At 71.9% G+C, this 56,740-nt stretch carries 53 protein-coding genes (2 of these 53 cut by a window edge); 21 read left to right on the forward strand and 32 right to left on the reverse strand.

Annotated features, from left to right (window positions below):
- The 3 genes from ABD844_RS16970 to ABD844_RS16980 form a co-directional block, all read right to left on the reverse strand.
- Positions 1-416, reverse strand: partial view of a serine/threonine-protein kinase gene (locus ABD844_RS16970; RefSeq protein WP_344877964.1) — the beginning only. It extends 1,246 nt beyond the left edge of the window; only the first 416 of its 1,662 coding nucleotides appear in the window; its start codon is at positions 414-416; its stop codon lies off the left edge, out of view.
- 106 nt (positions 417-522) lie between these two features.
- The gene (locus ABD844_RS16975; protein WP_344877965.1) at positions 523-2,814 is read right to left on the reverse strand and encodes a serine/threonine-protein kinase; all 2,292 of its coding nucleotides are present in this window, start codon (positions 2,812-2,814) and stop codon (positions 523-525) included.
- 85 nt (positions 2,815-2,899) lie between these two features.
- Entirely contained in the window at positions 2,900-3,538 is a 639-nt protein-coding gene (locus ABD844_RS16980) for a pyridoxamine 5'-phosphate oxidase family protein (RefSeq protein WP_344877967.1), read from the reverse strand.
- Between the two features lie 71 nt (positions 3,539-3,609).
- Here ABD844_RS16980 and pdxR point away from each other — a divergent pair, with 71 nt between their 5' ends.
- Positions 3,610-4,998, forward strand: coding sequence for a MocR-like pyridoxine biosynthesis transcription factor PdxR (gene pdxR / locus ABD844_RS16985; protein WP_344877969.1), 1,389 nt, complete (start codon positions 3,610-3,612; stop codon positions 4,996-4,998).
- Here the strand turns inward: pdxR and ABD844_RS16990 are convergent.
- Both ABD844_RS16990 and ABD844_RS16995 read right to left on the reverse strand, forming a co-directional pair.
- Positions 4,976-6,115, reverse strand: coding sequence for a DegT/DnrJ/EryC1/StrS family aminotransferase (locus tag ABD844_RS16990; protein WP_344877971.1), 1,140 nt, complete (start codon positions 6,113-6,115; stop codon positions 4,976-4,978). The two genes, pdxR and ABD844_RS16990, sit on opposite strands and share 23 nt — an antisense overlap.
- Positions 6,112-7,095: a GNAT family N-acetyltransferase gene (locus ABD844_RS16995; protein WP_344877973.1), complete on the reverse strand. Its 984-nt coding sequence runs from the start codon at positions 7,093-7,095 to the stop codon at positions 6,112-6,114. The genes ABD844_RS16990 and ABD844_RS16995 overlap by 4 nt, the downstream gene beginning before the upstream one ends.
- A 253-nt stretch (positions 7,096-7,348) precedes the next feature.
- Between ABD844_RS16995 and ABD844_RS17000 the strand changes: the two genes are divergently transcribed.
- From ABD844_RS17000 to ABD844_RS17010, 3 genes are all read left to right on the forward strand, one after another.
- Positions 7,349-8,374: a phosphotransferase family protein gene (locus tag ABD844_RS17000; protein ID WP_344877975.1), complete on the forward strand. Its 1,026-nt coding sequence runs from the start codon at positions 7,349-7,351 to the stop codon at positions 8,372-8,374.
- A 113-nt stretch (positions 8,375-8,487) separates the two neighbouring features.
- The gene (locus tag ABD844_RS17005) at positions 8,488-9,240 is read left to right on the forward strand and encodes an SDR family oxidoreductase (protein ID WP_344877977.1); all 753 of its coding nucleotides are present in this window, start codon (positions 8,488-8,490) and stop codon (positions 9,238-9,240) included.
- Between the two features lie 130 nt (positions 9,241-9,370).
- Positions 9,371-10,759 carry a GH39 family glycosyl hydrolase gene (locus ABD844_RS17010; RefSeq protein ID WP_344877979.1) on the forward strand — a complete coding sequence of 463 codons (1,389 nt, stop codon included), beginning with the start codon at positions 9,371-9,373 and terminating at the stop codon, positions 10,757-10,759.
- A gap of 9 nt (positions 10,760-10,768) precedes the next feature.
- On the opposite strand, the gene ABD844_RS17015 is transcribed toward ABD844_RS17010, so the two are convergent.
- From ABD844_RS17015 to ABD844_RS17070, 12 genes are all read right to left on the reverse strand, one after another.
- A complete protein-coding gene (locus ABD844_RS17015; protein ID WP_344877981.1) occupies positions 10,769-11,872 on the reverse strand; it encodes an acyltransferase family protein in 1,104 nt (367 codons plus the stop codon).
- Complete coding sequence (locus ABD844_RS17020) at positions 11,865-12,773, reverse strand: alpha/beta hydrolase (RefSeq protein ID WP_344877983.1); 909 nt, start codon at positions 12,771-12,773, stop codon at positions 11,865-11,867. Before ABD844_RS17020 ends, ABD844_RS17015 begins: the two co-directional genes overlap by 8 nt.
- Positions 12,774-12,936: 163 nt before the next feature.
- A complete protein-coding gene (locus ABD844_RS17025; RefSeq protein ID WP_344877985.1) occupies positions 12,937-15,642 on the reverse strand; it encodes a hypothetical protein in 2,706 nt (901 codons plus the stop codon).
- Between the two features lie 8 nt (positions 15,643-15,650).
- Entirely contained in the window at positions 15,651-16,967 is a 1,317-nt protein-coding gene (locus ABD844_RS17030; protein ID WP_344877986.1) for a lipopolysaccharide biosynthesis protein, read from the reverse strand.
- On the reverse strand, positions 16,960-17,763 hold the full coding sequence (locus tag ABD844_RS17035; protein ID WP_344877988.1) for a polysaccharide deacetylase family protein: 804 nt from the start codon (positions 17,761-17,763) through the stop codon (positions 16,960-16,962). Before ABD844_RS17035 ends, ABD844_RS17030 begins: the two co-directional genes overlap by 8 nt.
- Positions 17,760-18,701: a glycosyltransferase family 2 protein gene (locus tag ABD844_RS17040; RefSeq protein ID WP_344877990.1), complete on the reverse strand. Its 942-nt coding sequence runs from the start codon at positions 18,699-18,701 to the stop codon at positions 17,760-17,762. The genes ABD844_RS17035 and ABD844_RS17040 overlap by 4 nt, the downstream gene beginning before the upstream one ends.
- A 20-nt stretch (positions 18,702-18,721) precedes the next feature.
- Complete coding sequence (locus tag ABD844_RS17045; protein ID WP_344877991.1) at positions 18,722-19,555, reverse strand: glycosyltransferase family 2 protein; 834 nt, start codon at positions 19,553-19,555, stop codon at positions 18,722-18,724.
- A 151-nt stretch (positions 19,556-19,706) separates the two neighbouring features.
- Positions 19,707-20,837, reverse strand: coding sequence for a GNAT family N-acetyltransferase (locus tag ABD844_RS17050; protein WP_344877992.1), 1,131 nt, complete (start codon positions 20,835-20,837; stop codon positions 19,707-19,709).
- Entirely contained in the window at positions 20,834-21,205 is a 372-nt protein-coding gene (locus ABD844_RS17055) for a hypothetical protein (protein WP_103963534.1), read from the reverse strand. The genes ABD844_RS17050 and ABD844_RS17055 overlap by 4 nt, the downstream gene beginning before the upstream one ends.
- A 286-nt stretch (positions 21,206-21,491) precedes the next feature.
- Positions 21,492-23,117 (reverse strand): RNA polymerase sigma factor, encoded by a 1,626-nt coding sequence (locus ABD844_RS17060; RefSeq protein ID WP_344877995.1) that lies wholly within the window; start codon positions 23,115-23,117, stop codon positions 21,492-21,494.
- A 121-nt stretch (positions 23,118-23,238) separates the two neighbouring features.
- On the reverse strand, positions 23,239-24,921 hold the full coding sequence (locus ABD844_RS17065) for a substrate-binding domain-containing protein (RefSeq protein ID WP_344877997.1): 1,683 nt from the start codon (positions 24,919-24,921) through the stop codon (positions 23,239-23,241).
- Positions 24,922-25,263: 342 nt separating this feature from the next.
- The gene (locus ABD844_RS17070; protein ID WP_344877999.1) at positions 25,264-25,902 is read right to left on the reverse strand and encodes a cation diffusion facilitator family transporter; all 639 of its coding nucleotides are present in this window, start codon (positions 25,900-25,902) and stop codon (positions 25,264-25,266) included.
- Between the two features lie 138 nt (positions 25,903-26,040).
- Here ABD844_RS17070 and ABD844_RS17075 point away from each other — a divergent pair, with 138 nt between their 5' ends.
- Together ABD844_RS17075 and ABD844_RS17080 are read left to right on the forward strand one after the other, a co-directional pair.
- Complete coding sequence (locus tag ABD844_RS17075; RefSeq protein ID WP_344878001.1) at positions 26,041-26,814, forward strand: DUF4184 family protein; 774 nt, start codon at positions 26,041-26,043, stop codon at positions 26,812-26,814.
- Positions 26,807-27,619, forward strand: coding sequence for a TrmH family RNA methyltransferase (locus ABD844_RS17080; RefSeq protein ID WP_344878003.1), 813 nt, complete (start codon positions 26,807-26,809; stop codon positions 27,617-27,619). Before ABD844_RS17075 ends, ABD844_RS17080 begins: the two co-directional genes overlap by 8 nt.
- A 50-nt stretch (positions 27,620-27,669) precedes the next feature.
- Here ABD844_RS17080 and ABD844_RS17085 read toward each other — a convergent pair whose 3' ends face one another.
- Together ABD844_RS17085 and ABD844_RS17090 are read right to left on the reverse strand one after the other, a co-directional pair.
- Complete coding sequence (locus tag ABD844_RS17085; protein ID WP_344878005.1) at positions 27,670-27,966, reverse strand: hypothetical protein; 297 nt, start codon at positions 27,964-27,966, stop codon at positions 27,670-27,672.
- Positions 27,967-28,084: 118 nt separating this feature from the next.
- Positions 28,085-29,134 carry a LacI family DNA-binding transcriptional regulator gene (locus tag ABD844_RS17090; protein WP_344878007.1) on the reverse strand — a complete coding sequence of 350 codons (1,050 nt, stop codon included), beginning with the start codon at positions 29,132-29,134 and terminating at the stop codon, positions 28,085-28,087.
- A gap of 90 nt (positions 29,135-29,224) precedes the next feature.
- Here ABD844_RS17090 and ABD844_RS17095 point away from each other — a divergent pair, with 90 nt between their 5' ends.
- Together ABD844_RS17095 and ABD844_RS17100 are read left to right on the forward strand one after the other, a co-directional pair.
- A complete protein-coding gene (locus tag ABD844_RS17095; RefSeq protein ID WP_344878009.1) occupies positions 29,225-29,425 on the forward strand; it encodes a hypothetical protein in 201 nt (66 codons plus the stop codon).
- 8 nt (positions 29,426-29,433) lie between these two features.
- Entirely contained in the window at positions 29,434-30,201 is a 768-nt protein-coding gene (locus ABD844_RS17100; RefSeq protein WP_344878011.1) for a hypothetical protein, read from the forward strand.
- A gap of 275 nt (positions 30,202-30,476) precedes the next feature.
- On the opposite strand, the gene ABD844_RS17105 is transcribed toward ABD844_RS17100, so the two are convergent.
- On the reverse strand, positions 30,477-31,247 hold the full coding sequence (locus tag ABD844_RS17105) for a D-alanyl-D-alanine carboxypeptidase family protein (protein WP_344878013.1): 771 nt from the start codon (positions 31,245-31,247) through the stop codon (positions 30,477-30,479).
- Between the two features lie 176 nt (positions 31,248-31,423).
- Between ABD844_RS17105 and ABD844_RS17110 the strand changes: the two genes are divergently transcribed.
- A complete protein-coding gene (locus ABD844_RS17110) occupies positions 31,424-31,615 on the forward strand; it encodes a YegP family protein (protein ID WP_344878015.1) in 192 nt (63 codons plus the stop codon).
- Here ABD844_RS17110 and ABD844_RS17115 read toward each other — a convergent pair.
- A complete protein-coding gene (locus tag ABD844_RS17115) occupies positions 31,612-32,151 on the reverse strand; it encodes a DedA family protein (protein WP_344878017.1) in 540 nt (179 codons plus the stop codon). The two genes, ABD844_RS17110 and ABD844_RS17115, sit on opposite strands and share 4 nt — an antisense overlap.
- A 155-nt stretch (positions 32,152-32,306) precedes the next feature.
- Between ABD844_RS17115 and ABD844_RS17120 the strand changes: the two genes are divergently transcribed.
- Positions 32,307-32,810, forward strand: coding sequence for a hypothetical protein (locus ABD844_RS17120; protein ID WP_344878019.1), 504 nt, complete (start codon positions 32,307-32,309; stop codon positions 32,808-32,810).
- On the opposite strand, the gene ABD844_RS17125 is transcribed toward ABD844_RS17120, so the two are convergent.
- The 3 genes from ABD844_RS17125 to ABD844_RS17135 all read right to left on the reverse strand — a co-directional run bounded on the left by ABD844_RS17125 (position 32,779) and on the right by ABD844_RS17135 (position 38,168).
- Positions 32,779-36,177, reverse strand: a complete 3,399-nt coding sequence (locus ABD844_RS17125) for an ATP-binding protein (protein ID WP_344878021.1) — start codon at positions 36,175-36,177, stop codon at positions 32,779-32,781. The genes ABD844_RS17120 and ABD844_RS17125 overlap by 32 nt on opposite strands.
- A 63-nt stretch (positions 36,178-36,240) precedes the next feature.
- A complete protein-coding gene (locus ABD844_RS17130; protein ID WP_344878023.1) occupies positions 36,241-37,299 on the reverse strand; it encodes a lysylphosphatidylglycerol synthase transmembrane domain-containing protein in 1,059 nt (352 codons plus the stop codon).
- A 50-nt stretch (positions 37,300-37,349) separates the two neighbouring features.
- Positions 37,350-38,168, reverse strand: a complete 819-nt coding sequence (locus tag ABD844_RS17135; RefSeq protein WP_344878025.1) for a PIG-L deacetylase family protein — start codon at positions 38,166-38,168, stop codon at positions 37,350-37,352.
- 38 nt (positions 38,169-38,206) lie between these two features.
- Between ABD844_RS17135 and ABD844_RS17140 the strand changes: the two genes are divergently transcribed.
- Complete coding sequence (locus tag ABD844_RS17140) at positions 38,207-39,334, forward strand: glycosyltransferase (protein ID WP_344878027.1); 1,128 nt, start codon at positions 38,207-38,209, stop codon at positions 39,332-39,334.
- A gap of 193 nt (positions 39,335-39,527) precedes the next feature.
- Here the strand turns inward: ABD844_RS17140 and ABD844_RS17145 are convergent, their stop codons facing one another.
- Positions 39,528-39,890, reverse strand: coding sequence for a hypothetical protein (locus ABD844_RS17145; RefSeq protein WP_344878029.1), 363 nt, complete (start codon positions 39,888-39,890; stop codon positions 39,528-39,530).
- Positions 39,891-39,979: 89 nt separating this feature from the next.
- Complete coding sequence (locus ABD844_RS17150; protein ID WP_344878031.1) at positions 39,980-40,543, reverse strand: TetR-like C-terminal domain-containing protein; 564 nt, start codon at positions 40,541-40,543, stop codon at positions 39,980-39,982.
- A gap of 50 nt (positions 40,544-40,593) precedes the next feature.
- On the opposite strand from ABD844_RS17150, the gene ABD844_RS17155 reads away from it, so the two are divergent.
- Together ABD844_RS17155 and ABD844_RS17160 are read left to right on the forward strand one after the other, a co-directional pair.
- Positions 40,594-41,685: an FAD-dependent oxidoreductase gene (locus ABD844_RS17155; protein ID WP_344878033.1), complete on the forward strand. Its 1,092-nt coding sequence runs from the start codon at positions 40,594-40,596 to the stop codon at positions 41,683-41,685.
- A gap of 62 nt (positions 41,686-41,747) precedes the next feature.
- Positions 41,748-42,860: an aromatic ring-hydroxylating oxygenase subunit alpha gene (locus tag ABD844_RS17160; RefSeq protein ID WP_344878035.1), complete on the forward strand. Its 1,113-nt coding sequence runs from the start codon at positions 41,748-41,750 to the stop codon at positions 42,858-42,860.
- Here the strand turns inward: ABD844_RS17160 and ABD844_RS17165 are convergent.
- Entirely contained in the window at positions 42,830-43,384 is a 555-nt protein-coding gene (locus ABD844_RS17165) for a DUF1707 SHOCT-like domain-containing protein (RefSeq protein WP_344878037.1), read from the reverse strand. The two genes, ABD844_RS17160 and ABD844_RS17165, sit on opposite strands and share 31 nt — an antisense overlap.
- Before the next feature lie 181 nt (positions 43,385-43,565).
- Between ABD844_RS17165 and ABD844_RS17170 the strand changes: the two genes are divergently transcribed.
- Positions 43,566-44,546 carry an anti-sigma factor RsbA family regulatory protein gene (locus tag ABD844_RS17170; protein WP_344878039.1) on the forward strand — a complete coding sequence of 327 codons (981 nt, stop codon included), beginning with the start codon at positions 43,566-43,568 and terminating at the stop codon, positions 44,544-44,546.
- A gap of 4 nt (positions 44,547-44,550) precedes the next feature.
- Here the strand turns inward: ABD844_RS17170 and ABD844_RS17175 are convergent, their stop codons facing one another.
- A complete protein-coding gene (locus ABD844_RS17175; protein ID WP_344878041.1) occupies positions 44,551-45,528 on the reverse strand; it encodes an aldo/keto reductase in 978 nt (325 codons plus the stop codon).
- A complete protein-coding gene (locus ABD844_RS17180; protein ID WP_344878043.1) occupies positions 45,525-45,875 on the reverse strand; it encodes a MerR family transcriptional regulator in 351 nt (116 codons plus the stop codon). The genes ABD844_RS17175 and ABD844_RS17180 overlap by 4 nt, the downstream gene beginning before the upstream one ends.
- Positions 45,876-46,099: 224 nt before the next feature.
- On the opposite strand from ABD844_RS17180, the gene ABD844_RS17185 reads away from it, so the two are divergent.
- The 6 genes from ABD844_RS17185 to ABD844_RS17210 all read left to right on the forward strand — a co-directional run bounded on the left by ABD844_RS17185 (position 46,100) and on the right by ABD844_RS17210 (position 51,635).
- Positions 46,100-46,720, forward strand: a complete 621-nt coding sequence (locus tag ABD844_RS17185) for a DUF998 domain-containing protein (protein ID WP_344878045.1) — start codon at positions 46,100-46,102, stop codon at positions 46,718-46,720.
- Positions 46,721-46,789: 69 nt separating this feature from the next.
- Positions 46,790-47,248, forward strand: a complete 459-nt coding sequence (locus tag ABD844_RS17190; protein ID WP_344878047.1) for a universal stress protein — start codon at positions 46,790-46,792, stop codon at positions 47,246-47,248.
- A gap of 49 nt (positions 47,249-47,297) precedes the next feature.
- A complete protein-coding gene (locus ABD844_RS17195) occupies positions 47,298-48,578 on the forward strand; it encodes an APC family permease (protein WP_344878049.1) in 1,281 nt (426 codons plus the stop codon).
- Between the two features lie 118 nt (positions 48,579-48,696).
- Complete coding sequence (locus ABD844_RS17200) at positions 48,697-50,115, forward strand: methionine--tRNA ligase (RefSeq protein WP_344878051.1); 1,419 nt, start codon at positions 48,697-48,699, stop codon at positions 50,113-50,115.
- Between the two features lie 116 nt (positions 50,116-50,231).
- Positions 50,232-51,209 carry a phosphotriesterase family protein gene (locus tag ABD844_RS17205; RefSeq protein ID WP_344878053.1) on the forward strand — a complete coding sequence of 326 codons (978 nt, stop codon included), beginning with the start codon at positions 50,232-50,234 and terminating at the stop codon, positions 51,207-51,209.
- Between the two features lie 39 nt (positions 51,210-51,248).
- Positions 51,249-51,635, forward strand: coding sequence for an STAS domain-containing protein (locus ABD844_RS17210; protein ID WP_344878055.1), 387 nt, complete (start codon positions 51,249-51,251; stop codon positions 51,633-51,635).
- A 300-nt stretch (positions 51,636-51,935) separates the two neighbouring features.
- On the opposite strand, the gene ilvD is transcribed toward ABD844_RS17210, so the two are convergent.
- Together ilvD and ABD844_RS17220 are read right to left on the reverse strand one after the other, a co-directional pair.
- Complete coding sequence (gene ilvD / locus ABD844_RS17215; RefSeq protein ID WP_344878057.1) at positions 51,936-53,585, reverse strand: dihydroxy-acid dehydratase; 1,650 nt, start codon at positions 53,583-53,585, stop codon at positions 51,936-51,938.
- A gap of 69 nt (positions 53,586-53,654) precedes the next feature.
- Positions 53,655-54,875, reverse strand: a complete 1,221-nt coding sequence (locus tag ABD844_RS17220) for a saccharopine dehydrogenase family protein (RefSeq protein WP_344878059.1) — start codon at positions 54,873-54,875, stop codon at positions 53,655-53,657.
- A gap of 96 nt (positions 54,876-54,971) precedes the next feature.
- Here ABD844_RS17220 and ABD844_RS17225 point away from each other — a divergent pair, with 96 nt between their 5' ends.
- Positions 54,972-55,670, forward strand: coding sequence for a TetR/AcrR family transcriptional regulator (locus tag ABD844_RS17225; protein ID WP_344878061.1), 699 nt, complete (start codon positions 54,972-54,974; stop codon positions 55,668-55,670).
- A 178-nt stretch (positions 55,671-55,848) separates the two neighbouring features.
- Here the strand turns inward: ABD844_RS17225 and ABD844_RS17230 are convergent, their stop codons facing one another.
- A protein-coding gene (locus ABD844_RS17230; RefSeq protein ID WP_344878063.1) for a hypothetical protein crosses the window boundary here: on the reverse strand, positions 55,849-56,740 show its 3' portion. 89 nt of this gene lie beyond the right edge of the window; the window shows 892 of its 981 coding nt (coding positions 90-981); its start codon lies beyond the right edge, outside the window — the gene reads right to left on this strand; the stop codon is at positions 55,849-55,851.

Raw genomic sequence — 56,740 nt, forward strand, 5'->3', positions numbered from 1 at the left:
TCGGGCTTGAAGTCGCGGTGCACGACGCCGATCGCGTGGGCCGAGGCCAGGCCCTTGAGCGAGCCCTTGAGCACGGTCAGCGCCGCCTCCGGGCCGGTGGGCCCCTTGGAGCGCAGCAGCTCGCGCAGCGAGACCCCGTTGATCAGCTCCATGATGATCGCCGCGCCCGGCCCGGACTCGACGTAGTCGATCAGCCGGGCGTGGTACGCGCTCTGCAACGTGGCCAGCAACCGCGCCTCGTGCCGGAACCGGGCCACGAACCCGACGTCGGACCTCAGCTCGTCGCTGAGGTATTTGATGGCCACCTCGACGCCGTCGTAATCGCGCCTGGCCAGGACCACCCTACCGGCCGCACCCGAGCCCAGCTCGCGTACCTCGGTGTAGCCGGGGACCCCCCATGGCCCATCACCGTACATAACGGTTTCCTCCGGAGTTTGTTGGGCCCCACCCGCATCAACCGGCCGTAGCTTAACCAGAGGGAACCGCTTTCCCGCTACCGATATCCGCACAAGCGGTTAATTATCACTCAGCGGTGCCGGGCGAGTCGTCGGTCCTTGAGGCCGGGCGCGGGGTCTCCGTGGGCGGTTCCTCCTCCTCGGGCTCCTCGGGGCAGGCCGGAGTGGTGCCGCCGCGGCTGTCGCTCCCGCCGTCCGCCGCCGGGTCGGTCGCGGCCGTCACCGACCACTTCGTGCCGCACGGCACCTTCCCCTGGTAGGTGAAGCTCCGGCTGTAGGAGGTCTGGCCCGACAGGGTGACCGTCTGCGTGTCCCCGCCCTCGCCGGCGGCGAACCTGACGGTGAGGCGTACCGGCTGGGTGTCCGCCGTGGTGACCCGTACCTGCGCGCTGATCGCGGCGCCCGCGCCCGCCTCGACGATCGACACCTGCCGCACCTGCGGCGGGCAGGGCACCGAGGTGCGCGCGGTGTCGGTCCTGTCGCCCGCGCGCACCCGCACCGACAGCGTCGCGCCGCACGGTCGCGACCTGAAGGCTTGGGTGAACGTCTCGCTGTAGGAGGTCCGGCCCGACAGACTCGCAGTACGGGTGCCGACCGCCTCACCGTCGACCGCGAACGTGGCCTGCACCGGGATCTCCCCGGTGCCGCTCGCGGTGAGCCTGACCCGGGCCGTGGCGGTGCGGCCGGGCGCCTCGGGCAGTCCGAGGTCCACGCTCAGTCCGCTCACCGTGGCCGGGCAGGGCGGCACGGACAGCGAGGCCGTCCGGGGGCCGCCGGCGGTCGAGGGGGAGGTGGTGACGGTCAGCGTGACCGTCCTGCCGCACGGGCGTTCGCCCATCGGCCAGGTGAGCGTGCGGGTGTAGCTCCTGGCGCCGCTCAGGTGTACGCGCTGGGTGCGGCCGTCCTCGCCGGAGGCCGTCCAGGCGGCGGTGGCGGTCACGGCGCCGGTGCCGTTCGCCCGGAGGGTGAGCGGGGCGGAGGCGACCGCGTCCGCGTCGATCGTGATCTCGCCCACGCTCACCGCCAGCACCGAGGTGAGCGGTGGCGGCGGCTCGTCGGTGACGGCCCGCGTGAGCGTCGGGGTGGGCGTGCGGGTAAGGGCGGGGGTACGGGTCGAGGAGACGGTGGCCGACGGGGACGGGGGCCGCGAGTCAGTGATGTCCGGTTCGGGCGTCTCGGGCGTGTCCTGTGGCACGACCTGCGGCGTGGGATCCGGATCGGGCGCGTCCTCCGTCGAGTCGTCCGTGGGCTCGGGCGTGACAGGCGTGCTCGGCGGGCCGGAGACCGGCGCCGTGGTGACCTCGCTCGGCGGTACGGCCGCCGCCGCGCCCACCGGCTGCTCCTGCGGCGGCTGCCTGCTGACCAGCACGACCGCCACCGCCACGGCCGCCGCCGCGGTCACCGCGCCGCCCATCGCCACCCGCCGCACGTTGGCGCGCATGCTCCGGAAGACCGTCCTGGCCAGCGACGTGGCCGCCTCGGGAGGCGGCTGCTCGGCCCGCGGCAGCAGCAGCGCGAGCAGGGCCACGAGCGCGGCCAGCCGGCGCTTGCCCCGCTCCTCCCAGTCGTCCCCGTACGCCGCCCGCGCCACGGCCTCCAGCTCCGCCACGAACTCCAGCGCCCCGGCCGGCCGCAGCCTCGGCTCCTTGGCCAGCCCGCGCCGCACCAGCTCGCGGATGGGCTCGGGCGCGTCGTGGACGGGCACCGGTGCGTGCACGTGCTGGTAGCCCAGGACGCCCGGCTCGGTCGACCGGTAGGGCCGGTGCCCGGTCAGGCACTCGAAGAACACGGCCGTGGCCGCGTACACGTCGGTGGCGGGCGAGGCGGGCCGCCCCTCCCACAGCTCCGGCGCCATGTACGGAGGCGTGCCCTCCGGATGGGCGGCCGTGCCCTGGCGCACCGCGATGCCGAAGTCGACCAGCTTGCTGACCCCGTCGTCGCGGACGAGCACGTTCTCCGGCTTGTAGTCCCGGTGCACCAGCCCGAGCGCGTGGGCCTTGGCCAGGCCCAGCAGCGAGCCCTTCAGCACGACCAGCGCCGCCTCCGGCTCGGTCGTGCCGTTCTCACGTAACAGCGCGCGTAAGGAGACGCCGTTGACCAGCTCCATCACGATGGCGGCGCCGCCGACGTCCTGGATGTACTCCCACATCGTGGCGATGTTGGGGTCGCGCAGCGTGGTCAGCAGCCGGGCCTCCGACCGGAACCGCGCCAGGGCCGCGGGGTCGCGCAGCAGGTGCGCGGACAGGTACTTGATCGCGACCTCGAGCCCGGTCTCGTCGTGCACGGCCAGCGCGACGCGCCCGCCGCCGCCCGCCCCGAGCTGCTTGATCTCTGTGTAACCGGGAGCGCTCCACTCCATATGCCTCTCCCATCAGGAGCCGGCCCACCTGATGAGACGCGTGATCTAGGAGCCGGGTTTTCCAGGTGGTTCCGGATTCATGGAACTACTCCCGATGGAGGATGTGAACAGGTGCGCCGATACCTTCTGGGAGTACCGAATCCGGCTCGGGTTCGCCCCACGACGTGACCAGGGGCAGCACCCCGGCCCATACCGGAAGGTCATAGTCCGCCGGCTCGTCCTTCGGCCCGCCGCGCCGGATCTTGACCGACGCCTCCTCCAGCGACAGCGCCAGCACGGCCGTGGCGGCCAGCTCCTTGCGGGAGGGACGGCGCGCGTAGTCCCACTGGCCCGGCGCGAGCCGCTCCGACAGGGCCCGCAGCCCCTCCATGTGCTCGTCCGGGTCCGTGACCAGCCGGGCCGTGCCGTAGACGACGGCCGAGCGGTAGTTGACGGAGTGGTTGAAGATCGAGCGGGCCAGCACGACGCCGTCCAGATGCGTGACCGTGACGCAGACCTCGGCGCCGTCACTCGCCCGCAGCGACTTCGCGCCGGTGGAGCCGTGCAGGTAGAGGGTCTCGCCGATGCGTCCGTAGCCGGTGGGCACGACCATCGGGTGGCCGTTCACGACCACGCCGAGGTGGCAGATCAGGCCGGTGTCGAGCACCTCGTGGAGGTCGTTCCTGTCGGTGCTGCCGCGCTGCTTCTCGCGGCCCAGCGTGGTGCGGGGAGTGGTGGAGAGCATGATTCGACCGTAACGGCGAAGTGGACCTACGCTGTAGGGCCACTACCAGCGCCTTCGTAGAGACCACTTGCATGAGAACCCACGTCGACCTGCCCATCTCCCTGTCGCGTACGTCGGCCGAGCCGCTCACCGCCCAGCTCGCCCACTGGCTGCGCCGCGCCATGATGGACGGCACGCTGGCCTCGGGGGAGCGGTTGCCGTCCACGCGGGCCCTGGCCGTCCAGCTCGCGGTGAGCAGGACCGTGGTGACGGAGGCGTACCAGCAGCTCTACGCGGAGGGCTGGCTGGACGGGCGGCACGGCTCCGGGACGTTCGTGGCCGACATGGAGGCGGGCATCGAGCAGGCGCCCGCGCCCGGGGAGAGCGCCTGCGTGCCCGGCCCGCCGCCGCCCCCTGCCGACCGGATCGACCTCACGGCCGGCGAGCCCTGGGTGCGCGACTACGACCGCGCCGCCTGGAAGCGCGCGTGGCGCAAGGCCGCCGACCTGCCGCCCGGGGCCTCGCCCGACCCGTACGGCCTGCCGCGCCTACGCGCCCTGCTCGCCGACCACCTCAGACGCGCCAGAGGCATGGCCGTCGGCCCGGAGAACATCCTGGTCACCCGAGGCACCGGCAACGGGCTCGACCTGTGCGCGCTGGCCCTGCTCGGCCCCGGCGCCAGGGCGGGGGTGGAGGACCCCGGCTACCACGTGGCGCGTACGGTGCTCGCGGCCAGGGGCGCCGAGGTGGTGCCGTGCCCCGTGGACGAGGACGGCGTGATCATCGACGGCCTCCCCGGCGACCTGCGCCTGCTCTACACCACGCCCGCCCACCAGTACCCGCTGGGCGGCCGGCTGCCGATCCCGCGCCGCGAGCGGCTGCTGGCCTGGGCCAGGCGCACGGGGGCGATGGTCGTGGAGGACGACTACGACGCCGAGTTCCGCTACGACGTCGCCCCGCTGCCCGCGCTCTACGGCCTCGACCCCTCGCGGGTCGTGCTGCTCGGCACGCTGTCCAAGACCCTCGCCCCCGACGTGGGCGTCGGCTGGCTGGTGGGCGCGCCCGAGCTGGTGGCCAGGATCGCCGGGCTGCGCGAGTCGGTGGCCGACCGCACCAGCGGCCCCGTCCAGCAGGCCGTGGCGACGCTGCTGGAGCGGGGCGACCTCGACCGGCACCTGCGCCGTATGCGCCTGGAGTACGCCAGGCGCCGCGCCGCCGTCGTGGAGATCCTCGGCCCCGTCTGCCGCCTGCGCGGCGACACGGCCGGGCTGCACGTCCTGGCCGAACTGCCCGCGGCCGTGGTGCCCGCGGTGGTCGCGCGGGCCGGGGAGCGCGGGATCCTGCTCGACTCCACCGAGCGCCACCACCACGGCGGCCTGCGCCTGCACGGCCTGGTCATCGGGTACGGCTCCGCCTCGCTGGCCGACGTCCGGCGCGGCTGCCGCATCCTGGCCGGGCTCATCCGCGCGGGCGGCTCGTAGGGGGCTCCAGGCTGCGCAGGACGGGCAGCGAACGGGCGGCGTACATCGGGTCGACGGGCAGGACGTGCCTGGCCCACCAGCGCGCCGGGCCAGGGTCGGGGGAGGGCGTGGTGAGGCCGGGGGCGTAGTCGTCGTACGGGGGGTCGTACAGGTAGCCGGTGGAGACGCCGCGCCGCTCCAGTTCGGCGATGGCCGCGTCACGGTCGCGCACCAGCAGCGGCACCCGGAACAGCGGCCGCGACAGGTCGTCGAGCACAGCCGGCGCGACCGTGGGCAACTCGGCCAGGCTGCGCACGCCCGCCAGCCGCCGCGCCCGGCCGCCGGGCACCTTGGCCAGGCGCCTGCCCTGGTACCAGCGGACCAGGCGGCCCCGGCGGGCGCGGTAGTCGTGCAGGTCGGCGCGTACCCAGGGGTCGAAGGGCGGCAGCGCGGGCGCCTGGCCGAGCGCCTGGCCCAGGTGCTCGGGGGCGAGCGCGATGCGGAAGCCCTCGCGCGGCTCCTCCAGGCCGAGGCCGCGGGCGAGCACGAGCGCCGGACGGACGAGGCCGAGCGCGAGCGCCGCGTGGCGGGCCATGGAGGTGGCCACGCTCATCACGTCGGACCGCGGGGAGCCGCGGGTCAGCAGGTCGTCGCGGGCGCGGGTCAGCGCCCTGAGGTCTGATTCGTCCGCGACGGCCAGGACGCCGCCCGAGCCCGCGCCCGGGTGCTTGGACAGGCTGAACACCCCGGCCCGGCCGAAGGTGCCCAGCGGCCGGCCGCCGACGTCGGTCTCCATCGCGTGGGCCACGTCCTCGACGAGCACCTTCCCGGCGAACCCTTTCCCGGCGAACGCGGTGACGTCGTCGGGCAGGCCGTACAGGTTGGTCGTCAGGACGGCGTCCACCGCGCCGAGGTCCACCCGCGACGCGTCGATGTTGCCGTCACGGGGGGACAGCGGGGCCATCACCGGGCGCAACCCGGCGGCCAGCACGAGGAAGAGGATCTCGTCGGCGGAGACCGGCGACATGAGCAGCCGCTGGCCAGGCGCGCACCAGTGCCGCAGCGCCAGGTAGAGGCCCAGCCGGTTGGAGGGGAGCGACAGGCAGTGACGGCCCGTGCGCTCCGCGATGTGCTTCACCCTGGTAGGACAGTACGCAGTCGTCCGTAGGTTTTCAACGCCTTGTCGGCCGTCCTGAGGAGGATCGGGTTGGCCAGCACCGTGGCGCGCGTCTTGCGCACCGGCACCCGCATCAGCCAGTGGAGGCCCGCCGCCGGGCCGAGCCTGGCCACCCGGCCCTCGGCCACCTCCAGCTCGCCGGTCTTGAGCTTGTCCTTGTACTCCTTCTGGCCCCGGCCCATGTCGATGACCTCGATGCCGGAGCCCGCGGCCTGCTCGGCCATCGCGAGGTGGTGGATGAGGCCGGGGGAGTATTTCGCGAAATGGGGATCGTAGGCGGGGAACCAGCCCACCAGCGTCTTCCGCGTACGCAGCCCGAAATGCCCGGCCATCGGGCGGCCGTCCACGTAGACCATGTCGAGGACCCCGGCGAAGCTCTCGGACTGGGTAGCCAGCAGCCGCTCGACCAGCTCGACGATCCACTTGTGCGCGAACCTGTCGGTCCGGCCGGTACGGCGGTACTGGTCGGTCTTCCAGCCCAGCAGCGTGTGCAGGGGCTCCAGGTCGGTGGTGGCGTAGTCGTGGCGGATCGGCCCGGCGTCGCGCTGGAGCTTGCGCGACTTGGCCAGCGTCGACTTGTACGTCTTGCCCGACTGCAGCTTGAGCGCGTCGGTGTAGTGCGCCCAGCCGTCGCGCAGGTCGATGATCGGCGACGGGTGCCGCTCGTGCCGCCCGCTGAGCAGCGGCTGGCCGGACACCAGATGGTCGAACTCGTACACCGCCAGCCCGCAGTCCTTGATCAGCCGTAGCGGGTCGATCTCCACGCCCTGGGCGTGCACCAGCCCCTGCGCGTCGGTGAGACCCGCGGCGACCGGCTTGCCGATGCCCAGGGGATGTCGCTCGAAGGGGAAGAAACCCACGATCTCCGGGCCGTCGTGGATGACGGCGACTCGTACGACATCTCGTAGCTCGCCCACCGTAAGGGTGAATTCTGGGGACAAGAAGGGATTGTCGAAGCAGGGCGCGGCCTCTTGCAGGGCACGCCAGCGACTCACCTCTGGTCGGCCCAGCTCGCGGGGTAGGGCAAGGGTGACGCGCATGAGCTCCCACTGTCGGCACGCAGTCGCTGTCCAGCATGCTGCGAGGGGTATTCCCAGGATAAGAGATCTCACCGCATCTGACCCGCCCGGCTTCGGAACGTTACACAACTGCCAGCTAGCGCCCGGCCACCGAGTGACGTTCTAATGTGGGTTCATGACCGTACCTGGCATCGACCACCCCCGCCTGGTCGCGTGGATGGGCAGGAACGTGCCCGACGCCGGCGAGCCCCGGTCCGTCTCGCTGATCTCGGGTGGCAGGTCCAACCTGACCTACCTGGTCGAGGCCGGGGAGCGCCGGCTGGTGCTGCGCCGGCCGCCGCTCGGTCACGTGCTGCCCACCGCCCACGACATGCGCAGGGAGTGGCGGGTCATCTCGGCGCTCGCGCCGACGCGCGTGCCGGTGCCCGAGCCGGTCGCCTTCTGCGGCGACGAGGACGTGATCGGGGCGCCGTTCTACCTCATGGGGTACGTGGCGGGCGCGGCCGTACGGACGAGGGAGCAGCTCGGCGACCCGGCGCCCGAGCGGACCCGGCGGCTGTCCGAACGGCTGGCGGAGGTGCTGGCCGAGATCCACGCCGTCGACTACCGGGAGGTGGGGCTGGCCGACTTCGGGCGGCCCGAGGGGTACCTGGCCAGGCAGCTCGACCGGTGGTGCCAGCAGTGGGAGCGCTCGAAGACGGCCGACCTGCCCGACTACGACCGGCTGGTCCGGCGGCTGCGCGAACGCCTGCCCGCCGAGGCCGCAGGGACGCTGGTGCACGGGGACTACCGGCTCGACAACACGCTGCTGCGGCTCGGTGACCTGGAGATCGCGGCGGTGGTGGACTGGGAGATGTCCACGCTCGGCGACCCGCTGGCCGATCTGGGGCTCACGCTGACGTACTGGCATGATCGCGGTGACGAGGAGCGGGCGCGGATCCCGGTGGCGGGGGACGTGACGGTGGCGCCCGGGTTCATGAGCGCCGCCGAGTTCGCCGGCCACTACACGAAGGTGTCGGGTCGCGAAATTTCCGACCTTGGGTTCTACGTGGCTTTCGGGAACTTCAAGCTCGCGGTCATCGTGGAGGGTATCCACGCCCGCTTTCGGCAGGGTAAGACCGTTGGAGAGGGGTTCGATCGCATCGGCGCGGCCGTGCCGACGCTGATCTCCCGCGCGCACCGCATGCTCGACCAGCACTGACCGCCTCGACCACCCGCCCGACCTGCACCTGCCCGACCGGCATTCGCCAGACCAGCACCCGTTTGACCAGTACTGACCGCCTCGACCGCGGGCCAGGCCCCGCTAGGAGCGCCATGAGCACTGTTGCACTGATCACCGGAGCGGCGAGCGGCATCGGGGCCGCCGTGGCCAGGCGCCTGTCGGCGGGCGGCGTCAAATGCGTTCTCGTCGACCTCGACGGCGAGGGCGCCGAGCGGCTGGCCAAGGAGGTGGACGGCGTCTGGCTGGCCGCCGACGTCAGCGCCGAGGAGTCCTCGCTGGAGGCCGTGGCGCTGGCCGAGCGCCGCTACGGCCGGCTCGACCTGGTCCACCTCAACGCCGGCATCGCCGGCCGGGTCGACCTCGCGAACTTCGACCTCGACCGCTACCGCGAGGTCGTCGGGGTGAACGTGGACGGCGTGGTCTTCGGCGTACGCGCGAGCGTCCCGCTGCTCAAGCGCTCGGGCGGCGGCGCGATCGTGGTGACGGCGTCGCTGGCCGGGCTCGTCGGGTTCGCCGGCGACCCCATCTACACGATGACCAAGCACGCCGTCGTGGGCCTGGTCAGGGCGCTGGCCGAGCCGCTGGCGGCCGACAACATCCGCATCGGCGCGGTCTGCCCGGGGTTCACCGACACGCCGCTCGTGGCCGAGGCGCGGGAGATGTTCGTCAACGCGGGCTTCCCCCTGCTCACCGCCCAGGACGTGGCCGCCGCCGTCGAGACCGCCTTTTACGCCGAGACGCCCGGCACTCTTCTCATCGTCCAGCCGGGACGGCAGCCGGTGCCGTACCGTTATGCCGGAGTGCCCGGTCCAGCGGGCGGTCAGCGGCCGCCACACGCACAATGACGGCAAGTGGCTCGCAAGCCGGACGCCTACCGTCATGAAAGGGCTGGGCTGTCGCCCGGCCCTTGCACGTTGGCGAGCCTTGTAGCTTCGTGATCCCCCATTCACGACTCGCGAGGATGAGGAGCGTTCAGTGATTCCGACCGACGGCCGGCGCTCGCGCCGACGACCGCCCTGGCCGATCGCACTGGGAGCGGGCATCCTCGCGGTCGTGCTGGTGGCGGGCATCATGTTCTACGCCGCGGGCCGCACCAGGGAGCGCGGCGCGTTCCAGGGCAGCGAGCCGGCCACGCCGGTGGCCACCACGCCCGCGCCCGCGCTCGCCGCGCCGCCCACGCTGGATGACTGGCCGCGCTGGGGCGTCACGCACACCCAGTACAGCGCGGACAACGAGTCGTACGGCGTCGTCGACCAGGCCAAGGGCATCCTCGGCCGGGTGCCGATGCTGCAGAACCAGCACATCATGGGGTGGGGCGTGGGCAATCCCGAGCCGAGCCCCGGGCAGTTCAACTTCCGCGATCTCGACCGGCGGCTGACGTTGATGGCGTCGTCGCGGGCGGTGCCGGTGATCACCCTGTGCTGCGCGCCCGACTGGATGAAGGGCGGGCCGGCCGGGCGTACCGACTGGAGCAAGAACCACACCGTCGCGCCCGAGAGGGAGCACTTCGACGACTACGCCAAGCTCGCCGCGCGGGTGGCCAAGCAGTACCCGACGGTCAAGCACTACATGGTGTGGAACGAGTTCAAGGGCTTCTGGGACCCGACCACCAACCGGTGGGACGCGGAGGGCTACACCGAGCTGTACAACAAGGTCTACACGGCGCTGAAGGACGTCAGCGGGGACATCCAGGTCGGCGGGCCGTACATGCCGATGGAGAGCAGCTCCGGCGGAGGGCCGTCGGAGCTGAGCGGGCCCTGGGGGACGGTCGACCAGCGGGCCCTGGACGCCGTGCGCTACTGGATCGAGAACAAGAAGGGTGCCGACTTCATCGTCATCGACGGGGCCTCGATGACGAAGGACAAGGGCAACGTGCCCGACGACTTCGGCGCCCTGGCCAAGTTCGGCGCCGTCACGACGTGGGTGCGCCAGCAGAGCGGCGACCTGCCGGTGTGGTGGGCCGAGTGGTACGTCGAGCCGGAGAACTCCCAGTGGAGCGAGGCGCAGCGGACGGCCGTGCAGGCGGTGGCGCTGATGGAGTTCGCCATGAGCGGGGTGACCACCGCCCTGTACTGGAATCCCCAGGCGAAGGACGAGGGCGAGTGCCCCGGCTGCCTGTGGGCGCCCAAGGCCGGCGGCGAGATGCCGATGGCGGGGCTGCTGAGCGGCTTCAGCAGGTGGTTCCCGTCGGGGGCGCGGGTCCAGGCGGTGCCGTCGTCCGAGCCGAAGGTGCGGGCGCTGGGGCAGGAGCGGCAGATCGTGATGGTCAACACCTCCGACCGTGACGTCACGGCCACCGTGGACGGGCGGCAGGTCTCCCTGCGGCCGTACGAGATCAAGTGGTCGGGCCGTGGCGGCGCCTGACCCGCCCGGTCAGGGGGCGTCCTGACGGGAAGGCCGTGCAGCAGAGCCTGACGGGAAGGCCGTGCAGCAGAGCGCCAGGGCCGCGCCGAACACCGGCAGCCAGGCGAGCCGGGCAAGGACCCACGCGGCCGAGTCGGGTGCGGTGTGCAGGCCGGGCAGGGGACGGTCGGCGAGCAGGCCCAGGGCCGTGACGGCGATCATGGCGGTCTGGTGCCAGAGGAAGATCGTGATCGCGGAGAGGTTGGCCACCGCCACGGCGGCCCACGCGGCCGGCCGCCGCAGTGCCCGGCGCAGCGGATCGAGCAGCAGCCGGGAAGCACCGCACTGGGCCAGGCCGAAGGTGACGGCGGCGAGTGTGGGCGGGTCGAGGTTGGAGACCGCGGCCCCCGGCACGCCCACCATGGCCGCCGGGTAACCGGCCCACAGGACGAGCCCCGCGGTGACCGCGGCGCCGCCCAGCAGCAACGCCCACCCGGTACGCCTGCCGGGCAGCCCGCGGGCCCAGGAAAGACCCACACAGTACGGCACCAGCCACCCGGCCACGACGTTCACCCAGCCGAGCCAGGCGGGGCCGCCCAGGCCGTACCGGACGAGGTCGACGAGCGCCACGATCGCCACCGGCCACGCCGGGGCCAGCCGGGCGGCCAGCGGGGTCGCCGCCGTCAGCACGGCGAGGACCGCCAGGAACCACAGAGGCGACCACACGAGCTTGGCCAGCGTGCGCACGGTGTCCAGGCCGACCCCTGAGGCGAGCGTCGCGCCCGCGACCACCGCCCACACGAGGACGACGGTGACCACCGGCCGGGACAGCCGAGCCATCCGCCCCCGCAACCACACCCCATACGGCTCGCGCGCGGACCGGCCACGGCCTGCCACTATCCCTCCCACCAGGAAGAACACCGCCAGTGTCTGGAACAGCCACGACACCGGGGCGAGCTGCGGGAACGCCCGCAGCGGGCTGGCGCCGTGAACCGTGCCGCTGTCGGCCACCAGCGCCGTCACCAGCCAGTGGCCGAGCACCACGCCGAGGATGGCCAGCGCGCGCAGCCCGTCGATCCCCCGGTCCCTGGTGCCGGGCGTGGCCGACTCGATGCGCTCGACGAGGTCACGCACGGCCGGCCACGATCCCGGCGACGATCCCGGCGACGGCGTGCAGCGATGGGGAGCCCGGCCGCAGGTAGTCGCTGTGACGGCCGCCGCCCGCCGGGAAGACCCGGGTCCCCGCCCCGGGCGACATCGGGTCGAGGCCGAGCCCCAGCGTGCCGAAGGGCAGGCTGAACTGCGCGTGGGGCACGGCGGCGATCCAGTCGCCGGTGGCGCGGGCGGCCCAGACGGGGGTGGACGTACGCAGGGGAGCGGTGGTGCCGGTGCCGGGTGCGCCGTACAGGACGATGTTCGCCACGCCGCCCAGCCCGGGGGCGGCCCGGCCGCACACGACGGCCCCGTACGAGTGGCACAGGAGGGACACCCGGGCTGGGCCCAGTTCCCGTACGAGCGCTTGGAGGGCGGGGGCGGCCTCGTCGGCTCGGTCCGTGGTGAGCAGGGCGGTGCTGAGCGTGCCGGGCGTCCGGTAGCCCAGCCAGGCGATCACCGCGGCCCGGCCGCCCAACTCCCGCTGGAGGGCCAGCGCATCGGCGCGGAGCCGGCCGTACCTGTCGAGGCTGGTGTCCGTGCCGGGCACGAGTACGGCGACGCGCCCGGCGGCGGTCAGGTCGCCGAACACCTCCGCGCTCCGGCCCTCGTCGCGCCCGTCGAAGAACAGGAACCGGCGCGCGGGGTTCGCCATCGCGCGCAGCGCCTCCGAGCGGCGCGTGTGGCCGTGTTCGGCGGCTGTGCGCTCGGCGGCCAGGAGGTTCTGCCGGGCGACGGCGTACCGGGCCTCCGGCGGCCCGGCGGGCGGCCGGACCGGTACGGGGGCGGGCACCTCCGAGCCGGCCAGCGGCGCGGCCACGGAGGTGGCCAGGGCGGCGACCGCGGTCGCGGACAGCAGGGGGCGGAGCAGGCGGGAGAGCATGCGCAGAACGTACGAATCACCCCCTGTCGTCCGCGTCCCACCGGGGAGTGGATCTGCGGCCTACCCCTGGAGTACTACGGGGTCTCCCCGAGCGGGCGCGCTCGGCCGCTCGGGGACGTCCGCCCGGCCCACGCCAGACAAGTTGGACGGCGTTTCTGGGGATTCAGCTATTTTGCGCGATGTAGATGAATCGCTCGATGATCACCGCCAGGGCCACCGCGAACGCCGGTATCGCCAGGAACAGCAGGCGTCTGCGGGCCCGCGGGGCCCGGTTCGGGCCGTTCAGGCGGATGATCTCGTACCCGAAGAACGCGGCCCACGTCACCCCCAGCGCCCCGATGCCCACCGGCGTCCAGGGGGAGGTGGGGTCGCCGCGGCCCTTGTAGGGGTTCGGTTCGGGGATCTCGGTGCCCCTGACGAACTTCTTCCAGGTGTAGAGCGCCGCGTCCTCGTTGGAGAACACCCGCTTGAGGTCGGGCGACTTGTCGAGCGCCGCGCGGAAGCGCTCGCCCCAGTCCGCCGGGAAGCCCTCGTTCAGCTCCAGGTAGCTCACCTGGCCGCGGCTCACCAGAAGGTATGAGTTCCGTGGCTGCGCCTTGAGCTTCTGGACGGCCTCCGCGATTTGCGTCGGGTCCTTGAACACCCGCGCCTGCGTGCCGAAGCTCACCCGCTCGACGTCGCGCTCGCCCCACGGCAGCGTCGGGGTGACCTCGGGGCCCTCCTTGGGTACCAGGTAGAGCACCCGTGCGCTCGGCTCGTCGTGGTCGTAGACGTAGTGCAGGGCGGCCACCTCGCCGCTGGTGACCCGCTCGAACTTCTCGTTGCCGTACCTGGCCAGCAGGAACGCCATCGCGAACAGGACCGCGAAGCACGCGGCGAGCACCAGCGAGACCTTCTTCGTCACTTCGGGGTTGAAGCGCACTTTCCGCCCGCGCAGCGGCACGGTCTCCTCACGCACGTCCTCGCTGTCGGCCGGCAGGTTGGGGAAGAACGCGTACGCGGCCAGCAGGCAGGCCCCGGGCAGCGCGAACATGTAGATCCGCAGCCCGATCTCGCCGCCGTAGCTCTGCAGCGCCAGCGCCAGCACCGGCACGCACAGCAGGATCAGCGCCGAGCGGTCGAAGACGCCGCGCCGCAGCCGCCGGAACAGCCCGGTCGCCGCGCAGCACAGGATCACCGCGAGGATGCCCAGCCGGGACTGCAGCACCAGCGCGTGCGCGGGGTCGGCGCCCTCGATGCGGTCGCCGGTGTTGGTGCGGAGGTTCTGCAGGATGTTGCCCAGGCTGCCGAAGATCGTGTCGATCTGGCTGGCCCAGAAGCCCACCGTCATGTAGCTGATCCAGGCCAGCACCACCATCCCGAGGAAGAACGGCAGCGCCCAGGTCAGCGTGGTCCGCTTGAAGATCAGGAACGCCGTCACCACGCCGAGCATCATGAACGGCGTGATCTGGTGCGAGGCCACCGACGCCACGAACAGCGCCACCAGCAGGACCAGCATGAGCAGCTTGTCGGCTCGGAACGTGCCGGTGTTGGCCAGCTCGCCCGGCGTCATCGCGTCCAGCCTGCCGATCAGCCTGCGCAGGCCCTTGGCCGGGATCGGCTTCGTCCGCGGCTCCACCCGTCCGAACCAGCGCAGCAGGATCGCCACGAACGCCAGATAGAGGGCGAAGGTGAAGCCCTGGGGCGAGAAGTAGTCCTGCCCGATCCACTGCACCAGCACGAACAGCAGCGCCGCGAACCACCGCGCCCGCGTGGTCGCCACGACCTGACGCAGGATCAGCACGAACGGGAGCAGGTAGAGCAGGTTGGACAGCAGCGGCGTCCACTGCAGGATCGTCGTCAGGTCGGTGATGCCCGCGGCCCTCGTCACGAACGCGAACAACGCGAAGAAGCCCGGCCAGCCCATGCGGGCGTCGATGTTGATCGCGCTCTCGCCGGTCCTGCCGATGAACTCCACGAACCCGGCGTGGATGTACGCGGTCGGGAAGCGCGGCTCGTCGGCCACCAGCGCGCCCGCGCCGTGCAGGGCGAAGGTGATGGCGGCGATCTGGAACAGCAGCAGGAACTTGCGGTCGGTGCTCTGCGTGACCGTGATGAAGAACGACACGATCATGATCAGGATGGCGGCGAACGCGGTGGCGGGCAGCGCCGAGATCAGCCCGAGGCCGTCCACGTCGGCCGGGTCCACGCCGCGCAGCGGCCCGGGGGGCACCTTGAGGGCCAGGACGTACATGACCAGGCCCTCGACGACCAGGAGCACGGGGAGCCACCGGGGCGCGCTCGCGACGAGCGCACCCAGCCGCGCCCGCACCCCGCCCCGAGGCTCGGCCCCAGGCCCTTGCTGAAGGTCCTGTGATGGCTCCGGCACGCCCTCCGACGGCGCCGCTGTCTCATGCGCGGGCGTCGGGCTCGGGGGCGCCGGGTCTGCGGTGGGGCCTGTGATGGGCGCTGCGGTGGGGGCGCCGGCCGGGGCGGGCCGCACGAGGCTCGCGAGGCTCTGCGCCTTGGGCCCCGGCTTGGCGAGGGTCGCGGCGGGCTTCGTGTCAGCGGTGTCGGGGTGGGACTCGGGGCGGGCGTCAGGGTGGGCCGCCGAGGGCGGGGCCACGGTGGGCTGCTGGGGACGCAGGGCGGGGTTCGTGGCGGCGGTGTCCGGATAGTCGTCCTCGTCGGGCGATCCGGCCCCTTCGTCCGCGTCCGCGTCCTCGTCCGCGTCCTCACTTGAAGGCGAGGTCGCGGGCTCGAACGTCAGCTTCGGGATGACCCCCGTGGCGTCCGGGTCGAAGGGCGTATCGGACTCCTCCTCGTCCGCACGCACGTCCGAGGAATCGGTGGTGCCCTGTGTCATGCCATCGCCGTCCCGTTGGCTCACGTTGACCATCATGAAGCCCCGGCCGGCCCCTGGATGACAGCCGACTGAGGGGTTTCGTGGAAGTTGAGAATTCTGCGGAGGTTTCCGAGGATCAAAAGTGCGACGAGCATCTCGCTGAAGAGCAGTCCGTACCCCACCGCGTTCACCCCGAGGGCGGGAAAGAGCGCCATGGTCGACACCAGGACGAGCACCGCCAGCCCGATCTGGACGACCGCCAGCGCCCGCGCCCTGCTCTGCGCCCGCAACGCGCTCAGATAGACCTCGATCAGCACCCGCGGCAGCACCGCCAGCGCCATCAGCCGCAGCAGCAGCGTGCCCTCCTCGGCGAACTGGGCGCCGAAGATTCGCAGGATCAGCGGTGCCCCGAGGATCGCCACCGTGATGATCGGGACGACGATGACGAACGCCCGCCGCAGCGCGTGCCTGCAGTTCTCGGCCAGCCTGGCACGGTCGAAGGAGCCCTCGACGGTCAGCGACACCGCCATGTTCATCGCCAGCAGCTCGATCATGCTGGCCAGCGTGTGCGCCATCGAGAAGCGTCCGAACGTGGCCTCGCCCACCTGCGTGGCGATCACCACGGGCACCAGGTAGACGATCGCCAGGATCGACAGCGTCCCGGGGAAGTCGCCGGCCAGGAACCTGCCGATCTCGCGCACCCTGGGCGGCTCCTGGGCGGGGTCGGCCTGCCTGACGTGCCGGGGCACGACGAAGCCGAAGATCAGCCAGTTGACCGGGATCAGCGCCAGCGCGGTCGGGATCACCCACGAGACGAAGATCCCGCCCGCGGGCAGCGCCCCCGCCAGCGCCACCAGCAGGCCCATCTTGACCAGGCCGAAGACGAGGTTGTTCAGCGGCACGAACGTGGCCTGGCGCAGCCCGGTCAGCACGACGTCCTGGAGCGTGAACACGGCCCACACCACCACGGACGCCAGGAAGAACAGCCCCGGCCCGAACCCGGCCAGCACCGAGTACGTCTGCCCCCACATCGGCAGCGTCAGCAGGAAGCCGAGCGCGGCGACCCCGCCCGTGGCGGCGGCCAGGCCGTAGCCGCGCAGGATGACGTCGGGGGTGCGGTGGCCCGCCACCGGCAGGAAGCGGGCCAGGGCGCCCACGAACGCCAGCGCGGTCAGCGACGCGAACAGCCGCATCGCCGTGATCACCGCCTGCCCGCGGCCGAACTCCTCCTCGGTGTAGAAGTGGGCGGCCAGCAGCCAGTAGCCCATGCCGAGCACGCCGGTGACGACGGTGTTCGTCATGAGCGCGTAACCCTGGCGGAAAAGCGGGTTACTCAGGTCGGTACGGACCTTCGCCCAGACGCTAGACATTGCCGCGCACCCGCCGCAGCCCGTACCTCGTCCTGCGCACGACCGCGTACCCCTTGGTGAGGATGCGTTCGCGCAGGTAGATGAGAGGTACGGCGGTGCCTTCGACGGCGCGCTTGAACATGTTGATGGTCGTGCCCCTGCCGACCGTCAGCCGGGGGATGGCGAGCAGGTCGTGACGGTCGGCGGCGATCGTGTTGCTCACGGCGCAGGCGGCGAAGTATCCGGCCTTGCGCACTTCGCGGCGCACACGGGCGCTGGAGTACCCGTAGGGGTAGGCCATGGTGGCGACCGGGGAGCCGATCTTCTCCTCCAGCAGGCCCTTGTTCCTGCGCAGCTCCTGCCGGAGGTCCTCGATGCTGAGCTGGTCGAGCTGGGGATGGCTGTGGCTGTGGCCGCCGATCTCGATGCCGGTACGGGCGGCCTCGCGGGCCTGGCCCCACGACAACATCTCGTCGAGCGGCCGGCCCGCGGCGTCCTTGCCCGCGTCGGACACCCAGCCGCTGGTCAGGAAGACCGTGGCGGGGAAGTCGTAGCGTTCGAGCAGCGGCAGCGCCTGGCTGTGGAAGTCGGCGTACCCGTCGTCGAACGTCACCACGACCGGCTTGTCGGGCATGGAATGGCCGTAGTTGTGGTTGAGCGAGGCCACCAGGGCACCGAGCGTGAGCGGGGTGAACCCGCTCTCCGACAGGTACGCGAGCTGCTCGGCCAGGTCGGACGGCCGCACGGAGTGGGGCCTGGTGTCGTCGTTGGGCCGGTCGGTGACCGAGTGGTACATCAGGATCGGTACGCGGATCATGACCGGGCCACCTTCAACCGTACGGAACCGACGACGTAACCCCAGCTCGTCCAGGTCAGCCCGACGACGATGGCGGCGGCCCGGCCGAGCCCGCCCAGGTCGCCCCGCAGGGCCTCGCCGACCCCGCGGAGCGCGCCGAGCGGCAGCGTCTTCAGCGCGTGCGCCCGCTCGCTGGACAGCCCGTCCTGGGTGCCGACCTCCTGCGTCACCAGGGCCTTCGACAGCCCTTCCGCATAGCATCTCGACCTGAAGTAGGCGAACCGCTCGCGCTGCCCGGACACCTTGTGCCCGATCACCGCGCGCGGTTCGAACAGCATGACCGAGCCCGGCCTGCGCTGGCTCAGCCTGATGCAGAACTCGGTCTCCTCGCACCCCAGCGGGCGCGACCGACGTCCTTGCACGCTGCGTCCGATGCCGCTGTGGAAACCGCCCACCTCGGACACGACGTCGCGCAGGAAGGCGGCGTTGCCGCCCATGACGTTGCGGATCGGCGACCTGACCGCGGGCATGCCGCGGTAGGAGCAGCCGACCGTCCAGTCGAACTCGTACGGGAACCACCGCGGCCGGCCGCCCGACGCCCACAGGGGGTCGGTACGGCCCCCCACGCCCACCACGCCGGATTCCTGGAAGCCCTCCTCCAAAGCCTCCAGCCATCCGGGCTCGGCCACGGCGTCGTCGTCGAGGAACGCGACGATCTCGCCGTCGGCCGTGGCCACGCCGGTGTTCTTGCCGCCGGACAGCCCCTGCTCGTGCGTGTTCTCCACCACGATGGCCCGCGGGTACTCGCGCTTGAGCTTGAGGTGCAGGCCGGGGTTGTGGTCGACCACCAGGATCAGCTCGTGTGCCGGGCGGGTCTGGTTCTCGACCGACGCGACTGCCTGCCTGATGTCCTCCCACCGCTCTTCGGTGTAGACGCAGATGACGACAGACGTGTTCACAACGATCCCTCTTGTGCGAGTTATGCGACGCCTCGGTCAGCGGCTGGGGTGGCGGTGGGCTCGGGCTGCGGCGGAGCGGGCCGGCGACGCCACTCCTTCAGGATGGTCCTGAGCACGCGCAGGCCGTCGCGTACGACGTGCAGGTTGCTCTCGCCGTGGATGCGGTTGCGCTCGTGGCTCGGCACCTCGTGCACCTTCAGCCCCGCTCTGGCGGCGCGTACGTTCATCAGCGTCTCCACCTCGAAGCCGTCGCAGTCGAGGGCGAGCGCGTCGAGGTGGCGGGCCCAGAAGGCGTTGTAGCCGTAACACAGGTCGGTGTACTGGGTGCGGTACATGACGTTGACGATCCCGGTGAGGATCCTGTTGCCCAGACGCCGGTTGAGCGTCAGGTCGTCGCTGCGGCCACCGGCGGCGTAGCGCGAGCCCTTGACGAAGTCGGCCCCCGTCACCAGCGCGCCCACGAAGTTGATGATCTCGCGGCCGTCGGTGGAGCCGTCGGCGTCGATCATCACGATGATGTCGCTGGTGCACGCGGCGAATCCGGCGGCCAGGGCGTCGCCCTTCCCCTTGCCCGTCTGCGTCACCACCTTGAGGTTGGGCCGCAGCCTCCTGGCGACGGCCACCGTGTCGTCGACGGAGTTGCCGTCGACGAGCACGATCTCGTCGATCCACTGCGGGATGGTGGCGAAGACGTGCGGCAGGTTCTCCGCCTCGTTCATCGCCGGCACGACCACGCTGACCGTCGGGGAGATGGCCAGGTGCGGGGTGATCGGGGTGAAGTGCGACGGCGGCGGCATCGGCCGTAGGGGTGAGGGGTGAACCTTGCCGTTGTGCTGGGTTGTGTCGGGACTCATGGCCAGCGAGATCCTTCCGGGACCCAGCTCCGCGCGCCGGGCGACACCACCCCCGGGTGCTGTGGGAATGGCGAAACAGGCGAACCAAGCATTGAAGGGTCCTGTGGAGTGTGAGGGTGTTGATGCTGTGCGGGGTGTTGCCCGAGAGCGTCTAACGTGCTCCCGTTGGTTCCTGACTTACCGCATTGGGTGGCTCTTGCTGCTGCATCGAGGTGCGCACCCGACCGAAGCCCTTGAGCACACGGTCAGCCGCTCTATAGAGAGACGGCCGATCCATGACAATTGTTCGGGCCTTGTTGAAAGGAGTTCGGCCCATCCAGTGAACCGCCGCCGCCGCGGACGGACGCGAGATGCGGCCTTCGGCGACGTACAGGACCCCGCTCTTGAGCCAGTCTTTGTACTCTTTGCCGCCTTTGCCCATATCCACCATGTGCAGCCCCGCGTTCGCGGCGGCCTCGGCCATCTGGAGATGGTGCACGATACCCGGCGAATAGCGGCCGAACTCGGTGTCATAAGCGGGGAACCACCCTACAAGCGTCGTCGCCGTACGGAGGCCAAAATGCCCCGCGATCGGTACGTCACCGGCATAAAGCATGGTCAGGACACCCGCGAAGTCCGATGAGTTTTCGGCATGCATCATGTCCGTCAATTCCACGATCCACGGCTGCGCGAATCTGTCCACACGGCCAGTTCTCCGATACTGATCGGACTTCCAGGCCAGCAGCACGCGGAGCACCTCGGGATCGGCCGAGGCCCACTCGAAACGTAGCCCGCCCTGCTCGCGCCCGAGCTTGCGCTCCTTGTAGCGGACGGTCTTGAGGTTCTTCGGCGAGTTGGCCTTGATCTGTTCGAGCCAGGCGCCGAAGCCCGCCGTGAAGTCCATGACCGGCGCCGGCCGGACGTCGCTCTCGTACGGGGCGAACGTCGGCTGCCCCGCGACCAGGTGATCGAAGTCGAACACGCTGAGCCGGCAGGCCCGCAGCAGCGCCTTCGCGTCGAGCCGCAGCTCGGGGGAGGCGATCAGGCCGTGGCACGTGGTGAGGAAGCCGCCGAGCGGCTTGCCGATGCCGAAGCTGTGCCGCTCGTAGGGGAAGAATCCCGCGATGCCGCTCGCGTCGGAGATGACCGCCACCCTCACGTAATCGCGCAAGCGGTCCATCGCCACGGCGAATTCCACCGACAGGAACGGGTTGTCCAGACCCGGGTCGGCCCGCTGCAGCTCCCGCCATCGGGCCCGCTCGGCGTCTCCCAGCTCTCCCGGCCGGGCCACCTGGATGTTCACCTTGCCCTGGCCCCCTGTTCGGTCTGCATGCTCTTCCCCCGATACAAGACCCGGAGCACGTACATGAACCCTCCGAGCACGGCGACCGTCGCCACGCCGGCCCGGGGCGACCACGCGTTGAAGAGCAGCATGGCCTCGGCGAGGAGCACGTTGAGTACGAGGCTCGCCGCGGCTCCCACCGACAGCGCGGCGAGGGGGTCACGATCACGCAACAGTCCCACCACCGCCGCCCCAGGAACGACCAGAAGAAACAGAGAGATCAAAAACGGGCGCAGCGGAGTTTCGATATCGAACAGCGCGACGACCGCCCCCGCTATGCAGGCGAGCCCGACCAGCCAGGCCAGCGCTCTGCGGTGCTGCTTGAGCATTCCTGCCTCTCCCGCTCCTCGCTGGTTCACAGCGCGATCGACCGCAATTCATGGGACCAATCGGAGCCCGGACACGTCAATGCCGACGCTTGACGGAGCGCCCCGGTTTACCGGCAGACGGAAAAATTCTCGTGCGACCTTCGATGAACGGTCAAGTGATCGCCGTTTCTGACGCGGTCTCCAGCATCTCAGAATGCCCTATGGGGCCAGAGTTTTTCGAGTCGGAGTCCGATTTATACCCGCTTGTCGGCCAATTCTGCTGATCTACTGTGAGTTGACCTTGGATTCAGCTCAGCGGGTCGGTTTCCGTCCCGTGCGCGGACGACGTGGCCACCCCGGAAGTGGGCGTCGCGGCCGGCTCCTCGGTGGGCCGCGGCTCCTCGGTCGGGTTCCCGGACGGGCTCTCGGCGTGCCAGGTCAGCGAGCAGGACGCGGTGCCGCCGTTCGAGGTGAACGAGACCCGGCCGCTGCCTGAGCCGCTCGGGTCGACGACCGTCACCCAGACGAACGACGAGGCGCCGGCCTTGACGGAGCCGCTCGCCGGATAGACGTCGAGCCCCTGCGAGGCCGTCGCCACCCAGGAGACCGCCGCGTTGCGGGCACGCAGCCCGATCTTCCCCAGGCCGTCGACCGACTGCGGGCACGAGACGCTGAACCGGGCGCCGGGCGCGGCGCTGCTGCGGGTGGGCTTGGGGGCGGTGCTCCGTCCGGTGGCGGGGCGGGTCCGCGGGCGCGAGGCGCGAGGGCGCGCGCTCGGCGTGGTCGTGGCCGACGGCGTACGGCTCGGGCTCGGGGACGTGGTCGGCTCGTCGGTCTCGCCCGTCTCGTCGACCGCGTCGGTCTCGTCCTCCTCGGTCACCGGCTCCGGCGCGGCGCTCTCCTCCTCGGCCGGCGGCGTCGGGGAGGCGACCGGCCGCAGCGTCGTGGTGTTGGAGGCGTCCCGTCCGTTGAACACGACCATCGCGCCCGTCGCGGTCAGCAGGCACGCGACGGCCAGCACCAACGGCGTCAGCCGGCGCGGACGGCGACGGCGCGAGCGGCGCTCGACCGCCACCGGGAACCCGCTCCGGTCGAAGCTGTCGCCGCGATCGGTGATCAGCACGCGGGTCTGGTCCAGCTCGGGGTTGACGCACGTGTCGATCACCCGGCGGCGCAGCGAGATCCCCGGGTACGCCACCGCCACCAGGTCCAGCAGCCGCCCGGCCGAGACCTGCCGGTGCCGCCCCTCGGTGCACACCTCGCACCCGCTGATGTGCCCCGACAACCGCCGCCGCAGCAACGGGGTGAGCGGACCCTCCCAGGAGTCGACCATCGCCGACAGGTCGGGGCAGTGCGCCCGGCCGGTCCTGGCCAGCACCACCGCCGCGGCGGCGTTCTCCAGGTGGTCGCGGGCCCGGCCGAGCCTGGCCGCCGCCTGCCGGGAGGTCAGCCCGAGCACCGCGCCGACCTCGGCGGGGGTCAGGCGGTGGCGCAGCGACAGCTCCAACACCTCCCGCTCGCCCTTGCTCAGCTCGCCCAGCGTCTCGTGGACGAGGTCGGCCAGCTCGGGGTCGTCGTACGTGTCGAGGTCGGGCAGCGGCAGGCCGCCCGCGGGGGTGCCGGAGCGGCGGGACAGGCGGGCGCGTACCTGGAACCTGGTCAGCGCGTACAGCCAGGGGCGCAGCCGGAGCGGCTCCTTGAGCCTGTCCACGCAGCCCTGGGCGGTGACCAGCGCGTCGTGCACGGAGTCGGCGGCCACGTCCCCGTTGTCGTCCCCGCCGCCCGGCAGGCAGGCCGCCAGGGAGAAGGCGTAGTCGTGCAGCCGCTCGCCGTAGGAGTCGTAGAGCTTGGCGGGAGCATCGGTGTCCGCCCGACGCAGAGCCTCGACCAGCTCCTGATCGTCGGCGCGATCGATGGTCGGCCATCCAGGCACGGATTTCCCTCCCCGCAGGTGGAACGGGCACTCAAGCCCCACGCGGAGAGGACGCGGCCTCGATTGACCAGGTTCGCCCGTCATGCCCAATAGGCATGGCGCCCGGCGTGTCCGCCGGCGGTCACCCGTCGCAGTCGGGCATGCAGAGGCGGCGTTCCATGCCCTGGAGGAAGAAGTCGCGGACCTGGAGGATGTTCTCGGCGATGTACGCCTCGCCGCCCGTGGCCTTGGCCAGGGCCTGCATCCGCTGCCTGCCCTTCTCCGCGTCCGGCCCGAACGCGATGAGCAGGATGCTGACCGGCCGCTTCGGGTCGTAGGTCTCCTTCAGGAACCGCAGCAGCTCGGCGTTCCCGACGCCGCCGTCCGGGTCGTCGTTGCCCGCGCCGTCGGTCAGGATCAGCAGGGTGTTGACCTTGTCCTGCTTGAAGTCCTCGGTGAGCTGGGTGTAGGCCGCCTTGACCGTGTCGTTCAGCCCGGTGTCGCCGGTGGCCTTGGCCTGGATCTGGGTGAAGGTCTTGACCAGCAGTTCCTTGCGCAGAGTCCCGTCGGTCGACTCGGTGAGCGGGCCGAGGGAGACGAGCTCCTTCCAGTCCTTGCCCTGTCCGTCCAGATGCGTGGAGAACGTCCACAGGCCCATCTCGGAGCCGGCCGGGAAGAGTTCGAGACCTTCGGTGGCGATCTTGTTGATGGCCTGCATGCGGGTCATGCCCGTGCCGGGCACCGGCAGCGCCATCGTGCCTGAGACGTCGAGCAGGGTGAGCAGGCGGGTGCCCAGGTTCAGCCTGGTCCAGGTCTGCACCATGCGCGTCACGGTCGCGCCGTCCGGCGGGTCCAGCGCCGCGGGAGTCTCGGCGGTGAAGCCCTTCTCCTCCGACAGCGCGTCGCCCGCCAGGCCGTCCGTGCCGCGGAACCCGGCGTCCCGCAGGATCCTCTTGGCCGACTCGGAGGTGAGGTCCTGCTTGAAGTCCGTCGCCGCCTTCAGCACCTCGGGGTCCTTGGTCAGGATCGTCACCGGGTAGTCGAGGCTGAGCGTGCCCTCCTTGGGGTAGAGGGCGACGACCGGCGCCTCCGGCTTCCTGGTGTTGTGCGCGTAGATGGCCTGCTCGGAGGTGACGCCCACGGGCATCTTGGTGCCCGACTTGACGGTGAGGCTGGCCAACAGCGCCGCCGAGTCGGGCGCGAGCTGGCCCGACAGCTCCTTGAGCGCGCCGACCAGCGCCTTGTCCTCGCCCGACTCCTTGGCCGTGCCGGCCGCGGCCAGCAGCGCCGCCAGGCCGGCGGAGTTCTTCTGCGGGTCGAGGGCGAGGACGCGTACCTTCTTGCCCGGGCCGTCCACGTTGGCCACGTTCGCGGCCGAGATCATGGCCTCCCAGCTCGGCTGCAGCGCCCCGGACAGCTTCGACGCCGACGCCTTGGCCGCCGCCAGCACGACGGGGGAGGTCGCGATCGAGCCCTCCACCTGCGGCAGCGCCGCGCCCGACGGGTTGTCGCGCATGCTCTCCATGAGCAGGCTGGAGTCGGCCACCCAGAAGTCGGCGGCCGCCTTGCCGGCCGCCAGCGCGTTCGCGGTCCTGGCCGCGCTCTCCCCGGCCACCGTCACCTCGACGCACTTGCCGTCGATCGGGTGCATGGCCTTGTTGTAGTTGCCGGCGATCTTGTTGAGGGCGGGCTGGATGTCGGGGGTGGCGACGACGCGCAGGGGGAGCTTCCCGCCGGAGCAGTCGTGGTCGCGGTTGAAGATCACGAATGCGGCGACACCGAGGAGCACGGCCAGCGCGACGGCCCCGGCCAGCGGTACGAGCACCCGGCCGCGGCTGTTCCTGGACCGCCTGCGTGCCGGGGGTTCGCCGGCTCTGTACGCGCCGTCGAGATCGTCTGTGCGGTGTCGCCCCACGATGTCCTCTTGGTGTCCTCTTGAGTGTTGTCCTCTTGGTGTCCTCAGGACCTTCCGGAGACCCTAGCGGGAGAAGCTCCGCGATACTCCGGGAACGATACTCGGTGGGGTCTGTGTGGCAAAACACCTCTTTTGGTGCAACAACTACGCTGTGTCACGGCCATTTGCGGCATGCGTGACCGGCGTTCCGCCTGTCAACGGCGGTCGGCGGCAGCCGTCAATGCCGCAGTCAGTGGCAGTCGTCAGTGGCCGTCAGTGGCTGCAGATGTGACCGCGCCAGGCGCGCGTGCCCTCCCGTACGGCGACCGCCGCCAGCGCCACCGCCATGACCGGATCCACCCACCACCAGCCCACGGTGTTGAGCCACAGCCCGGCCAGCACGCCCGCCGCCATGGCCGCGCAGATCAGGTTCTGCGTGCCCTCGCCCGACGTGGCCGCCGAGGCCAGCCGCGCCCCGAGCCGCCGCTTGGCCACGCCCAGCACCGGCATGCTGACCAGGCTGAACGTCGTCACCACGATCCCCAGCACGCTCGGCGTCGCCCGGTGCCCGGCGTCCAGGTCGTGCGCGACGTGGATCACGAGGTAGGGCGCCAGCAGCCAGAAGCTCACCGCCACCGCCCGCCGGGCCGTGGTCTCGGCGCTGGGGGACGACGTGCGCGTACCGGTGAACCGCCACACCACGATCAGGCTGGCCGCCGCCTCCACCACCGCCGACAGCCCCCAGCCGATGAGCGCGACCGAGTGCGCGGCCAGGCCCGCGGCCAGACCGAGCGTGCTCTCCACGCCCAGCCAGGCCAGCGTGACCACGGAGAGCGAACGCGCGGAGCGCGCGGCGCGCAGCCATTCGGCTGACGCGGCCGGATGCTCAAGAATCCGCTGATCAGGCACCATGAACCCCCGAACTCCCGGCTATCCGGCCGTCGACAGCGTTACGTACCGTACCCATCACGGACCGTGATCTGGTCGTGTGGCGACAAAGGCCGGCCAATCTTCGGCCGCATAATGAGCCTTGATCACGAGGGGGGTCCCATGCCGTTCACGCCCAGCCACATCGCCGCCGTACTGCCACTGATCAGGTCGTCGTCCCGTTTACGCCGGTATCTCGACCCTTGGGCGCTCGCGATGGGCGCGATGGTGCCCGACCTGGCGGTATTTCTGCCGTTCCTGCCTGACTACACCGTGTGGCACTCCTGGCTGGGCGTGGTCACGATCAACCCACTTGCGGTGCTGATCCTGCTGCCGCTCTTCCACCTCGTCCTGCGTGACCCGTTGATCGCCCTGCTCCCGCCGTCGCTGGCCGGGCGCGCGGCCCTGCTGGCCCCCGAGCGGCTGCGCCTGCTCCCAATGGCCGCGGGAGCGGTCGTCGGGGCCGCCACCCACGTCCTGTGGGACTCCTTCACCCACTCCACCGGCCCGGCGGAGTGGGGGGCCTGGCTGTCCGTCTCCGTCTTCGGGGTGATCAGGCTGTTCCGCCTGCTGCAGTACGTCTCGTCCGCGATCGGGCTGGTCGTGGTGGTCTGGTGGGGGTGGCGGGCGTTGTCCGGGATGGCGGTGGCGACCGTACCGTCGCGGCTGCGCATGTCTGTGCGCGCCCGCGGGGTCGTCCTGTCGGCCGCCGCCGTCGGCGTCGTGGCCGGCGCCCACCTGTGGCCCCTCGTGGACGAGCCGAACCCGAAGTTCGGCCTCGCGAGCGTGCTCACCAAGACGGGCGCGGGCACGGTGATCGGCCTGTGCCTGGTGCTGGTCTGCTACGCGCTGGTCTGGCAGGTCAGGCGGCGCATGGCAGTATCGGAAGGTGCTTGAGTACCTGACCGACGCCGACGACCCCCGCCTGTCCGACTACACCCGGCTGAGGGACGTCGAGCTGCGCAAGAGCATCGAGGCCGAGCGCGGCCTGTTCCTGGCCGAGGGGGAGAAGGTGATCAGGCGGGCCATCGGCGCCGGCTTCCCGATCCGCTCGGTCCTGACCACCCGCCGCTGGCTGGCCTCGCTGGAAGACGTGCTCGGCGACGCGACGGTCTACGTGGTGAGCGACGAGATCATGTCGGGCATCGCGGGCTTCCAGGTGCACCGGGGCGCCCTGGCCTCGATGGAGCGCCTCCCCCTGCCCGCCGTGGACACCCTGCTCAAAGGCGCTACCCGCCTGCTGGTGCTGGAGGACCTGGTCGACCACTCCAACGTCGGGGCGATCTTCAGGTCGGCCGCCGCGCTCGGCGTGGACGGCGTCGTGCTCTCGCCCCGCTGCGCCGACCCGCTGTATCGGCGGGCGGTGAAGGTGTCGATGGGGGCGGTGTTCTCGATCCCGTACGCGCGGATGGACGACTGGTTCGAGGGCCTGGCCCGGCTGCGCGACGCGGGTTTCCAGACCCTGGCCCTGACCCCCGACCAGACGGTCACCCCTCTCGACCGGGTCCCGCCGGCCGACCGGGTGGCGCTGCTGCTGGGCGCGGAGGGCGACGGGCTGTCGTCGCACTGGCTGGCGGAGGCCGACCTCGCGGTGTGCATCCCCATGAGCGCGGCGGCCATGGCCACCGGGGTCGACTCGCTGAACGTGGTGGCCGCCGCGGCGATCGCCTGCCACGGGCTCATGCGTACGGCGGCCGGTTGATCGCCGGGTGCGCGTTGAGGCGCCTCGCGCCGTGCCCCCCGAGGGCGGGATCAGGGCTGTTCGCCAGCGAGCCAGTCGGGATGGCCGTCGCCGTCGTGAACGACCGGCTCGCGGTCGATGGCCCGCTCGCCGCCGGTCTCCCTGATGTGCCTTTCCAGCGTGCGCACCTGCCGCTCCGTCGTGATCAGCGTGAGCTGCCAGGCGGTGCCGTCGGGGGTGGGGGCCGGATGGGGGACTTCGGCGATGTCGATCGACGTGGCGAGGCCGGCGAGGAGGATGCCGTGCGCCAGCTCGGCCGCTCTCTCCTGACCCTCGATCGTCGTGTGGACCTCGAGGAATTCCGCCATGACGCTGTCCTTCGGGGAGGGGGGTGGCGCCTACCCTACCTGCGGCGATGAGAGACGGGCGGATTTCGCGAGGATTTCACGGATTGTTGCGGATTGCCAGGTCACCGGACACCGGTGATCAGCCGTGCGGCGCGGCCGTGGAGGCGCGTACGACCAGCTCGTACGGGAAGAGCCGGCGCTCAGGAGCCGCCCCGGCGCCCGACAGGAGCAGCCGGCCCGCCGCCTCGCCCATCTCCTGCTTGGCCTGCCGGATCGTGGTGAGCCCCGCCTCCTCGGCCGCGCTGTCGGAGAACCCGACCACCGACAGGTCTCCCGGCACCTCCAACCCCAGGTCGGCGGCGGCGTCGAGGACCCCGAGCGCCAGCACGTCGGTGTTGGTGAGGATCGCGGTCGGCCGCGGGTCGAGGCCGAGCAGCGCGTGCCCGGCCCGCCGCCCGGCCTCGCGCGAGTTGCGCGCCACCTCGTAGAACGGCACCCGCCCCCAGTCGAGGCCCGCCTCCTCGCAGGCCCGCTGGTAGCCGCCGCGCCGCGCCCGCATGGCCTCGAAGACCGTGCTCTCCTGCCGTTCGCCGTCGGCCCAGCCGGTGTGGCCGTCTTCGTGCAGCCCGACCATGGCCACGCCCAGCCGCCGATGCCCGAGCCCCAGCACGTGCCGCGCCGCCGCCCCGGCCGCCGCCGGCTCGTCGATGCCGAGGAACGGGTGCCCCGGCACGTACGGCTCGTCGACCACCACCACCGGCAGCCGCCTGGCCAGCACCTCGGCCAGCGCCGGATGCCCGTCGGGCAGCGACATCACGCAGAACGCGTCGACGACTGCGTCTCTCACCGTGTCGGTGCGCCGGTCGCCGTGGGGGAGGGGCAGGATCAGCAGGCCCACGCCGGCGTCCTCGGCCGCCGTGGCCAGGCCCTGGAAGAACCCGATCGCGTACGGGTCGGCGAACGCGTACGCCAGCGTCTCGCTGAACAGCAGCCCGAGCGCGCCCGCCCGCCCCAGCCGCAGCGAGCGCGCCGTCGGGTTGGGGCCCGCGTAGCCCAGCTCGTCGGCCACCTCCAGGATCCGCCGTCGTAGCCCGTCGCTGAGCTGGTCGGGGCGGGAGAAGGCGTAGGACACGGTGGCCCGCGACACGCCGAGGCGGTCGGCGATCGTCTGGAGCGTGACCTTGGCCATTCCCCAACCGTATCGGAGGACCTTGCCGCGCCCTTCTTAATCAATTAAGCTCTTAATCAATTAAGCTCCACTGGTGAAGGAGGGTCGACGATGGACGCCATGCAGGTCCTCGCCCACATGACGGCGATGGGGCATCGGGGGTCGCTGGAGGAGGCGCTGCCAGGCGCGCCGCGGCGGCCGGACCGGGCGGAGGGTTCGGCGAGGGCGGTGGGGAGGGCGCGGGTGCGGCTGGCGTACTCGCTGCGGTGGACTGCCGACCGGCTCGACCCGGCCTGTCGTGCCGCCGGATGATGCACAATGTGAGCGATCGATCACCGATCGTCTATGTGCCGTGCGGCCGGGAGGTGCCTGTGGACGTGGCCTGGATCATCGCACTCGCCGCCACGGCGTCCCTGAACCCGGCCCCGTCACTGACATCGGCACCGGTAGCGGCACCGGCACCGGCACCGGCACTGACGCTGGCGTCCCACGACCCGACGGCTCTTGGCTCCACGCCGGGCTCCACGCCGGGCTCCACGCCGGGCTCCACGCCGGGCTCGGCCCGGATGGCCTCCGCTTTGACGCCTGGCCCGGCGTGGATGGCTCCCGGCGTGTCGCGGGCCGAGCCGGCCGCGCTGACCTGTGCCGTCTCCACGCCCGCCGGGCGGCCGATGACGTTCGCGCCGAAGGTGGGCTTGACGCCGCGGCGGGTCGCGGCGCGGGCCAACCTGGAGCTCACCGGGTGCACCTCGCCCGACGGCTCGGCCGCGTTCCTGCGGTCGGGGTGGGCGGGGGTGCGCGCCACCGCGCAGGCGTCCTGCGCGGGTGCCCGTCACGTGCGTGGCAGCGCCGTGATCACCTGGTTCGACGCGACGGCCCGCCCGGTCGGCACCTCCAGGTTGCGAGTACGCGCCGACCGCCTCGTGGCCCAGCACCCGGCCGACACGCTGCTCACCGGCACCGTCAGCGCCGGATGGCTGGTGGGCGAGCGGGTGCGGGGCGGCATTACGCCCGCCACGGCCATCCTCGGCTGCGCCACCCGGGGCATGGCCGCCCTGCCCGGCACCGGCCGCATCACCTTCGGCTGACCAGCCCTGCGGGCACGTACCCGCCCTGCATCCGGCCGATGAACACGCTCACTCACACCTGGCCACCAGGCACGGGCCGACCCGACCACCGGGCCCGCCTCACAACCAGGCCCGCCCGACCACCGGGCCCGCCCGACCACCGGGCCTGCCGACCACCGGGCCTGCCGACCACCGGGCCCGCCCGACCACCGGGCCCGCCCGACCACCGGGCCCGCCCGACCACCGGGCCTGCCGACCACCGGGCCCGCCAGGCTGGCGAGCCCGGGTGGCTCCTGTCAGCCGAGGGAGATCTGGTCGCCCGCGTAGTTCAGCAGTCGTTCGGCCGTGGTGAAGCGCCGCTCGTTCTGGTCGTCCAGCAGCACCCCCACGATCTGCACGCCGTTGCGCTCGCCCGCGAACAACAGGCAGTAGCCGGCCGCGCTCGTGAAGCCGGTCTTGACGCCCAGCACGTCGTCCGCCCGCGTGAGCAGCTTGTTGGTGTTGCGCCACGTGTGCGCCCGGTGCACGGCGGTTTTGGACACCTTGTGCACCGTGCTCCCCACCACGTCGGTGAAGACGCTGCTCTTCAGCGCCTCCTGCGCCAGTTTGGCCTGGTCGAAGGCCGTGGAGTAGCCGCCGTTGGCGGGCGTGGGCATGCCGTCGGCGTTGGTGTAGCGGGTGTCGGTGAGACCGAGTTCGCGGGCGGTGCGGTTCATCTTGGCCACGAAGGCCGTCTTGCCGGGCCCATAATGCCTGGCCAGGGCGTTGGCGGCGTCGGCCCCCGAGGGCAGCATGAGGGCGTACAGCAGGTCCTTGACCGTGAAACGTTCGCCCTTGCGCAGCCCGGCCGTGGCGGCGCCGCCGCGCGCGGCGTACTTGACGTCGGCCGCGCTGATCGTGATCACGTCGCTGGGCCGGGCCTCGCCCAGCACCACGTAGGCCGTCATGATCTTGACCAGGCTGGCCACCGGCACCCGCCGGGTCTCCCGCTTGCCGTAATGGACCGTGCCGTTCGAGTCGACGACGTACGCCTCCTTGGCCCCCACGCTCGGAGCGTCGGCGGCCATGGCCGGGGACGAGAACCCCACAACCAGCGCGACAACGGCAGAGCTAATCAAACCCCCAATTCGCATGCCAAACATGTTGGCAGGAGATCAAGGGTTCGTTTGCCTAACTCGGCCATGCGTCACCATCAGATGGGGGTAAATCATTGATAGATCCGACATTGCGGGGGGTGATGGGCATGGCCGGACGGTTCATCATCAGCGAGGACGGTCAGGGCGGATACCGTTTCGCGCTCGTGGCGAACAACGGGCAGACGCTGGCGGTGGGGGAGGGGTTCCCCTCCAAGGTGGCCTGCGTGAACGGCATCGAGACCGTACGCAGGAACGCTCCAGAGGCCGCCATCGACGACCAGTGCGTTCGTGAGCCCTAGGAGACCAGGGCCTCGTCCTCGGCGGCCCGCCGCCGGCGCCTGCGCCTGACCACGAGCGCGGCCACGACCGCCACGCCGAGCACGGCCACGGCCCCCGCCGTGACGGGCGAACGCGCGGCCAGCTCCAGCCAGCCCCACACGAGCGCCGTGAGCCCGAACCACCACATCGGCGCCCAGGTCAGGCAGCCCAGCGCGCTGGCGACCACGTACCAGGGGTAGGACACGCGCAGTGCTCCGGCCACCCAGGGCAGCGTGTGACGCAGCACGGGCACCCAGAAGCAGCCGTAGACCGCCAGCGCCCCCCACCGCTCGACGACCTGCTCGATCTTGGCGATGCGCGCGCGGCCGAGCTTGACGCCGACGCGCGACTCGTAGAGCCTCTCGCCCAGCCTGCGCCCGACCCAGTAGTAGACCTGGAACGCCCCGAACAGGGCCAGGATCAGCACGGCCCCGACCAGCCAGTACGGCAGCCCCAGCCAGGACGACGACGTCGGAGCGGGAACGGCGACCATCGCATGCCGCATCTGCAGGCCCACCCCTCCACGATCCTTAGGACAGCCTTACCTTAGGTCAAGTCGCGCCACGGTGCCATACCCGATTGCAAGCGAAGCCACAAAAGGTGCAACCAGCCGACAACCGGGACTCAACCACCCGGTCTCACTCTATGGGGGAACCGAAAGAGGTGGTGAAGGTGCCGACCAGAAGCGCAGCCGTCCTGACCAGTGGAACCGCCAACGCCGCCAAGCTGCTGGTCGCCGCCCTGGCCTTCACCGGCGCGTACGCCGGCTTCACCGCCTACGGCAACGCCACTTCCACGGCCCGCCCCGCGACGTCGATCACGCTGTCGGCCCAGGAACTGCCTGTGAAAGCCCCCGTTCAGCAGCTCGCCGCCCCGGCCACGGCCGGCCGGCTCACCCTGAGCGTCATGACCGGCGGCGGCCCCGGCTGCGCCAAGACCTACGCCGCCCGCACCCTGATCACCGACCCGGGCTTCTACCGCTGGCGGCTCGTCCGCTGGAGCCCCGCTGACAAGTCCTGGCGCACGTACCTGTCCGACCACGACGGCTTCGGCACCGGAGGGCGGGCCGCCGAGTGGCGCCCGCGCATCTCGGGCAACCCCGGGTGGTACCGCGTCGAACTGACGGCCGACGGCGGCAGGACGGTCAGGAGCGACCGTTTCCAGGTGAGCTGCTGACCGACTGCCGGGCCGCCTCCACCCAGCGCGGCACGCCCACCCGCTCGGCCACCTCCAGGGCCTTCTCGTAGTGGGCGCGCGCGGCCTCGGGCTGCCCCAGCCGGACGGCCAGGTCGCCGAGCGTCAGCGCCACCGGCCACAGCGCGACCACGCCGGTGCCGGCCCCCGCCACCCGGTCGGCGAACGGCTTGAGCTTGTCGTAGCAGTCGACCATGCGCTCGCGGTCGTCGAGCAGCATCCCGGCCAGCGCCCGCCAGGTCATCGCCAGCTCGTACAGGAAGTCGGGGCGCACCGGCGGCCGGGCGGCGGCCACGGCCTTGGCGTCGTTGAGGTGCCCGGCCGAGGCCAGGGCCAGCGCGTAGGCGTCGAGGGTCCACTTGGCGCCGCGCAGGTGCTTCTCGGCGAGCAGGTCGACCATCTCGGACGCCCGGCCCGCCACCAGATGCAGGCAGAACGTCGTGATCAACGGCAGATCCTGACGGCCTTCCAGCATGCCCGCCCGCGCGGTCATCCTGGCCGCCTCGCGGTAGGCCCGCTCGGCGCCCACGTAGTCACCGGCGATCATCAGCCGCTGCCCGGAATACCAGACGACGACCGCGGCGGGCGCCGACAGGTCGTACTGCCTGGCCAGGAGGTCGGCCGCGGCCGCGTGCTCGTCGGCCGCGGTGAACTCGCCCCTCGCCGCCGCGCACTCCAGCAGCACCAGGTGGGCCAGCGCCTGCGTGGCCATCTGCCCGGAGCGCTGGGCCACCTCCAGCAGCTCTCTGCCGATGCTCTCGCGCGTGTCGACCGCCGGGATGTCGTACGACTGCCGCAGCCGCCCGCTCAGCGCCGCCGCGATCAGCGCCGGGTCGCCGCTCTCCCTGGCCAGCTCCAGCGCCTCCAGCGACGCCTGGCGACCGCGTTCGGGGGAGGAGGAGCCCTCCAGCTCCAGCGCCAGCGTGGTCAGCAGGCTCGCCCGCAGCCGCTGCTCACCCGCGGGCAGCTCCATGAGCGCCTTCTCGGTGACGTCGACGATCTCCCAGGCGGTGCGGGTGAAGTCGCGGGCCATGCCCTTGTGCGGGACGGCCAGCGACGCCGCCACCTTCGCGGTCAGCTCCAGGTCGCCCAGCGGCAGCGCGGCGTCCATGGCCTGCCGGCGCAGCACCCGGGCGGCCGACATGTCGCCGCACAGCGCCAGTGCCCTGATCAGGCGCAGCGTCAGCCGCAGCCGCTCTTTGGCCCGCTCGGGACGCTGCTCGCCGCTCTGCTCGTCGCCCCGCGAGCGGTCGAACGCGGCGATGGCCTGCTCCCACAGCGTGGCCGCCTCGCGGTGGGCGAAGCGCCGCTCGGCCTGCTCGGCCGCCAGCCCCGCGTAGTGAACCGCCTTGCCGGCGGCGTCGGCGAGGTAGTAGTGGTGGGCCAGCGCCGCCACGTCGGACGGCGTGCGCTGCTCGATGACCGCCGCCACGGCCGCGTGCAGCCGGGTGCGGCGCAGCCGGGAGGCGTCGGAGTAGATCGTGTCGCGCACCAGGTCGTGGTCGAACCTGAGCAGCCCGGGGCCGGGCTCGGTCACCAGCCCGGCCAGCAGCGCCGCCTCGACGGCCTCGATCACCGACTCCTCGTCGACCGCCACCGCGACCAGCACGTCGAGGTCGACGTCGCGGCCGATCACGGCGGCCTGGAGGAGGATCTGCTGCGCGCCCGCGGGCAGCCGCGAGATGCGCCGCCGCAGCACGTCGCGTACGCCGGAGGGCACCTGCGAGAGCACCTCGGTGGCGCTGGCGCGGTCGGCCGCGCCCTCGGAGTCGAGCAGGCGCACGGTCTCGCGGACGAAGAACGGGTTGCCCCCGGTGCGTTCGACGATCGACTCGACCGCGTCGTCGTCGATCTCGCGTACGCAGGTGGCCTTGACCAGCTCGGCCACGGCCTTCGGGTCGAGCCCCGACAGGCCCACGCGCACCGGGCTGAGCCGGGCCAGCGCGGCCAGCACGTCGGACTGGCGGTCGTCCAGCTCGCTCTCTCTGCAGGTCACCACGAGCAGCACCCGGCTGGTGGCCAGCAGGCTGGGCAGCGCGCGCAGCAGGGCCAGCGTCTGGTCGTCGGCCCAGTGCAGGTCTTCCAGCGTCAGCAGCACGGGGCCGCGCCGCGCCACCCCGGCCAGGTAGCCGCCGACCGCCCGGTGCAGCCGGAACCCGCCCGACACCTCGTCTTCCTCCGGGTCGGGGGCCGCGTCGTCGATCAGCGGCGCGAGGAGCTGCCCGTATTCGCCCGCGCCGGTCACGCCGATGAGCGTGCGCAGGATCTCCACCCAGGCCCAGCCGGGCGGGGTGGCGCTGGAGTCGGGGCAGGCGCCCGAGGCGGTGGTCCAGCCGTCGGCGCCGAGCCTGCCTTCGAGCTGGCGCAGCAGGGTGGTCTTGCCCGCGCCGGCCACCCCGGTCACGATCGCGACCTGGAACCGGCCCGTGCGCGAGGCGGCCGTGGTGAGCCTGGTCAGCTCGGCGTCGCGGCCCACGAACGGCTCTGGTTCGAGCGGGGGCGGCTCGACCGGCGTGGCCCGGCGCGGCGGCCAGGTGTCGGTGACGGGCGGGGCGGGCCTGGGCGCGCGGGCGGGCGGCTCCAGCTCCAGCCCGGGCGCCTGGGCCAGGATGTCGGACTCCAGCTTGCGCAGCGCGGGCCCGGGGTCGATGCCCAGCTCGTCGGCCAGGATGTTGCGGGCCCGGCGCAGCGCGGCCAGCGCGTCTCCCTGCCGGCCGCAGCGGTAGAGGCCGAGCGCCAGCAGCCGCCAGCCCTCCTCGCGCAGCGGGTGCTCGGTGGTGAGCGCCTCGAGGTCGGGCACGGTCTCGGCGTGCAGGCCCAGCCGCAGCCCGGTGTCGGCGTGCCGCTCGCGCGAGACCAGGCGCAGCTCGGTCAGCCGGTTGACCTCGGCCTCGGCCCACGACTGGTCGGCGAAGTCGGAGTAGGGGGTGCCGCGCCACAGCCCCAGCGCCTTCTCCAGGCGGCCGCGGGCGGACTGCGGGTCGCCCTCCTCCAGATGCTCTCCCGCGGCGCGGACGAGCTGCTCGAACCTGAGCGCGTCGACCTGCTCGGAGGCCACCCGCAGGGCGTAGCCGGAGGCGACCGTCACCAGCAGCCGGTTGGGGCCGCCGCGCGGGCGGCCGGGCTCCAGCACCCTGCGCAGGCGCGAGATGTAGACCTGGAGACCCGACTGGGCGCCCTTGGCCGCGTCGTCGTCCCACAGATCGTAAAGAAGCGTGTCAACAGGCACGACCTGGCCTCTGGCCACGAGAAGCCGGGCGAGGACGGCCCGCTGCCGCAAGCCGCCGAGGTCGAGTTCGTCGTCGTGTTCGTACGCCTCGACTGGCCCCAGAACTCGGAACGCCACCATGTCAGCCGCCACGCTATGCGGGCCTGGGAATCACGCACAAGGACTTTGATGGGTTTGGGATTGTCACTGGGCGGCCTTCGAGATCGCGGACGGGGGCTCCGCGCCGGCGTTCCGGCCGTTGCGCCTGCGCAGCAGTGCCCACGCGCCCAGTGCCAGGCCGCCGAACGGGATCTCGATAGTGTAAGTCCAGAAGCCGAAGAGCAGTGCGGTGGCTATGGCCGGAGTGGCCGGCACACCGAACGCGATGAGCAGCGCGGCCACGCCGCTCTCCATGATGCCGGCGCCGCTGGGCGTGATCACGGCGCTGGTCAGCACCCGCGACAGGGCGAAGACGGCGATCGACTCGGCCAGGCCGGGCCAGGCGCCGGTGGCCCGCATGCAGACCGTCATGATCGCCCACTGGAGACCGAGGAAGAACAGCATGCCGAGCGACAACCCCGGCCACCGGCGGCGGACGACCCCCGCGGTGTCGGCGCGCAGCCGGTGGAAGGCGTCGGAGGCGTGGAAACGCAGCCGCAGCAGCCGGGTGACCGCGTCGATCGCCCGGCCCAGCCAGACGGCGGCCCGCTCCCAGTAGAGGGCGGCGGCCACGACCAGGCACAGCAGGAGGATGGAGACCGCGCCCGTCCAGCCCGCGTTGGCCACGGTCGCGTTGGGCGCCTTGCCCGCGATCAGCAGGGCGATGATGCCGACGGCCGGCAGGATGAACCTGAACAACGTGTTCCAGATGCCGCTGACCAGCGTCATGACCACGAACGCCCGGCTGCCGAACCCCCAGCCCCTGGTCATCGCGAACGACAGCGCCACCCCCACGGCCCCGCCGAACGGCAGCAGGTTGCTGACCGCGCTGCCCGCCGCGTTGAGCGCCAGGCCCTGCAGGTTGTTGAGCCCGGGCAGGGAGTTGGTCAGCACGAACGTGTACGCCAGCAGGCTGAGCAGCCACAGCCCGGTCATCAGCGCGATCTCGCCCCCGCCGAGCGTGCCGAACACCGCGCCGATCTCGCTCCAGGACACCGGCTTGCCGGTGAGCGCCCGCACGAGCTGCGGCAGGTAGACCACGAGCAGCACGGCCAGCCCGAGCGACAGCACCGACAGGGAGATCTGCAGCCACTTGTTCTTCATCGGGGTCCAGTCTGCCGGGTGGCGGTGGTCGGCGGCGTCAGACCTGAGTACTACTTGGGCCACCGCTCGAAGGGATGAGTGAGCCGGGTGCCGGGGGGCAGGTCGCGGCGGACGTACCACTCGGTGCCGAAGACGAAGCGGTAGATCGGGCGGGGGACCTTGAGCATGACGGCGAGCGTGCGGTCGCTGTCGCCGCCGCTGGCCTGGGAGGCGTGCGCGGCCATGGAGGCCCGCTTCTGCCTGGTGAACCTCCGTACGTTGACCCGGTGGGTGATCGCCTCACCCGGCGAGTACGCGCTCTCGAACGTCCGCACGTCGAACTCCGGCGGGAACTTGTAGAACCTGCCCGCCACCCGCAGCAGCCAGAGCAGCGGGTCGCGGTTGACCGTCGCCTCCAGGACGATCTCCGTGCCCGCGATCTTGGCTGCCCGTTTGCCCACCCGATGCACCTGCACGTGGTCGGGATGCCCGTAGCCGCCCGCCGGGTCGTAGATCGCCAGCAGGTCGGCCTGCTCCTCCTGAAGGATCGCGGCCAGCGCCTTGGCCGCCGCTTCCGTGTCGGCGTCGATGAAGGCGTTGTCGGGACGCTCTTCCGCGATGCCGCCCTTGGGGCTCAGCCCCGAGTCGCCGTAGCCGAGGCACTCGACGCGGGCGCAGCCCAGCAGCGCGGCCGAGGCGTACAGCTCTTCGAGCCGCGCCTGGCCCAGCTCCTCGCCGGGCGCCATCTCGGCCAGGCCGCGCTCGCCCGCGGTGGCGACCACGAGCACGACGCGGTGTCCCTCGGCCGCGAGCATCGCCATGGTGCCCGCCGTCAGCAGGGCCTCGTCGTCGGGGTGGGCATGGAAGAACACAGCGGTACGTGGAGGCACAGGCCCAGATTAGTCTGGGAGGGGTGCGGATCTTTCACGTGAGTGACTGTTACCTGCCGCGACTCGGGGGGATCGAGGTCCAGGTCGCCGATCTCGTACGCGTGCAGCGGGCGGCCGGGCACGAGGTGTCCGTGGGCACGGCGACCAAGGGGGAGCCGCTGCCCGGCGTGCACCGGATCGTCGCCAGGATGCCGTTCGACCTGCCCGTGCACCCGTTCGGCGTGGGGCATCTCACGCGGCGCATCACCTCGGCGCGTCCCGACGTCGTGCACGTGCACGCGGGGGCGGTCTCGCCGTTCGCCTGGATGGGGGTGCGCGCCGCCTTCCGCGCGGGGGTGCCGTGCGTGGTGACCGTGCACAGCATGTGGGATCCGGTCACGCGGTGGGTCTACCGGCTGCTGCGGCTGGCGTACGGGTGGCAGCGCTGGCGGCTGGTGGCCACCACGGTCAGCAACGCCGCCGCGGTCCCGATCCGCGCCGTGGCCGGGCCGCTGGTGCCGGTGCGCGTGGTGTCCAACGGCCTCGACCTGTCGGGCTGGGCGCCGCCCCCCGGCACGCCGGCGCGCCGCCCCGACGGGCGGGCCGAGGTGCACATCGTGGCCGTGGGCCGGCTGGCCCCGCGCAAGCAGCCCGTACGCCTGCTGAGGCTGCTCCAGGCCGCCCGTGCCCGGGTGCCCGCGCGGATCCCCATGCGGGCCACGATCGTCGGCGACGGGCCGGCCAGGGGCCAGATGGAGCGTTTCCTGGCCAGGCACGGCATGAGCGAGTGGGTCTCCCTGCCGGGCCGCCACACCCGCGAGCAGATCGCCAAGGTGCTGGAGTCGGCCGACGTGTTCGTGGCGCCCGCGCCGCGCGAGTCGTTCGGTATCGCGGCGCTGGAGGCGCGGGCGGCGGGAGTGCCGGTGGTGGCCAGGGCGCAGAGCGGCGTGGCCGACTTCGTCGCGGACGGCACCGAGGGGCTGCTCGGCCGTACGCTGGGCGATCTGGCCAGGGCGGTGGCGCGGCTGTGCTCCGACGCGGCGCTGCGCGGGTCGATCGCCGCCCACAACCGGGCCACGCCGCCCGCGGCGGGCTCGTGGGACACGGTGCTCGCGGGGTTCGACCGGGCCTACGAACAGGCCGGTGAACAGCGGCGGGCCGCTCGTCCTGGGCGCGAGACCGCGTAGTTCGAGCCGGGAGGGGCTGTGGCGCTCACCCCCTGTTCGCGCCACAGCCGTCTCTGCCAGTCACGACCGGCAGGCCCCAGAAACGGCCTGGTCAGTGTGCGACCGCCGATCTGCCTGCCGTCGGTCCGCAGTATGACGCGGTCGCCGCCTCCAGCCTGCCCCCCACAGGTGGTGGCGGCGACCGCGGGCCCGGTCAGGCGCAGGCGGCCGTGATCTTGCTGGTGAAGCCGTTGGCCTTGCTGCTGAACTCGGTCACGGCGGCCAGGTCTCCGCCCTTCATGGCGGCGAAGCCGTCGGCGAGGTCGTTCAGCGCGGCGGCGACGTCGCCGTCGTACTTGCCGGCCAGCTCCTTCGTCTTGGTGGCCGCGGTCTCCGAGGCCGTGCCGATGGCGTCGGGGTTACCGATCGCTGAGCTCCACTCGGTGACGATCTTGGTGGCCTCGCCGGCCGCGGTGTTGCAGTCAACGGCCTGCCCGATCGCACCACAGGCGGTGGTGAGGCCGGCAAGAGTCAGCGTCGCGGCCACGACGGCCAGGCGACGACGAGGGGGTTTCATGTTCCGTGCCCTTCGTAGGTTTAGCGAACGAAGGGAACATTATGGGCCCAAACTTGACTGTCACTTGCACCCCACTAGCACCAGAGGCATCAAGTGGGCGTAAAGCCGTGCAGCAGGACCTGCACGATCTCCGCCGGTTCGGGCAGCGGAAGATCCAGGAGCCCCCGGTAGGAGACGAGTCCGGTGAACATGTCCGTGAGCATCCACAGGTCGGCGTTCGGCGGCAGTTCGCCGCGCTCGATCGCGCGCTCGTACACGACCCATGAGCGCTCCATGCGGGTGCGCATCCCCGTACGGATGATCTCGGCCACCGCTGGGTCGCGGCCGGCCTCGCCGTAGATCTGCTTGGCCATGCGGGCGACGCCGGGTTGGTGCCAGAGGGTGAGCGTGTCGGAGACCACCACGCCCAGGTCGCCGGCCAGCGAGCCGGTGTCGGGGATGGCGACGTGCGTGTTCATCAGGCCGGTGATGGTTTCGAGCAGCATGTCGCGCTTGGTGGCGTAGCGCCGGAACACGCTCGCCCGGCCCACGCCCGCCGCCGCGGCGACGTCGTCCATGGTGAAGTCGAACCCCCGGGCGAGCACCAGCTCGGTCGCGGCCTGCCGGATGCGGTGGTCCACGGTCGGGTCGGGCTTGCGGCCGCGCGCAGACATTGTGATACTCCTAGTATCCGATATCGAGAGTCTCAGTCTCAGGGAACGCTATGAGAGTAATCATCGTCGGTGCGGGCGTCGCGGGGCTCGCCCTGGCCCGTGCCGTGCTCGCCGCGGGCCACGACGCCGAGGTGTACGAGGAGGCCCCCGAGCTGCGTACGGCCGGCGGCTCCGTCACCCTCTGGCCCGGCAGCACGGCGATTCTCCAGGAGCTCAGGGCCGACTACACCGGCATCGGGCGGCGGCTGGAGACCATGGAGTCGTGGGCCACGGACGGGCGGCGCCTGCTGACCGTGGACCTGACGGTGGCCGAGCGCCGCTTCGGCCATCCGGTCGTGCACGTGGCCCGGAGCGAGCTGGTCGGGCTGCTCGCCGAGGGCGTGCCGGTGACGTACGGCGCGCGGGCCGAGCGGGTGGTGCCGGAGCGGGCCGAGGTGCACCTGGCCGACGGCCGTACGGTGCGCGGCGACGTGCTGGTGGGCGCCGACGGCCGCCGTTCCGTGGTGCGTGCGGCGCTGTGGGGCGACGACCGGGCGCGGCTGAGGCCCTGGGTCACCTGGCAGGGGTTCACCACCGAGCCCACGGCGCTGACCGAGGCGGGCAGGGCGGTGATGATCGCCGGTGGGCGGGGCCTGTGCGGGCTGATGCCGGCGGGCGAGGGGCGGCTGCTCTGGTGGTTCGACGTCAGGGCGGCCCCTGGCGGGCCGTTCTGGGCCGACGACCCGCGGGTGGCCGAGCGGCTGCGCGAGCGGTTCGGCGGTTGGGCGGACCCGGTGCCCGCCGTCCTCGGCTCGCTCTCCGACCTCGACTTCTTCCCCCACCATCGCCAGCCCATCCCCGGCGTCTGGGGCAAGGGGCCGACCACGCTGGCCGGCGACGCCGCGCACACCATGCCGCCCACCATGGCCCAGGGCGCCAACCAGGCCCTGGAGGACGCCTGGCTGCTCAGCCGCTCGCTCGGCGACCTGCGCGCGTACGAGCGGGCCAGGTCGAAGGTGGCGCGCAGGCCGGCCAGGCTGGCCGGGACGGCGCTCACCGACATGCAGCGGTCGTTCGTCGGGCTGCTGCCCGACGGGCCGGTGACCAGGATGTACACGGCCATGCTGCGCAGGTACAGCAGCTACCTCTTGACAGCCCTCTGAGCCCGCCCGACGATGTCGCATATAGAGCAACTCGGTGCGTAATACGCAACAAGGGGTGTCGGTTGACCACCACGTCGAGCCTGATCTCCACGCTTCCCGGCCGCGCCTACACCGACCCCGAGATCTTCGCCGAGGAGCAGGCCAAGATCTTCGAGAACCTCTGGTTCTGCGCCGTCAGGGCCGGGGACCTGCCGAAGCCGGGCGCGTTCAGGACCGTGCAGGTGGGCAGGGAGAGCGTGATCGTGGTGCGCGGGCGCGACGACCGGCTGCGGGCCTTCCTCAACGTCTGCCGGCACCGCGGCGCCCGCCTGTGCGCCGAGGAGTCGGGCGAGGTCAGGCGGACGATCAGGTGCGCCTACCACGCCTGGTCGTACGACCTCGACGGCCGCCTGGCCGCCGCCCCCAACCTGGCCAGGATGCCCGACGTCGACCGCGTCGAGTACGGGCTGGTGCCCGTGCACCTGCGCGAATGGCTCGGGTACGCCTGGGTGTGCCTGGCCGCCGAGCCGCCCTCGTTCGAGGAGCACGTCACGTACGCGGCCACCGAGCGGCTCGGCGACCCCGCCGCCATCGAGCGCTACCACGTCGAGGACCTGGCGCTCGGCCGCCGCGTCGTCTACGACGTCAAGGCCAACTGGAAGCTCCTGGTCGAGAACTTCATGGAGTGCTACCACTGCGCCACCATCCACCCGGAGCTGACGGCGGTGCTGCCGGAGTTCGCCGGGGGTTACGCGGCGCAGTACTACGTCGGCCACGGCGCGGAGTTCGCCGAGCGGGCCGAGGGGTTCACGGTGGACGGCAGCCCCGGCTTCGGCAGGCTGCCCGACGTGTCACAGGACCAGGACCGCCGCTACTACGCGATCACGGTCAAGCCCCAGGTGTTCGTCAACCTGGTGCCCGACCACGTGATCCTGCACCGGATGTTCCCGATGGCCGCCGACCGGACCGTGGTGGAGTGCGACTGGCTCTACCACCCCGGCGTGGTGGAGTCGGGGGCCGACCTGTCGCTGTCGGTCGAGTTGTTCCACCGGGTCAACGAGCAGGACTTCGACGCCTGTGAGCGCACCCAGCCCGGCATGTCGTCACGGGCGTACCGGGAGGGCGGCGTGCTGGTGCCCAGCGAGCACCACATCGCGCTCTTTCATCAGTGGGTGAACCAGCGCTTGCGCGGGTAGCGCACGGTGAGCCCGCCGTACTTCGCCCGGCCGCTGATCACCAGGCAGAGGGCGCCTGGGCGGGGTCTGCTCGGCACGTCCGAGGTCTTCGTGGCGCCCCAGTCGCTGTGGAAGCCGTCCACGTTCGCCACCGCGCCCTCGGGCAGGATGATCTTGGCGGAGCCGTAGGCGAGGTCCAGCTCGACGTCGACGACCGGGTGGGTGATGACGGCCTCGGAGAAGTCGAGCTCGACGCTGCCGTACTTGGAGGACACCCGCAGGCGGCGGGGGACCGCCCAGTCGCCTGAGCGCTTGAGGTTGCCGTTCTTCGGCTCCAGCTCGACCAGCTCGCCGACCCGTGGCTCGGCCGCGGGCAGGTCGCTGATCAGCTCCAGCAGGTCGCCGTACGTCTTCGCGGTGAAGGCCAGTTCGAGCCGGTCCTCGAGCTCCGGCTGCGTGAGGCGGCCCTCGGTGAAGGCGTGCTGCAACTGCTGCGCGGTGCGCTCCCGGTCCTCGTCGGACACCCGCATCTGCAATTCCGACATGTCATGAGCATAGGTTCACGGCGCTCAGAACGGGAGCCGTCGGCCGGAAGGGGTGCGCAGATCGAGGGGGAGCTGCCGGGGTCCCGGCAAGGGGCGGCGGATGACCTGGACTCTTTTCACAATCCTTTACATACCCAGCAGATTGCCCGTGAATTCATCGGCCTTGGGTACCGTGAGTGCTGTGTTGGCGGACCCGTTCGCGCATCCGGCGCTCTTCTACCGGGGTGACCGGGAATACACGGCTGCCACCACGGCCTTCGTCCGCGACGGGCTGGCCGCCGGCGACCCGGTCGCGGTCGCCGTCCCCGGCCCGCGTCTCGCGCTGATCGCCGCCGCGCTCGGCGCCGACGCCGGCGACGTGCTCATGCTCGACATGATCGAGGCCGGGCGCAATCCCGGGCGCCTCATCCCCGCCGTGCTGCGGGCCTTCGCCGACCGGCATCCAGACCGCCACGTGCGCATCGTGGGCGAGCCCGCCTGGCCGGGGCACACGGCCGCGGAACACGCGGCGTGCGCCCAGCACGAGGCGCTGATCAACCTGTCGTTCACGGGGCGGCGGGCCACGATCCTGTGCCCGTACGACGTGGCCGGGCTGGGCGCCGACGTCATCGCCGACGCGGCGCGCACCCACCCCGTGCTGCGCGACGCCTCGGGGGAGTGGCGAAGCGCCGACTACGCGCCCGAGCAGGTGGTCGACGAGCACAACCGGCCGTTCGGGGAGCCGTGGAAGTACGTGTTGCTGTCCTTCGACCACACCAACCTGCCCGCGGCGCGGGCTCTGGCCGCCCAAGAGGCCGCCGCGATGGGGTTCGCGGGCGACCGGCTCGACGACATCCGGCTGGTGGTGGCCGAGCTGGGCGCCAACAGCCTCGACCACGGCGGCGGCTGGGGCAGGCTCAGGGTGTGGACCGAGGACGGCCGGCTGGTGTGCGAGGTCAGCGACGCGGGCCACATCACCGACCCGCTGGCGGGCCGCAGGCCGGCCGACCCGCGCCACCCGGGCTCGCGCGGCCTGCTGATCGTCAACCTGCTGAGCGACCTCGTACGCGTGCACACCCGGGTCGGCGCGACCTCGACCCGCGTCTACTTCGACCCTGCCGTCGGCCCTGCTTCCGCCCCTCCCTTCGGCCCCGCTTCCGGCCCCGCCGGGCCCGCCGCCTGAGCGGTCAGCGCTCGATGTCGGCCATGACGGCGTAGCGGTCGCCGCGTACGGCGTCCACGGGAACGGCCTTCACCAGCGCGTCGAGCTGCTCGGGCGTCAGCGTGACGTCCGCCGCGGCGGCGTTCTCCTCCAGGTACGCCAGCCGCTTGGTGCCCGGGATGGGCACGACGTCCTCGCCCTGGGCCAGCAGCCAGGCCAGGGAGATCTGGGCCGTGGTCAGCCCGGCCGCGTCGGCGACCTTCTTCACCTCGGCCGCCAGCGCCCTGTTGTGCTCGGCGTTCTCACCGGTGTTGCGCGGCATGCGCCGCCGGAAGTCGTCGGCGGACAGCTCGTCGGCGCTGGGCATCGCGGCCGACAGCAGACCGCGGCTGATCGGCGAGTACGCCACCAGCCCGACCCCCAGCTCCCAGGCCGTGGGCCGGATCTCCGTCTCCAGGCCCCTGGTGAACAGCGAGTATTCGCTCTGCAGGGCCGCGATCGGGTGCACGGCGACGGCTCTGCGCAGGGTGTCGGCGCTCACCTCCGACAGCCCCAGGTGGCCCACCTTGCCCTGCTCGACCAGCTCGGCCATGGCCCCGACCGACTCCTCGACGGGCACGTCGGGGTTGCGGCGGTGCATGTAGTAGAGGTCGATGTGGTCGACGCCGAGGCGGCGCAGCGAGGCGTCGCACGCGGCCCTGATGTACTCGGGGCTGTTGTCGATCGAGCGGCCGCCGCTCTCGTCGCGCCTGATGCCGAACTTGGTGGCCAGCACCACCTCGCCGCGCCGGTCCTTGATGGCCCGGCCGACCAGCTCCTCGTTGGCCCCGCTGCCGTACATGTCGGCGGTGTCCAGGAAGTTCAGGCCGAGGTCGAGCGCGCGGTGGATGACGGCGACGGACTCCCGCTCGTCGCCCCGGCCGTAGAACTCGGACATCCCCATGCAGCCGAGCCCGAGTGCCGAGACGCGCAGGCCGTTGAGGCCGAGGGTGCGCCTGTTCATTCCATCCCCCCGTAAGAGTCGATCTTCTGATCCAGCACCTTCAGGTCCTGGGTGAGCTCCGCGATCCTGGCCCGTACGCGCTCCCTGTGCAGCTCCAGCATCTCCTTGCGCTCGCCGGAGGTGTTGCGGCCCATGCGCCGCAGCTCGGCGTACCGGCACATGTCGGCGATCGGCATGCCCGTCGTGCGCAGTTTGGTGAGGAAGTCCAGCCAGACGAGGTCGGCCTCCGCGTAGTCGCGGTGCCCGCTGCTGTTGCGGCCGACCGAGTGGATGAGCCCGATACGCTCGTAATAGCGCAGCGTGTGAGCGCTCAGCCCCGAGCGCGCCGCGGCCTCCTGGATCGTCATGCCTCCAGGGTGGCCCTTAGAGCGCACTCGAAGTCAAATCGGGTGCCATCGGGTACGGCCCACTGCCCCCACCCTGAGGGGGCAGGCCCTACCCAGGGTCACGTATGAGCAGGTCGGCGGCCCTCCCCAGGGGTCGATCCGACCAAGGTATTAAGGGATCGTTCAGGGCCGCTTCGGGCCGATCTCCGATGTCGGCGAAGCCCGCGTTCCACGAGCTTTGAGGCATGAAGGGATTGCTCGTCAGCGGGTTCGCGGCCATCGGCGCGGGAAGCGGCGCCATGCTCACCTTGCACGCCGGGTCGGACCTCGATCCGATGCACAGCGTGATCAGCGAGTACGTCTGGCAGTCGGCCGGTTGGCTGCTGCCCGCCTCGCTCACCCTGTTCGCCGTGGGCTCCGCGCTCATCGCCGAGGCGCTGCGCCGCGCCGGGATGAGCCGCTGGATCGTCGCGCTGCTGGTGGCGTGGGGGGCGAGCATGTTCATGATCGGGGCCTTCCCGACCGACCGGCCGGGGGTGCCGCTGTCGCTGTCGGGAGGCATCCACCGCTACGCCGCGTTCGCCGCGTTCCTGGCGATGCCGGTGGCGGGGCTGCTGCTGGCCAGGGCCAGGATCCGGTACGCCAGGGCCGTGCGCGTGCTGAGCGGGGTGGCCGTGGGGGCGCTGCTGCTGGTCGTGATCCCGTACGTGGTGCGCATGTTCGGCATCCCGCTGTCCAACGACGACATCCCGGCGGGCCTGACCCAGCGGGTCGTGGTGGTCACCGAGCTGGGCGTGCTGGCGCTGGCCGGGCTGTCGATGCTCAGACCGGCGGCCAGGCGGGGCGTGTCGCCCATCATGGCCTGACGGCCGTCAGGCGTGAAGTCCGCCGCAGGGGAAAGAGGGAGGGCCCCGAACTCTTGAGGAAGTGGCGACATGACGATTCTGATCGCTTACGACGGGTCCGACGACGCCAAGACCGCCATCGCCTTCGCGGGCGAGATGTTCCGCGGTGCGGAGGCGGTCGTGCTGACGGTGTGGGAACGGCTGGCGATGACCTCGGCCAGGGCCACGGCGGGATTCCTGGTGGCCCTCGACCAGACCGGCGCCGAGGACGAGGCACTCGCGGAGGCGATGCGGGAGCTGGCCCAGCGCGGCGCCGAGTTGGCCCGCGCGGCCGGACTGGACGCGAGCCCGCGCTGCGACGTGGACTCCGTGGCCGTCTGGTCGACCATCGTGGACGTGGCCGACGAACTGGACGCCAAGCTCATCGTGACCGGCACCAGAGGGCTGGGCGGGGTGCGTTCGCTGCTGCTCGGCAGCACGTCGGACCGGGTGCTGCACCACGCGCACCGCCCGGTGCTGGTGGTCCCGGGGCCGGGCAGGAACGACTGAACGTTCACCCCCCGTTGCCGCGGGCTGTCGGTGGGATGCGGCAGAGTGGGTGCCTCCTGATGAGGACGTGAAGGAGGCGGGCACGTTGCGGGAAGGGCTGGCGCGGCGGCTCGGCACCGGCGACGCGGTGGTCGTGGGCCTGAGCGCGATGATCGGCGCGGGGGTGTTCGCCGCGTTCGCGCCCGCCGCCGCGGTCGCCGGCCCGTGGCTGCTGGTCTCGCTCGCCCTCGCCGCCGTGGTGGCCTACTGCAACGCCACCTCCTCGGCCCGGCTGGCGGCCCTCTACCCCGAGTCCGGCGGCACCTACGTCTACGGCAGGCGGCGCCTCGGCCCGCTGTGGGGCTATCTGGCGGGCTGGGGCTTCACGGTCGGCAAGACCGCGTCCTGCGCGGCCATGGCGCTCACGTTCGGCGCGTACGCGCTGCCCGGTCTCGAACGCCCGCTGGCCGTCCTCGCGGTGGCCGCGCTGACCGTGCTCAACCTGTTCGGCGTGCAGCGCTCGGCGGGCGTGGCCCGGGTGCTCGTGGCGTTCGTCCTGGCCGTGCTCGTCGCCGTCATCGCGGCCGGGTTGTTCGGCGACGACGTGGTCACGTTCGGCTGGTTCGCCAACATGCCCGCACCCACGATCGACGTCTGGGGCGTGTCGCAGGGGGCCGGGCTGCTGTTCTTCGCCTTCGCCGGATACGCCAGGATCGCCACCCTCGGCGAGGAGGTGCGCGATCCCGCCCGCACCATCCCCCGCGCGGTCGGGATCGCGCTCGGCATCACGCTGGCCGTCTACACGCTGGTCGCGGTGGCCGCGCTGCGCACGCTGAAGCCGGAGCTGCTCGCCGCCTCCCAGGCGCCGCTGGCCGACCTGGTGCGGGAGGCGGGGTTCGGCTGGCTGGCGCCCGTGGTGGGCGTGGGGGCCGCCGTGGCGGCGCTGGGCGCGCTGCTGGCGCTGCTGCTGGGCGTCTCGCGTACGGTGCTGGCCATGGCCCGCGAGCGCGACCTGCCGGGCGCCCTGGCCGCCGTCGACCCGGTGCGCCAGGCGCCGAGACGGGCGGAGCTGGCGGTGGGCGCCGCGGTGATCGTGCTGCTGCTGGTGGCCGACCTGCGCGGGGCGATCGGGTTCTCCTCGTTCGGCGTGCTGGTCTACTACGCGATCGCCAACGCGAGCGCGCTCACGCTCGGCCGCGACGAGGGCGCGCCGCCCCGCGCCGTCCCGGTGGTGGGGCTGGTGCTGTGCCTGGTGCTGGCGGCGACGCTGCCGCTGGTGTCGGTGCTGGCCGGGCTGGCGGTGTTCGCGGCCGGGCTGGTGATCTACCTGGCGCGGCGGAGTGTACGCTGAGGGCATGACGACGTGCGCGGCGATGATGGCCCCCTAGGGGGTTTCGTCGGCACGTCCACGCTGAGGCCCTGCTAGCCGGGGCCTCTTGTCGTGTCCGGGGCCCCTTGGGAGGCACCCGATGTACATCACCACGACCATCCCCTACGTCAACGCCCGGCCCCATCTCGGCCACGCGCTGGAGCTCGTTCAGGCCGACGTGCTGGCCAGGCACCATCGGCGCCTGGGCGAGCCCGTACGGTTCCAGACGGGCACCGACGACAACTCGCTGAAGAACGTGCTGGCCGCCGAGGCGGAGGGCGTACCGGTGCGGGAGCTGGTGGACAGGAACGCGGCCGCGTTCGAAGGGCTGCGCGGGACGCTGGACCTGTCCTTCGACTCCTTCATCAGGACCAGCGCGCACCACGGGCACAGGGCCGGTGTGGCGGAGATCTGGCGGGCCACCGCGCACGACCTCTACCAGCGCCACTACGAGGGGCTCTACTGCGTGGGCTGCGAGCAGTTCTACCCGCAGGGGCCGTGTCCCGACGGGCACGAGCAGCCGCTCCAGCGGGTGTCGGAGGAGAACTGGTTCTTCCGGCTGTCCCGCTACCAGGACGCCCTGCTCGACCTGATCGGGAGCGGACGGCTCAGGATCGAGCCGGTGGCGCGGCGTAACGAGGTGCTGGCGTTCGTCGAGGCGGGGCTGGCGGACATCAGCGTCTCCCGGTCCGCCGCCCGCGTCAAGGGCTGGGGGATCCCCGTGCCGGGCGATCCCGGCCAGGTGGTCTACGTGTGGTGGGACGCCCTGGCCAACTACGTCACCGCGCTCGACGGCGGCGGTGCCTACGAACGCTGGTGGGTGCGCGAGCCGCGCAAGGTCCATCTCATGGGCAAGGGGGTGATCCGGTTTCACGCGGTGTACTGGCCGGCGATGTTGCTGTCCGCGGGCCGGCCGCTGCCCACGGACATCTTCGTGCACGACTACCTCACCGCCGGCGGCCGCAAGCTCAGCAAGTCGTCCGGCGACCCGGCCGATCCGGTGGCGCTCGTGGCCGCGTACGGAGTGGACGCCGTGCGCTGGTGGCTGCTGCGCGAGGTGCCGCGTGTGGGCGACGCCGACTTCACCGAGGCGCGGCTGGCCGCCAGGGCCGACGAGGACCTGGCGAACGGCCTGGGCAACCTGGTCAACCGGGTCGCCACCATGGTCTGCCGCTTCCTGGACGGCCACGTGCCACCTGCGGGGGAGGTCCTGGCGGAGACGTCGGTGGGCGGGCGGGTGAGCGAGGCCCTGGACGACTTCGACTTCAGGCGGGCGGCGCTGGCCGTCTGGACGATCGTGGCGGACGCCAACAGGTACGTCGAGCGCACCCATCCCTGGCAGCAGTCGCGCGCCGGTCAGGAGGCGTCGCTGGGGACGCTGGTGCACGCGTGCCGGGCGCTCGCCGTGGAACTGGAGCCGTTCCTGCCGGGGGCGGCGGCGCGGGTGGCCGCGGCGGTGTCCGGTGAGCGCCTGTCCAGCCCGAAGCCGCTGTTCCCGCGGCAGGCCAGACGGGCGTGAGAGGGCCTGGGCGTGGCGTGCCCGACGGGATCGGCGTTTCCGCGGTGTCGCGGTTGACGGTGGTCGCGTGGCGGCCTACGGTGGCGCCACACCGACCAGCCGGTATGGAGGCGCGCATGCCCACCGTCGAAACCCTTCGCGGCCCCGTGGACGTCGGAGAGCTGGGGCAGACGTTGATGCACGAGCACGTGTTCGTCGTGGCCACCGAGCACCTGGACAACTACGGCAAGGGCGCCTGGTGGGACGAGGAGCACCGGGTGGCGGACGCCGTCACCAAGCTCAACGCGGTGGCCGCGAAGGGCGTGCGGACGATCGTCGACCCGACGGTGTGGGGGCTGGGCCGCTACATCCCGCGGGTCCAGCGCATCGCCGAGCAGGTGCCCGGCCTGCACATCATCGCCGCCACCGGCATCTACTCCTACGAGGAGCTGCCCCACCAGTACGAGCACCGCGGCCCCGGCCTGATCTTCGACTGCCCGGACCCGATGATCGACGACTTCGTCCGCGACCTGACCGAGGGCATCGCCGACACCGGCGTGAAGGCGGCCTTCCTCAAATGCGTGGTCGAGGCCAAGGGGCTCACGCCCGGCGTCGAGCGCATCTGCCGGGCCGTGGCGCAGACGCACGTACGCACCGGGGCGCCGATCACCGTCCACACCAACTCCTTCGCCCAGAGCGGGCTGATCGCGCTCGACCTGTTCGCCAAGGAGGGGGTCGACCTGCGGAAGGTGGTCGTCGGGCACTCGGGCGACAGCAACGACCTCGACTACCTCATGCGCCTGGCCGACACCGGCGCGATACTCGGGATGGACCGGTTCGGTCTCGACGTCTACAACCCGACCGCGCAGCGCGTGGCCACGATCGCGGCGCTCTGCCAGCGGGGATACGCCGACCGCATGGTCCTCAGCCACGACGCCGCGTGCTTCATGGACTATTTCGGCGGCGCCTGGGACGACACTCTCGGTACGCTGGCGCCGAACTGGCGCTACGATCACATTCACGACGACGTCTTGGCCGCACTGCTGGACTCGGGTGTGACCGACGACCAGATTGAGCAGATGCTGGTGTTCAACCCGAAGCGCTACTTCTCGTAAAGTGGGGATCGGGAAAGCGACGCGGGTAGGTGGAGCTGGGTGACTTCGGAGCAGGCCTTGTCGATAAGCCTCGGACTCCAGGGCCCCTGCGTCATCGCACGGCTCACGGGGGATTTCGACTTCGGCTCCGCGGCGGAGGTCCGCGACCGCGTCACCAAGGCACTCGATCTCGCTCAGCCCCCGCTGCTCGTCATCGACATGGAGGCGGTCAGCGTCTGCGACTCCTCCGGCCTGTCGGTGCTGGTCTACCTGCACAAGGCGGTCACCGCCTCGGGCGGGCGGCTGTTGCTGTCGGGGCTCAACGGCAGGTGCAAGCACCTGTTCGCGATCACCGCGCTCGACAAGTTCTTCGACATCCGCAGCACGGCCGAGCTGGCCATCGCCGAGCTCAACGACGCGGGCGACGCGCCGCCCTTCAACGAATAGTCCTGCGCGGGGTGTCCTGTACGGGCAGGACTGTGCGGGCAGCGAAAAGGGGCCGGCCGGTGGTCGGCTCGGCCCCCTCGGGCTCACGCGGTGACGAGGAGTGCCACCCCGATCAGCACCACGACCGGGACGACCCACATCACGGCCTCCACGGCGAACTCCTTGAGCATCGCGTCAGTCTCCTTCGAAGTGAGGGCGGTGCCATGTCACTGCGCAGTGTAGCCGTCCGCACGGATTGCTCGATCCCGGGTCTCGGACCGTGACCGCCGCCTACAGGGCGTGACCGTCAGATCGTGACCTTCAGATCGTGACCGCGCCGTCGGAGGCGGAGGCGACCGTGGCCGCGTACTTGGTCAGCACCCCTCGTTCGACCACCCGTTCAGGACGCCGCCAGGCGGCCCGGCGCTCGGCCAGTTCGGCCTCCGGCACCAGCAGGTCCAGGGTTCCGGCCGCGCTGTCGATCACCACCGGGTCGCCGTCGCGTACGAGGGCGATGGGCCCGCCCCGGTACGCCTCCGGCGCCACGTGCCCGATCACCAGCCCGTGCGAGACCCCGCTGAACCGGCCGTCGGTGACCAGCGCCACCGAGGTGCCCAGGCCGCGCCCGACCAGGGGCCCGGTGATCGAGAGCATCTCGCGCATGCCGGGGCCGCCCGCCGGGCCCTCGTACCGGACCACGATGACGTCGCCGGGCACGATCCGGCCCTCCTGGATGGCGGCGTAGCAGGCGTTCTCCGAGTCGAAGACCCGGGCGGGGCCTTCGTGGCGGAAGTCGTCCTTGCCGCCCAGTTTGAGCACGCAGCCGTCGGGCGCGAGCGAGCCGCGCAGGACGGCCAGCGCGCCGCGCCGCTTGAACGGCGCCGCCGCGCTCGCCACGACCCGCTGGCCCGGGGTCTCCCTGGCCTGCGCCGCCACCTCGGCCAGCGTGCGGCCGTCCACCAGCGTGACGTTCTCGCGCAGCAGGCCCGCCTCCAGCAGGCGGCGCACCACCAGCGAGGTGCCGCCCGCCCGCCACAGGTCGAGCGCCGTGTGCTCGCCGCCGCTGGGCTTGAGTCCCGTGATGATCGGGACCTCGCGGCAGACCTCGCCGATCCGGTCGATCGCCAGCGGCAGCCCCGCCTCGCGGGCGATGGCCAGCAGGTGCAGGACCGCGTTCGTGGAGCCGCCCATGGCGGCCACCGACACGATCGCGTTGTGCAGCGCGTCCGAGGTGAGCACGCGCGAGGGGCGGGCGTCGCGCGCCAGCGCCTCCATGGCGATCTCCCCGACCCGGCGGGCCGCCGCGCCCTTCTCCCCGGCCACCGCCGGGATGTCGCCTGCCCCGAACGGCGCCAGGCCGAGGAAGTCGGCGACGGCGGCCATGGTGTTGGCGGTGTACTGGGCGGCACAGGTGCCCGCCCCGGGACAGGCGTGCCTGGCCAGGTCGTCGAGGTCGGCCTGGTCCATCCGGCCGACCTCGCGCTCGCCGAGCGCCTCCCACATGTCCTGGATGGTCACGTCGCGCCCCCGCCAGCGGCCGGGCATCATGCTGCCGCTGTAGAGGACGACCGACGGCACGTCCAGGCGGGCCAGCGCCATGATCGCGGCGGGAACGGTCTTGTCGCAGCCCACGATGGCCACCAGCGCGTCGAACCCGTGCGCCCGCCCCATCAGCTCGATCGAGTCGGCGATGACCTCCCGGCTGACCAGCGACGCGCGCATGCCCGGGGTGTGCATGGTGAGGTTGTCGGAGACCGCGACGGTGTTGAACTCCATCGGCAGACCGCCCGCCGCGCGCACCCCGTCGGCCACCTGGGCGGCCAGCTCGCGGTGGGTCAGGTTGCACGGCATGGTGCCGGTCCAGGTGGAGGCGATGCCCACCACGGGGCGGCGCAGTTCCTCGTCCGTCACGCCCATGGCGTACAGGTGGGAGCGGGCCGGTGCGCGGTCGGGATCGTCGGCGATGCTCACGGGGCTACCTCCGAGGTACGGTTCGCGGCACCTCAATGATCCCTCGCCCGGTTCCGCGCGAGGCTCTCCCTACTGCTCGCGCAGGCCCCACGGCGAGCCGTACTCGACGAGGAGGTCCAGGAACGGGCGCGGCTCGAACGCCTCGGGCCCCAGCACGCCCGCGCCCCTCCAAACCCCGCCCGCCAGCAGCTCCAGGGCGACCACCGGGTTGACCGCGGTCTGCCAGACGACGGCCTGGGAGCCGTACTCGCGCATCGACCACTGGTTGTCCACCACGTGGTAGAGGTACACCTCGCGCGCCCGTCCGTCCTTGACGCCCTTGACCCAGGTGCCGGCGCAGGTCTTGCCGTGCATGCGCTCGCCCAGCTCGGCCGGGTCGGGCAGCACGGCGGCGACCACGTCGCGCGGCGACACCCTGGCCGTGCCCCGGTCTGTCCTGACCGCGACCGGCTCGGTACGGTCCACACCCAGCGCGTGCAGCGTCTTGAGGGTGCCGATGAACTCCTCGCCCAGGCCGTACTTGAACGTCACCCGCTGGGCCGGGATCCACCGGGGCACCAGGACGACCTCCTCGTGCTCGACGTTCACGCACTCCACGGGGCCGATCCCGTCGGGGAAGTCGAAGACCTCGGGCTCGCTGAACGGCTCGGTGGTGAACCAGCCGCGGTCCTTCTCGTAGATCAGCGGCGGGTTGAGGCACTCCTCGATCGTGGTCCAGATGGAGAAGGAGGGGGCGAAGTCGTAGCCCTCGACGGTCAGGTTGCCGCCGTCCCTGATGCCGATCTCCTCGATCTCGTCGAACAGCTCGTCGGCGGCGTAGCGGGCGAAGACGTCGGCCAGGCCGGGCTCGACGCCCATTCCTACCAGCGCCAGCCTGCCCTTCGCGGCCCACTCGGGCGCGCGGGCGAACTGCTCGTCGCCCAGCATGACCCCCACCTCCTCGTACGGGCGGTCGGGGTGCGGCCTGGACATCGACATGGCCATGTCGAGGTAGTCCGCCCCGGCGGCCAGCGCCGCCTCGAACAGCGGCAGCACGAAGCGCGGGTCGGTGGCGTTGAGCAGGACGTCGCAGCGGTGCTCGGCCAGCAGCGCGGTGACGGCGTTCACGTCGGCGGCGTCGATCCTGGCCGGGGTGAACCTGGTGGCCTCCTGGCCCAGGGCGGCGACGGCCGCCTTGGCGCGGGGGAGGTCGTAGTCGGCGACCACCATGTGGTCGAAGAACGGGCGGCGGGCGGCGATCCGGGTGATGGCGGTTCCCACGCCGCCGGCTCCCACGAGAAGGATACGCATGACGATAGATCCCCTTTGAAAGCTTTTGGGGGGTGTGTCGTTCATCAAACGCTTGTAGGGTCGTCAACGTCAATGGTGTTGGCGTAAGGAGCGCTGGTGGCCAAGCGGGTGGTGCCGGAGGCGGGGCGCAGGCGGCGGCGTCCCACCAAGCAGGGACAGGTGCTGTCGCACGGGCTCATCGTGGAGACGGCGCTGCGGATGCTGCGCGAGCACGGGGCCGCCGGGCTGACCGCCCGCCGCCTGGGCCTGGCGCTCGGGGCCGACGCCAGCACGATCTACCGCTACTTTCGTGGCATGGACGACCTCATCCTCGCGATCGCCGACGAACTGGTCGGCCACGCGATGGCCGACTGGCGGCCCACCGGCGACTGGCGGGCCGACCTGCGTGAGCTGGGGCTGCGCATCCATCATGCGTACCAGGCCCATCCGCAGGCCGCGGTGCTGACCGCCAGCAGGGTCACGGGGCGGCCCAACGAGGTGGCCAGCGACGAGACGATCCTCGGGATCCTGCGCGGGGCCGGGTTCGCGAACCGGGACGCGGTGCGGATCTATCACGCGTTCATCGACCAGAGCCTCGGCTTCGCCATCCTCGACGCCGCCACGCTGGCCCTGCCGACGGCGGCGCGGGAGGCGGACGAGGAGGTGTGGCGCGACACGTACGCGCGGCTGCCGGCGGGCACCCATCCCAACATCGCCGCCACGGCGCCGCTGCTGGTGGCGCGGATGAACGACAGCGCGTACCCGGCGGCCCTCGACATGCTGCTGTCGAGCGCAGCGGCCCAACTCGGAAAGTAACCACCCGCCTTCGGCCCGGCCCGCCTTCGGCCCGGCCCGCCTTCGGCCCGGCCTCCGGCTCGGCTGCCCCAGGGCGCTCCCGGCTGTCCCTCTCCGTCTTCGGGCATTCCCGGCCTTGGGCTCCGACTGGGGGAGGGGCCGAGGCAGGGGTTGGCGAGGAGAATTCAGGGCTCCGGGCTCAGGGCTGGTTCTTCGCGAGGCGTTTGCCGAGTCCGGCCAGTGAGTCGTCGGCCATGAGCGCGGGCAGGCGGGGTGCGTCCGCGTCGATCTGGCGCAGCACGGCGGGCTGGTCGCCGCAGTGGCGGGTCCACGCCCTGACGACCTCCGGCATGGCCGCGACCGCCTCGTCCGACAGGATCGCCTCGCGGGGCAGCCACGAGGTCAGGAACTGTGACACCCGCCCCGGGCTCCACCACAGCGGCCGGTCCCCGACGAACTCGGCCAGCTTCTCGAACGCCTCCCGCGCCCCCGGCAGGTCGGGGACCGCCTGGAAGGCCACCACGGTGTCGTCGGAGGCACCGCGTACGGGACCGGGCACGGACAGCGCACGGGCGACCGCCAGCGGGCGGACCGCGGGCAGCGTGTCGGCCACGGCCGCCCCCATGATCCGGTCACCCAGCTCGAACGCGTCGAGGACCCGGCCCGCGACCACCCCTGGGTCCGCCTCGCGCAGGCCCAGGTCGTCGAGGAACTTCCGCTCCTCGACCAGCGCGTCCACGGCGAGGCCGCCCTGGGGCTGGTCGATGCCGGTGACGACGATGTGGGGCTCTTTACCGTTGTCGTACCGGAAGGCCAGGACCGCCAGGACCTGCTCGCCGTAGAGGTCGGCCTTGCCGTACCAGGCGCCGTCGCCGGTCACCCGGCCCATCCGCCGTGCCCAGCCGGGCAGGCTCTCGGCCACTCCGCCGCCGGCGGCCGTGAAGGGCCTGTCGTCGCCCGCCGCCTCCGCGGGGCCGTTGACCGCCGCCAAGGCCGCCAGTGCCAGGCGCGCCTCCTGGCCGCCGTCGTCCGCCGCGCGCCGCAGGAACTCCGCCGCCTGCCCCGCCGCCTCCAACTCGGACGTGAGCCGG

Source organism: Nonomuraea antimicrobica (assembly GCF_039536965.1).
Taxonomy (GTDB): Bacteria; Actinomycetota; Actinomycetes; order Streptosporangiales; family Streptosporangiaceae; genus Nonomuraea; species Nonomuraea antimicrobica.

Excerpts from the sequence above, each read along its gene's own strand:
- ABD844_RS16980 (WP_344877967.1), bottom strand. The coding sequence starts at position 3,538 with ATGCTCTCCACCACTCCCCGCACCACGCTGGGCCGCGAGAAGCAGCGC.
- ABD844_RS17085 (WP_344878005.1), bottom strand. The coding sequence starts at position 27,966 with ATGGCGGAATTCCTCGAGGTCCACACGACGATCGAGGGTCAGGAGAGA.
- ABD844_RS17130 (WP_344878023.1), bottom strand. The coding sequence starts at position 37,299 with ATGAAGAACAAGTGGCTGCAGATCTCCCTGTCGGTGCTGTCGCTCGGG.
- ABD844_RS17020 (WP_344877983.1), bottom strand. The coding sequence starts at position 12,773 with ATGCTCTCCCGCCTGCTCCGCCCCCTGCTGTCCGCGACCGCGGTCGCC.
- ABD844_RS17090 (WP_344878007.1), bottom strand. The coding sequence starts at position 29,134 with ATGGCCAAGGTCACGCTCCAGACGATCGCCGACCGCCTCGGCGTGTCG.
- ABD844_RS17030 (WP_344877986.1), bottom strand. The coding sequence starts at position 16,967 with ATGTCTAGCGTCTGGGCGAAGGTCCGTACCGACCTGAGTAACCCGCTT.
- ABD844_RS17155 (WP_344878033.1), top strand. The coding sequence starts at position 40,594 with ATGAGAGTAATCATCGTCGGTGCGGGCGTCGCGGGGCTCGCCCTGGCC.
- ABD844_RS17190 (WP_344878047.1), top strand. The coding sequence starts at position 46,790 with ATGACGATTCTGATCGCTTACGACGGGTCCGACGACGCCAAGACCGCC.
- ABD844_RS17075 (WP_344878001.1), top strand. The coding sequence starts at position 26,041 with ATGCCGTTCACGCCCAGCCACATCGCCGCCGTACTGCCACTGATCAGG.
- ABD844_RS17165 (WP_344878037.1), bottom strand. The coding sequence starts at position 43,384 with ATGTCGGAATTGCAGATGCGGGTGTCCGACGAGGACCGGGAGCGCACC.
- ABD844_RS17125 (WP_344878021.1), bottom strand. The coding sequence starts at position 36,177 with ATGGTGGCGTTCCGAGTTCTGGGGCCAGTCGAGGCGTACGAACACGAC.
- ABD844_RS17180 (WP_344878043.1), bottom strand. The coding sequence starts at position 45,875 with ATGACGATCCAGGAGGCCGCGGCGCGCTCGGGGCTGAGCGCTCACACG.
- ABD844_RS16975 (WP_344877965.1), bottom strand. The coding sequence starts at position 2,814 with ATGGAGTGGAGCGCTCCCGGTTACACAGAGATCAAGCAGCTCGGGGCG.
- ABD844_RS17045 (WP_344877991.1), bottom strand. The coding sequence starts at position 19,555 with ATGAGTCCCGACACAACCCAGCACAACGGCAAGGTTCACCCCTCACCC.
- ABD844_RS17070 (WP_344877999.1), bottom strand. The coding sequence starts at position 25,902 with ATGGTGCCTGATCAGCGGATTCTTGAGCATCCGGCCGCGTCAGCCGAA.
- ABD844_RS17220 (WP_344878059.1), bottom strand. The coding sequence starts at position 54,875 with ATGCGTATCCTTCTCGTGGGAGCCGGCGGCGTGGGAACCGCCATCACC.
- ABD844_RS17145 (WP_344878029.1), bottom strand. The coding sequence starts at position 39,890 with ATGAAACCCCCTCGTCGTCGCCTGGCCGTCGTGGCCGCGACGCTGACT.
- ABD844_RS17150 (WP_344878031.1), bottom strand. The coding sequence starts at position 40,543 with ATGTCTGCGCGCGGCCGCAAGCCCGACCCGACCGTGGACCACCGCATC.
- ABD844_RS17095 (WP_344878009.1), top strand. The coding sequence starts at position 29,225 with ATGGACGCCATGCAGGTCCTCGCCCACATGACGGCGATGGGGCATCGG.
- ABD844_RS17005 (WP_344877977.1), top strand. The coding sequence starts at position 8,488 with ATGAGCACTGTTGCACTGATCACCGGAGCGGCGAGCGGCATCGGGGCC.
- ABD844_RS17035 (WP_344877988.1), bottom strand. The coding sequence starts at position 17,763 with ATGATCCGCGTACCGATCCTGATGTACCACTCGGTCACCGACCGGCCC.
- pdxR (WP_344877969.1), top strand. The coding sequence starts at position 3,610 with ATGAGAACCCACGTCGACCTGCCCATCTCCCTGTCGCGTACGTCGGCC.
- ABD844_RS17205 (WP_344878053.1), top strand. The coding sequence starts at position 50,232 with ATGCCCACCGTCGAAACCCTTCGCGGCCCCGTGGACGTCGGAGAGCTG.
- ABD844_RS17055 (WP_103963534.1), bottom strand. The coding sequence starts at position 21,205 with ATGCTCAAGCAGCACCGCAGAGCGCTGGCCTGGCTGGTCGGGCTCGCC.
- ABD844_RS17185 (WP_344878045.1), top strand. The coding sequence starts at position 46,100 with ATGAAGGGATTGCTCGTCAGCGGGTTCGCGGCCATCGGCGCGGGAAGC.
- ABD844_RS17175 (WP_344878041.1), bottom strand. The coding sequence starts at position 45,528 with ATGAACAGGCGCACCCTCGGCCTCAACGGCCTGCGCGTCTCGGCACTC.
- ABD844_RS17105 (WP_344878013.1), bottom strand. The coding sequence starts at position 31,247 with ATGGCCGCCGACGCTCCGAGCGTGGGGGCCAAGGAGGCGTACGTCGTC.
- ABD844_RS17000 (WP_344877975.1), top strand. The coding sequence starts at position 7,349 with ATGACCGTACCTGGCATCGACCACCCCCGCCTGGTCGCGTGGATGGGC.
- ABD844_RS17110 (WP_344878015.1), top strand. The coding sequence starts at position 31,424 with ATGGCCGGACGGTTCATCATCAGCGAGGACGGTCAGGGCGGATACCGT.
- ABD844_RS17200 (WP_344878051.1), top strand. The coding sequence starts at position 48,697 with ATGTACATCACCACGACCATCCCCTACGTCAACGCCCGGCCCCATCTC.